A 56,237-nucleotide genomic window follows, 5' to 3' on the forward strand; every position below is an offset into this window, starting at 1 on the left:
CAGGTGGTCAACAGCGAGTCGGTGGCCGACGCCGTCCGGTCAGGAGCTGCCGAGATCGGCTTCGTCGAGTCGATGTCGCTGCCCGCCGGCCTGGCCAGTCGCACGGTCGGCCGTGACCACCTCGTCATCGTCGTGGCCCGGTCGCACCCGTGGGCCCGGCGCACAGCCCCGCTCGACGAGACGGAGCTGCTGGCCGCCCGGTGGGTGCTGCGCGAGCCGGGCAGCGGCACCCGCAGCACGTTCGAGGCGGCACTGGGCCATGAGCCGCAGGTCGCACTCGAGGCGACGTCGACCACCGCGCTGCTCGGAGCGGCCGTGGCCGGCGTCGGCCCCGCCGTCGTCTCGGCGCTCTCGACGAGGACCGAGCTCGAGTCACGCTCCCTCGTGTCGGTGCCGCACTCGCTCGACCTCCGCCGGCCGCTCACCGGGGTGTGGCGCGCCGACCAGCGGCTGTCCGAGCCGGCCCGGGACCTGCTCGCCATCGCCATGCAGTGAGGCTCGGTCGCCGCCCGGGTGCCGAGATGAGCCGTATGCCGTCGCGTTCCTCAGGCGGGTGCGACCGGCCGCCCGACGAGCATCGACTCCAGCAGTTCCGGCGAGAACTCCGCCGCCGTCTGTGCGTCGAGCTGGGCGCCCAGGCCGTCGAGCACCCGGGTGAAGAACGAGCGCGCCGCCGCCGCGTAGACGACGTCGGCGACGTCCCGGTCGGTGAGGCCGGCCGCGCGCAGCGCGTCGACGTCCGACGGCTCCACCGACGCTGCGTCGGTCGCCACCTTGGCGGCGAATGCGTACACCAGCCGGTCCTGCTCGCCCAGCTCCGTGCCGTCCGGCTCGCGGCCGATGGCCTGCAGGCTGGCTTCGTCGCCGCACGCGTCGCGCAGGAACTTCGAGTGCGCAGCGGTGCAGTAGGTCGAGCGGAGCGCTCGGGCGGCGGCGATGGTGGCCAGCTCGAAGCGCCGACGGTCCATGCCGCCGCGGATCGCGCCGTTGAGCGCGCCCCAGGCGCGGGCCACGTCCGGGCGCGCCGAGAACGCCGCGGCGTAGTTGGGCAGGAAGCCCCACGCCTCACGCTGCTGGCGGTAGTAGTCGGCGAGCTCGCCCTCCGCTGCGTCCTCGGGGACGGCGTCGATGAACATGCCTTCAGTGTGGACCGGGCCGCACGCCGACGCCATGCTCAGATGCCATGCTCGGGCGCCCGGCTCACCCGTGCTCGACCCGGACCGTCGATGGGGGGCGCCCCGATGGTCAGGCCGGCTGGCCGTACCACGACTCGAGACGGACGGCCTCACCGACGTGGCGCAGGGAGTCGAGCGTCTCGGGTGCCAGCGGCACGTCCGTGTCGGTCACGACGTAGCCGTGCTCACCGCGGGTGGCGAGCGACTGGCCCACGATGTTGGCTCCGGCCGCGGCGAGAGTGTTGTTGATGGCGGCCAGGACGCCCGGGACGTTGCGGTGCAGCAGGGCCACCCGGAAGCCGCCCACCGGCGGCGCCGGTGCGACGTCGGGGAGGTTGACCGACAGTGCCGTGGCCCCGTCGGCGATGTACGCGATCAGCTTGGTGGCGACGAACGTGCCGATCTCCTCCTGGGCCTCCTCGGTCGAGCCGCCGACGTGCGGCGTCAGGATGACGTTGTCCAGGCCTCGCAGCGGCGACTCGAAGAGGTCGCCCTGGGCCTTGGGCTCGATGGGGAAGACGTCGATCGCCGCCCCCGAGAGGTGCCCGCTGAGGATGTGCTCGCGCAGGGCCAGGTCGTCGACGACCATGCCGCGCGAGGCGTTGATGAACACCGACCCGCGCTTCATCTTCGCGAACTGCTCGGCACCGAACAGCCCAGCGTTGCCGGGCCGGCCGTCGACGTGGAGGGTGACCACGTCGGACACCTCGAGCAGCTCGTCGAGCGACCCCATGCGCTGGGCATTGCCGTGGGCGAGGCGGTCGGCGGTGTCGTAGAAGGCGACCCGCATGCCGATGGCCTCGGCGACGTTGGACAGCTGCGTGCCGATGTTGCCGTAGCCGACGATGCCGAGGGTGCGGCCGCGGGTCTCGTAGCTGCCCTTCGCCGACTTGTCCCAGATCCCGTCGTGCATGCGCTGGGTCTTCTCGGGGAGACGGCGGGCGAGGGCGAGGATCTCGCCGATGACGAGCTCGACGACGCTGCGGGTGTTGGAGAAGGGGGCGTTGAAGACCGCGATGCCCCGGTCGGTCGCGTGACCGAGGTCGACCTGGTTGGTGCCGATGCAGAAGCAGCCGACGGCGCGCAGGTCGGGGGCGGCGTCCAGGACCGTACGGGTCACCTTGGTGTTGGACCGGATCCCGAGCACGGAGACGCCGGCGAGGGCCTGCACCAGGTCGGCCTCGCCGAGCGACGTCGGCCGGACCTCGACCTCGAAACCGTGGCGGCGGAACGCCTCGACGGCGACGGGGTGGACGTTCTCCAGCAGGAGTACCTTCACGCTTCTCTCCTTGGGGCCGTCCCTGTGCGGGCGGTCCTGCTCGTTGGTGTGTCGTCGGTTTCTCGTGGAGCTGTGGGTCTCAGGGTGCCGCAGCCGGCGACGGCCGCGCGATGTCGTGCGGTGCTTGAGACGGCTGGGGTGGCGGGGCCGGTGAAGGCGTGGCCGGGCAAGGCCGTCGGGGTTCGGCGGACGAGGAGACCCGAGCGGGGTCGGCAAGGCTCCGGGCGAGCAGCCGCCCGGTGTGCTCGAGGTGGTCGCGCATCGCCCGCTCCGCGGCGTCGCCGTCGCGGCGCAGGATCGCGGTGACGATGGGCTCGTGCTCGTCGCGGATCTCCGCGAGCGTGCGCCCGGCCGTGGTGGTCGGCGGCCCGAGCAGCGCGGTGGTGACCCGGAGCCGCTCGATGATGGTGGCCGCCCGCCGGTTGCCGCCGGCGTGCATGAGCCGGTCGTGCACGGCGTGGTCGGCGACCCAGAAACGATCCTCGTCGCTCGTCGCGGCACGCATGGCCGCGAAGGCCTCGCGGATCTCGTCCCTCTCGGCGTCGCCGGCGTGCTCCGCGGCGCGCCGGGCGGCGACGGGCTCGAGGGCCAGGCGCAGGTCGAAGATCTCCTCGATGTCGCGCGCCTGCGGTTTCAGGACCCGGAAGCCCCGGTTGCGGTCGATCCGGACGAGGCCCGCCTCGGCGAGGCGCAGCAGGGCCTCGCGCACCGGGCTGCGTGAGATACCCAGCAGGTCGGCCAGCTGGTAGACGGAGTAGGTCTGGTCCGGGAGGAGCTCGCCCGCGGCGATGCCCGAGCGGACGGCGCCCACGACCGCCTCCGCGAGCGACGGGGCTCCGTCGGGGAGCGCGAGCTGGACCATGAGTAACATGTTACGCATGGTGCACACGGCTGACGTGGTGGGGGCGCTGGAGCGCGCCGGGCTCGAGGTGCGCGCCGACGCGGGCACTCGCAGCATGTACGCGTCCGACGCCTCGCTCTACCGCATCCCGCCGCTCGCCGTGGTCCGCCCGCGGCACGTCGACGAGGTGGCGGCGGCCCTGGCCGTCTCACGCGAGACCGGAGTCCCCGTCACCTCTCGCGGTGCCGGCACGTCCGTGGCCGGCAACGCCGTCGGGCGCGGCGTCGTCCTGGACTTCTCCCGGCACCTGAACCGCGTCCTGTCGGTCGACCCCGAGACGCGGACGGCGGTGGTGGAGCCGGGCACTGTGCACGCGGTGCTGCAGAGGGCAGCCGCGCCACACGGCATACGGTTCGGCCCCGACCCGTCGACGCACCCGCGCTGCACGATCGGCGGGATGATCGGCAACAACGCGTGCGGGTCGCGGTCGCTCGCCTACGGCCGCACCTCCGACAACGTGGCCGGGCTCGACCTGCTCACGGCCGCCGGCCAGACGCTCACCACCGGCTACGACGAGGGCGGTGCGCCGTTCGCCCGCGGCGCCGGCGACGTGGTCTCGGGCGTCCGTGCGGTCATGTCCCGGCACCTCGGGACCGTCCGCACCGAGTTCGACCGCTTCGGCCGGCAAGTGTCCGGCTACGCCGCGCACCACCTGCTGCCCGAGCGGTTCGACCTGACCCAGGCGCTCGTCGGCTCGGAGGGGACGCTCGGCGTGATCACCCGGGCCACCGTGAAGCTCGTCGTCGACGCCTCCGTGCGGGTCGTCGTCGTGCTGGGCTTCCCCGACATCGTCGCCGCCGGGCAGGCCGCGCCCGCGGTCGTGGCGCACGGCCCGACGTCGTGCGAGGGGCTCGACTCCCGGCTCATCGACGTGCTCCGCGCTCGCCGTGGACCCGACGCGATCCCGCCGCTGCCCCGTGGGAGAGCCTGGCTCTTCGTCGAGTTCGCCGGCGAGGAGCTGGACGAGGTCGCGTCCCGTGCCCTCGGCCTGGCGGGGGCGGGGATCGCCGACGACGCCGTCGTCGTCGAGGACCCCGTCGTGCAGGCAAGGCTGTGGCGTATCCGCGAGGACGGCGCCGGCCTCGCCGGGCGCGCACCCTCGGGCAAGCCGGCGTGGCCCGGCTGGGAGGACGCTGCCGTGCCGCCGGCGCGGCTGGGGGAGTACCTCGCCGCCTTCGACGAGCTTGTCGGCTCCTACGGCATGACGTCCGCGCCGTTCGGCCACTTCGGCGACGGGTGCATGCACGTGCGGCTCGACCTCCCGCTCGACCGGCCGGACGGCACCAGGATCCTGCGCGAGTTCCTCACCGAATCCGCCCGTCTCGTAGGGGGATTCGGCGGGTCGCTCTCGGGTGAGCACGGCGACGGGCGGGCCCGGTCCGAGCTGCTGCCGCACATGTACTCTGCCGATGCCATCGCCCTCTTCGGCGGGATCAAGCACGTCTTCGACCCGCGCAACCTGCTCAACCCCGGCGTGCTCGTCGACCCCGACCCGGTCGACGCGGACGTGCGGCCGGCCGGCCACTTCCCGGTCCGGAGACTGGCGATGGCCTACCCTCACGACGACGGCGACATCGCCCAGGCCGTGCACCGCTGCACCGGGGTGGGCAAGTGCCGGGCCGACAACTCGGCGGCCGGCGGGGTCATGTGTCCGTCCTACCTGGCCACCCGCGAGGAGAAGGACTCGACTCGGGGCCGCGCCCGGGTGCTGCAGGACGTCGTACGCGGCGAGCTGCCCTGGTCGCACCCCTCCGTCCACGAGTCCCTCGACCTGTGCCTCTCCTGCAAGGGGTGCGCGTCCGACTGCCCCACCGGCATCGACATGGCGACCTACAAGTCCGAGGTCCTGCACCAGACCTATCGGCGCCGCCTCCGCCCCCGCTCGCACTACTCGCTCGGCCGGCTGCCGATGTGGGCGCGACTCGCCGGTCGTGTGCCGGGGGTGGCCAACCGGGCGCTGACGCTGCCCGTGGTCGGCCCGGTGGCCCTCTGGCTGGCGGGCGTCGACCGGCGCCGCTCCATCCCGGCATTCCCCGACAGGCCCTTCAGGCGGACGTTCGCGCCGCGTCGTTCCGACCTGAGACCCGTTGTGCTCTTTGCCGACTCGTTCTCGGACTCCTTCTCGCCCGAGGTCGCCGAGGCGACGGTCCGGGTGCTGCGCGACGCGGGCTACGAGCCGCACCTGCCCAGCGGGTCGGTGTGCTGCGGGCTCACCTGGATCACCACGGGTCAGCTCGACTCCGCCAAGGCGATCCTGCGTCGGACCGTGTCGGCACTGGCGCCCGACGCGCGTGCCGGCCTGCCGATCGTGGGGATCGAGCCGTCGTGCACGGCGGTGCTGCGCTCGGACGTCCGCGAGCTGCTGCCCGGGGACGAGGACGCGGCCGTCGTGTCGTCCCGGGTGCGCACCCTCTCCGAGCTGCTCGCCGAGACCCCGGGCTGGGAGGCGCCCGACCTCGGTGGGACGCAGGTCGTCGCCCAGCCGCACTGCCACCACCACGCCGTCCTCGGCTGGAAGGCCGACGCCGACCTGCTCGCGGCCACCGGTGCCAGCGTCACCACCCTCGCCGGCTGCTGCGGGCTGGCCGGCAACTTCGGTGTCGAGACCGGTCACTACGAGGTGTCGCTCGCCGTCGCCGACCAGAACCTGCTCCCTGCCGTCGACGCGGCCCCGGACGCCGTCGTGCTGGCCGACGGGTTCTCCTGCCGCACGCAGGTCGCCGACCTGCGGGACCGACGGGCCGTGCACCTCGCGCAGCTGCTCGACGGCGCGAGGAGGCGCGGCGACGCCTGAGGGCCGGGGCGTACACCCCCGCACGGAGTGTCAGGGGCCCGGTCTAGGGTTTGCGCGTGCCTGATCGCGTCATCCCGGGGCCGGCCGAGAGCATGGCCCCGCCACCGGCCGCCACACCTTCCGCCGGGCACCGGCCCGCAACGTCGACCCGGCGTCCCGGCGTGCCGTGGCAGGCGAGGTTCGGTGCGCTCGCCCTCATCTGGGGCTCCAGCTTCCTGCTCATGAAGTACGCGCTGCACTGGTTCGCGCCGACCCAGATCGCCACCGGACGCATCCTCTTCGGCGCCGTCACCGTGACGCTGCTCCTGCACCTCGTCGGCGGTCGCCTGCCGCGCTCGCGCCGGGTGTGGGCGCACCTGCTCGTCGTCGGGCTGCTCCTGGCCTCCCTGCCCTTCACCCTGTTCCCGTTGGGAGAGGAGCGAGTGGCCTCCGCGCTGGCCGGGATCGGCAACGCCACCACGCCGATGGCGACGGTGCTGGCCACCGCGGCGATGCTGCCGGCCGAGCGGCTGCCGGGCCGCAAGATCGTCGCGGTCGGCGTCGGCTTCCTCGGCGTCCTCGTCATCGCACAGCCCTGGCAGGCCTCCGGTCGGCCGGACCTCCTCGGCTTCGGTTTCACCCTGGTCGCCGGCGCCTCCTACGGCATCGGCTGGACGTGGGTGCGCAAGCACCTCGCCAAGGAGGACCTCGGAGGGCTCCAGCTCCCGGCGGCCCTGCTGGTGGTCGCGTCCGCCCAGATGGTCGTCGTCCTCCTCGCCTGGTGGGCCTTGCACCGCAGCGCCTTCGCGGCGCCGTGGTCGTCGGTGACCGGCGCGACCGGTGGCTGGGCCCAGCCCGTGCTCTCCCTCCTGGCGCTCGGGGTCCTCGGCACCGGGGTCGCCTACCTGCTGCAGTTCGACGTGGTGCGCGCAGTGGGCCAGCAGGTCGGATCGCTCGTCACCTACGTCATCCCCATCGTGTCGGTCGCCCTCGGCTACCTCCTGCTGGGCGAGCGGCTCGGCGTCTGGCAGCTCGCCGGCGCAGCCCTCGTGCTCGGTGCCGCCGTCTTCGTCGCCGGACCCAACCGGCGCAGGCCGGTCTCCCGAGCCGGCTGAGCCCGTCAGTGCCACGGGCCGGTGAAGGCGTCGTTGGCCTCCCGCCACTGCTCCGCCATCGACGCGCCGCCGTGCCCGCCTCCTGCATCGACGACCAGCGGGGGTCCCGGTCCACCCACCCGGCCGGCATAACACGGGCGTGTCCTCCCAGAGCGCCCACTCCTGTGACGCCGCCTCGCGCACTGCGGGGTCCGTCGAACCGAGCAGCCGGGCGTAGGCCTCCGGCACCCAGGGGTCCCTCCATTCGAACTTCGTCAACGGACCGGTGGTGCGCCTGGATCAGGCCACGCTAGGCCCGGGCGATGGCGAACAGGCCGGCGACACCGACGGCATAGAGCACGAGGACGACGATCGAGTCGACTCCCATGCGCGCCCGCCGCCGCTGGGGCCGGAACAGCAGACCGGTGGCATAGACGAGGGTCAGCAGCATCGCCAGAGCGGTGAGGTAGATGTCGGTGCTCTGCGCGTGCGGCAGGACCGCCTTGCCCGAGAGCAGCGTCGCGAGCAGGAAGAGCACCGGCAGGAAGGCGTTGCCGCCGAAGATGTCACTCATCGCGAGCTGGTAGTCGCCCTGGCGCACCGACGTCAGGCCGGTGGACAGCTCGGGAAGCGATGTCGCCGCGGCGAGCACGGTCGCGCCGAACAGGACCCCGGACAGGCCGATGTGCCCGGCGATGGCGTCCCCGCTGCGCTCGAGGACCACCCCGGCCGCCAGGGTGACAAGGGCCGAGACGCCGAAGATCGTCGCCGACTTCGCGGTGCTCACGCCCTTGGTGGAGGCGTCCTTCTCCGCCTGCTGCTGCGAGTGGCCCTTCGGCGGTTCCTGGTTGTCGGGAGCCTCACCCGACTCGTGCCACGGCAGGTGCTTGCCGGCGCGCTGGAGCAGCAGCAGGCCCACGACCCACAGGACCGCGATGAGGACCGGCGCGGGGGCCAGCCGCCACCAGATCAGGCTGTCGGGCAGCTGGCTCCCGGCGACGACCACGGCGAGGACGGCCAGGACGAGCACAGCCTCCAGCACGAGGACCAGGGACGCCGCGCGGTAGGTCAGCGGTCGCCGGCCGCGGATGCCGAACGCGTCCAGGGCCACGAGCACCACCGTCTGGATCGCGATGCCGCCGAGGATGTTGCCGACCGCCACGCCGATGTTGCCCGACACGGCGGCGCTGGCGACGATCGCGATCTCGGGCAGGTTCGTGGCGATGGCCAGCAGGATCAGGCCGCCCAGGGCCGCTCCGAAGTGCAGGCGGGTGGACAGCACGTCGGTCTGCTTCGACAGCTGCACGCCTGCCACCCAGATGGCCGCGGCGGCAGCCGCGAAGACGAGGAGCAGCACGGGCAGCGGCAACGTCATCGAGGCACCTGGTTCTCGCCGGCCCGGAGCCGGGCGCCGCGAGCATCTACCTGGTCAGTACCCACCGCCGCCACACGCGTACGAGCATCGTCCCGAATGTGACGCAACAGACGCTACGGGAAGAGGCTGCGTCCCCGGCGCGCTGGTGGCACCCTCAGGACATGAAGAGCACCATGCAGACCTCGCCTCTGCTCATCTCGTCGCTCCTGCGCTTCGGCACGACGATGCACGGGGACAGCGAGGTCGTCACGTGGACACCTGACGGCGCCCGCCGGACCAGCTACCGCGAGCTCGGTCGGCAGGCGGCACAGCTCGCCCACGCCCTCCGCGGCCTCGGCGTCACCGGCGACCAGCGCGTCGGCACGTTCATGTGGAACAACGCCGAGCACCTGATGGCCTACCTCGCGGTGCCGTCGATGGGGGCCGTGCTGCACGCGCTCAACATCCGACTCTTCCCGGAGCAGCTCGTCTACGTCGCGCGGCACGGCGGCAGCCAGGTCGTCCTCGTCGACAACACCCTCGCCGAGGCGTTCGCCCGACTGCTGCCGCACCTCCCGGACGTCAGGCACGTCGTCCTCAACGGTCCGGTCGACAACGCCACGACGGCCTCCCTCGCGGAGCACGCGGAGGGCGTCCACGACCTCGCGACGCTCATCGCGGACGAGCCCACCAGCTTCGACTGGCCCGAGCACCTGTCCGAGGACGACGCGTCGTCGATGTGCTACACCTCCGGCACGACGGGCCACCCCAAGGGCGTCGTCTACTCGCACCGGAGCAACTACCTCCACGCCATGGGCGTCTCCGCCTCGCTGGGGATCACGCAGGCCGACCGGCTCCTCATCGTCGTGCCGCTCTTCCACGCCAACGCCTGGGGCTACCCCTACAGCGCGATGGTCACCGGGGCGACCCTCGTCATGCCCGACCGCTACCTGCAGGCCGAACCGCTCGCCGCCATGATCGCCGCCGAGGGGGTGACCGGGGGTGCCGGGGTGCCGACGATCTGGAACGACCTGCTCCACTACCTCGACGACCACGAGACCGACGTCTCGGCGTGCCGGATGCTCATGGTGGGCGGGTCGGCCGCACCACCGGCCCTGATCCGGGCCTTCGCCGACCGCCACGGGATCGACATCGTCCACGGCTGGGGGATGACCGAGACGTCCCCGGTCGCGTCGCTGGCACTCCCGCCGGCCCCCGTCGAACCCGGCTCCGAGGAGTTCTGGCGGTACAAGGCCTCGCAGGGGCGCATCCTCTGCGGTGTCGAGGCCCGGCTCGTCGGGCCGGACGGCGACGTGGTGCCCTCCGACGGCGAGGCCGTCGGCGAGGTCGAGGTCCGCGGGCCGTGGATCACCGGCTCCTACTACTCCAACGGCTCCGAGCCGCAGCCGGAGCTCGACGAGATGGCAGCGAAGTTCGACGACGGCTGGCTCCGGACCGGTGACGTCGGCCGCCTCTCGGCCGACGGCTACCTCGAGCTGACCGACCGGGCCAAGGACGTCATCAAGTCCGGCGGCGAGTGGATCAGCTCGGTCGACCTCGAGAACGCCATCATGGCCCACCCCGACGTGCTCGAGGCCTCCGTCGTCGGGGTGCCCGACGAGAAGTGGGGCGAGCGCCCGCTGGCCTCCGTAGTGCTGCGGCCCGACGCCGGCGTGACGGTGGAGGGACTCCGCGAGTTCCTCGAGGGCCGGGTCGCGCACTGGCAGGTGCCGGAGCGGTGGGCCCTCATCGACGAGGTCCCCAAGACGAGCGTCGGCAAGTTCGACAAGAAGGTGCTGCGCAGCCGGTATGCCGCCGGGGAGCTCGAGGTGCGGATGGCGGGCTGACGCCGCCGACGCCGTCACAGGCACGGCCGGCCGGTCGCCGGGTCGCAGCGTCGCCGCGTCGCCGGCTCGGCCGGGCCGGCCTCGCTGCCGCGCGCCCAGGAGCGGACGCCCCATGACGCGCCCGGGCGTCGGCGGGTACGGTCGAGGTTCGCGACCGAAAGGCGTCCCGCTGGCCGAGGCGCCGCCATGAGCGGTAAGGGGTTGACGTGTCCAGGGAACGACCACGGCCGGTCACCGCCGCCCAGCACCGCCTCGAGCCCGACTTCCGCGACCTGGGCGGCCTCCTTGGCGGCCCCGAGTCACCAGTGAGCCCCGCGCGCCTGGTGGAGGTCGCCAGCCGGATGGTGCCGCATGCGCAGCATGCGGCAGTGACGCTGCTGCGCGAGCACTCGAGGCCGACGACGGTGGCCGCGACCGACGAGCTGCCGGGTGCAGTCGACCGGCTGCAGTACGAGACGCGTGAAGGGCCCTGCCTCGAGGCCAGCGAAGGCCACCGTGTCGTGGTGAGCGGCGACCTGTCGGCCGAGCCTCGGTGGCCGGCGTTCTCGGGGCGCTGCGCGAGCGAGCTGGGCGTGCACAGCATCCTGAGCGTGATGCTCTCGCTGTCCGGAGGCGATCGGGCCGCCCTCAACCTCTACGCCTCCGAGGTGCACGCCTACGGCGACGACGACGTGGCGGTCGGCGCCATGCTCGCGCCCTTCGTGGCCCTCTCCGTCGAGCAGAGCCTGCACCGCAAGGACGTCGACAATCTCGAGCAGGCCCTGGCCACGAGCCGCCAGATCGGCACAGCGGTCGGCATCCTCATGTCGCAGTACCGCCTCTCCGACGACCAGGCGTTCGCCCTGCTGCGCAAGGTGAGCCAGAACATGAACCGCAAGCTGCGCGACGTGGCCGAGGAAGTCACGTACTCGGGCGAGCTGCCCCTGCGGGTCGACGCCGACGAGCATCGGTGACACCCCACGCCGTGTCGTCCCGGGAAGAGACGCAGCACGCACACGGGCGCGGCGGTCATCGGCCGTGGCCGGGCGTAGGGTGTGGAAATGGAGGCAACTCCCCACGCGGCGGCCGACGCCGCCGGCGAGCGCGCTCAGCAGCTCGCGCGCCGGCGCGATGAGCTGCTGTCAGGTGCGGGTTCCACCGACGCCGACGTGCGCGCCGCATCGCGCTCGGCGGAGCTGTCGGTGTGGCGGGCTCGCGCCGCGCACGCCCGATCCGGACTGGCCCACGACAGGGCAGCCATGGCGCACGACCGTGCTGCCGCAGTCCTGGAGCGACAGGCGCTGCACATGGAGGAGCCGCGCAAGAGCATCCTGCTCAACGACGCGGCCGCCCACCGACGGGCGGCTCGCGCGGATCGGCTCGCCGCCGAGCAGGACCGGGGGCACGTGACGGACGAGAGGCAGCCGGACGCCTCCTGAGGGGCACGATCGCCACTTGGTCACTCGCGCTCAGTCGCCGCTTCACCCTCCATGACCAGGAGAACGCCGGTGGGCTCCTCCCGGGACATCAGCGGCGCCACCGTGACGCCGAGACGCACTGGCCGACCGCGTCGGTTGATCGCATCCACCGTGATGTGTCGCGTCGCGGAGGGGTCACCCAGGACGGCGCGCAGCAGGGGCGCGATGGCATCCGTGGGCAGGCCGAAGTCGAGGCTGAGAAGGTGCGACCCGACGGCCTCGTCGGAGCGCACGCCCCACAGGTCCTGGGCGTTCCTGTTCCAGATCTGCACCGTGAAGTTGCGGTCGAGGACGACCACGGCCGACTTCATGCTGCCCAGGATCGACTCCATGAAGTCGTTGAGCTCGGTCAGCTGGCCACCGCGGTCGCGTAGCTCCTCGTTGGCGCCCTGGAGCTCGTCGTTCATCGACTGCAGCTCCTCGTTCATGGTCTCGAGCTCCTCGTTCGTCGACTGCAGCTCCTCGTTCGTCGTCTCGAGCTCCTCGACGGTGGACTGCAGCTCCTCGTTCGTGGTCTCGAGCTCCTCGTTGGTCGACTGGAGCTCCTCGGAGGCCGCCCGCAGCTGCTTCGTCGTCTGCTCGAGCTCGTGGTGCAGCTGCTGGTAGCGCGTCACGTCGCTGAAGGCCACCAGAGTGCCGGCGTAGCCCTCCCGGACGTCCACGAGCGGCACCAGCTCGATGTCGACGTAGAGCGCCGGGCTGTGATGCGCCCACCGGACGCCGCGAAGGCGACGGGGCTGACGGCTCTCGCGCGACTCCTGCAGTGCCGGGCGCAGCTCGATCGGCCGGAACGACAGGTCGAGGTCGAGGAACTGTCGCCCGATGTCGGTCTCGCCCAGCTTGGTCAGCTCCTTGGCCGACTCGTTGATCATGGCCAGGGTGCCGTGGGCGTCGAGGACCAGCTGGGCCAGCGGCGCAGCGGCGAAGGCGTCGGTGCGCAGGCTCCGCAGCGGGTCGGCCACCGCGAACCTCATCGAGGCCGCGGGAGGTCGGGGTGTGAGCTGGGGGTCGACCGCGGCCAGGGTGCCCCGCCGGAACAGCCGTCGCTTGATGTCGATCGGCGCGAAGGTGTCGATGTGGTTGAGCAGCATCTCGGCCTTGCCCAGCAGCAGCGTGCCGGAGGGCTTCAGCGCGAAGGCCAGCCGCGACAAGATCCGTGACTGGGTCTCGGCGTTGAAGTACATCAGGGTGTTGCGGCAGGTCAGCAGGTCGATGCGCGAGATCGGCGCGTCGGTGGTGAGGTCATTGCGCCCGAAGATCACGCTGCGGCGCAGGTCCTGCCGGAAGACCATGCCGTGGGGAGCGACCTCGAAGTACTTCGAGCGCAGCTCCTCCGGGACGCTCTTCATCTCACGCTCGGTGTACGTGGCGGCCCGCGCGTAGGTCAGCGCGTCCTCGTCGATGTCGGTGGCATAGATCTTCACGCGCTCGCGGAACTGCTCGAGTCCCATGGCCTCCGTGAGCATCATGGCCAGGCTGTAGGCCTCCTGGCCGCTGGCGCACCCGGCGCTCCAGACGCGGATCTCGTGCTGTGACCCGTCGATCAGGTCCGGGACGATGTGGTTGCTGAGGTACTCCCACGACTCACGGTCGCGGAAGAAGCTGGTGACGTTGATGAGGATCGTGTTGAAGAGGGGGACGAACTCATCGGGGTTGGCCTCGAGGTAGTCCTGGTAGGCGTCGAACGTGTCGAAGCCCACCGCACGCATCCGGTGGCGGACCCGGCGCAGGAGGCTGGGGCGCTTGTAGCCGGTGAAGTCGAACCCGCGGCCCTCCTTCAGGTGGAGCAACAGGCGCTCGAAGGCGGCCGAGTCGTCCTCGACGGAGGTTTGGTCCTCGGTGCTTTGCTGGGTGGCCTCAGTCATCGACCAGCTCCGCATTCGTCATGGGTCGCGACTCGAGGAGCCTGCGCACGCTGTTGGCGGCCTTCCTGGCCTCCGCTGCCTGGTCCTGGAACCTCGCCTGGGACAGGGCGCTGCCGCGCTCGGCGGCCCGGTTTGCCAGCTGGGCGGCGAGGGCTGCCTTCTCCTCCAGGCTGCGCAGCGCCATCCACAGGGCGGTGTCGAGCTGCACCGACTGCTCCCCGAGCAGCGCCTTCGTGGTCCAGGCGTGGCCCACGCGGCACCGGTACCGCGGGACGCCTCCCTCGTGGATCTCGAACAGCGTTCCCCCGCAGTCGGGACAGGAGAAACCGGCAGCGGCGGCTCCGTCAACGGAGTTCATGGCGCCCTCCTCCAGCAGCGCGTACTCGGTTTCGGCCTGGATGAGGGCCGACGGCGCAGGCGCCCCCGGCGGGTCGAACTCCTCCCGACACAGCCGGCCCAACAGATCGCCGATCTGCGACGCCGGGACGACATGGTCGGCCTCGACCGTCGCCATGACGTTCTGCGGCATCTCGGGGTAGAGGCAGTCCTCGGGATCCTGGACGACGACGAGACCGCCGCGGCTGCGGATCGCCCACATCCCGGCGGCTCCGTCGTCGAGCACGCCGGAGAGCTCCACCCCGATGACGCGGTGGGACAGCGCCCGCGCAGCCGACCTGAACAGGACGTCGATGGCGGGGCGGTGCCCGTTCTCGCGCGGTCCCCGAGTGGCCCGGACGCAGGAGTCGAGCACCACCAGGTGGTGGTCGGGAGGCGCGACGAGGATCTCGCCCTCGACGAGGTCGGCGGAGTCGAGGACGTGTCGTGCCGGAAGGTGCCCGGCGCGCTCGAGGATGCGAGGCAGCACGCTGCGGCCGTAGGACGGGACGTGCAGCACGACGATGACCGTGGCGGGCAGGTCGGGAGGCAGGGAGGCGACCAGTGCTCGCAACGCTTCGACCCCGCCGGCCGAGGCGCCGACGACGATGACGTCGCGTCGACTGCAGGACCGATCGGGGACCGTCATCACGCCCTCTCTGTCGAGGCTGATCCCGCCCGCAGGACCAGCCTTGCTGCTTCTGTCCAGCCTATGCCAGTGCCGGCAGGACTGCCGCACAGAGGCTACGGGCCGCGGCAGACGGCATAATGAAGGAATGGACCGGGGCGACCTGCGAACCAGAGCCTTCGAGGAGTCGGCGACAGCGGCCGAGTCCCGGGCGGCAGAGTGCCGTCGGCGGGTGTCCGACCTGCAGGCGGCCGGCGCGGTGATGGGCGGGCCGGCCCTGGCCCTCGCCCGGGACCGCCTGGCTCGTGCGCGGGCCAGGGCAGCAGCCGCCGAGCGTCGGCTCGCCGAGGCCGTGCGCAACCACGAGGCCTTGACCATGCTGCGTCAGGCGGGGTCGAGCGTCGAGCCGGTCCGACCCGCGCTGCCCGGGCTGCTCGGCGATGCGGCGCCGACGACGCAGGCGGGCGCCCAGGCCCTCGCCTGGCTGCGCAGCGGCGCGATCGACCCCGCCGACCTGTGGTGGGACTTCGTGTCGCTCGGTGGGAGAGCCGACTTCGTCGAGTTCGACGCCTACCTCAACGGAGCGTGGACCATGTCCGAACGCGATCGCACCGTCCTGGAACACGTCTGCTGGGAGTACGACAGCTTCGGCGGACCCGGACAGCCCTGAGCGGTCATGCACGACCAGTCGATGCGCAGGGGCGGTCAGCTGACGAAGGGCTCGCCGCCCGGGAGTGGCGTCTGGCCGGCGGGGCTCGAGGGCGTCGCCGCGACGCTGGAGGGACTCCTCAGTGCGTCCGCAGGCCTCAGCGGGCAGCTGGAGCATCTCAGCCTCATCCACCTCCACCTCGACGATGCCGAGCCGCTCGTGGCCACGAGCAGCCTCGCCCTTGCGATGGCCCGCGAGCAGCTTCGTAGGCGCAGCGGGCCGGCGTACGAGGCCGTGGAGACCGGTATGCCGGTGATCGTCTCCTCCTCCGAGAGACCGGGCCGGTTCCCGTCGGCGGCGCCCTCGGCGGCCGAGCAGGAGCAGGCGTCGGAGGTGGCCGTGCCGGTGCGATCTCGCGGGCGACCGGCGGGCGCGCTCAGCGTCTACTGGACGGAGCTTGTCGACGTCGACCTCCCGGCGCTGACCATGGCCCAGGCGCTGGCGGCACAGGCCGGCGACCTGATAGACCACCGGCGCCAGGTGATGAACCTGCACGCTGCGATGCGCAGCAGGGAACTGATCGGCCAGGCCTGCGGCGTCCTGATGAGCCGCTACGGACTGGCCGAGGAGCAGGCCATGCACGCCCTGCGGCTCGTGTCGCAGGAACGCAACGTCAAGCTGCGTGAGGTGTCGGCGGAGGTGGCGGAGTCCGGCACCCTCGTCGAGCTGGACTGAGCCGGACTGAGCGCTGGACTGAGCGCCGGACTGAGCGCCGGACTGAGCGCCGGACTGAGCGCCGGACTGAGCGCCGGACTGAGCGCCGGACTCGTTCCTCGGGTCGGGCGCCGCCGGGCTCAGGCGTGCGGAACCCTGGCGCCCACGCCCAGGACGTCGTCAATCTCCTCGCCATTCAGGTGAGTCGGGTAGGCGGAGACGGTGACGATCACCTCCGACAGGAGCGTGATCTCCTCGAGAAGTGTCGAGTCCACCAGGTCGGCGCCGTCACCAGACGGGCTGTGAGGCGGGCTGGGCGGGGGGCCGGCGGAATGCCTGGGAGAAGGTCGATGCGCACAGCTGCCATCGTCCGGCGGTGGCATGCAGACCTGTTGCACCACTCGCCACGGAGTGCTGCCCGCGGACTTTTCTTCCATGGCTCTGACCTATGCGTGTCACATGGCCGGTGTCGCCCGTGGGTTACAAGTCGCCGGCACTACCGAGGCTACGCCAGCGACCGGGTCGTGTGGGCCGGTCCGCGTTCGATACCCCGGGAAGTGCGGCGGGTCGGCACAGCTGCAGATCGCCCGCCGCCCCCCAGTCAGGCAGGCGGGTCCATGGGCACCGGGACGTCGATGCCGCCCTCGAGGGTGACGCGCGGCCGCACCCGGACGATGCTCGGGTAGGACACGAAGCCGCCGGCGAGCAGTGCCTCCCCCTGGGCGAAGTGGGTGGACCGCCGCAGCAGCTCGCGCGGCACGAAACCGAACATCTCGCTCAGCTCGTCGAGGTCGGCGCGGGAGTTCATCCGCATGACGGCGACGTTGTCGCACTGGGACACCACGCCGGGGTGCACCTTGCCCGGCCGTTGCGTCGAGACCAGCAGCCAGATGCCGAACTTCCTCCCCTCGGCAGCGATCTGGACCAGTCGCTCGAGGACGGCAGCCCCGAGTGGCGTCTCCGCCGTGGGCGGGCAGAGGTTGTGGGCCTCGTCGACGACGAGCAGCACCGGCCGCCGTTCGCCGCGGCGGCGCCACAGGTCCTCGAGCACTGCGAGGGCGACGGCGAGCTGCTGCTCGTGACGGTCGAACCCGCCGAGGTCGAGGACGGTCACGTCGGGTCTCTCGCCGATGACGTCCGTGGCGGAGACCGCGCCCTGCGCCCACGTGTCCTCCCACTGGATGACCCCGAGGTTCTCGAGGCGTTGGGCCGAGCGCCTCCGCCTGGGGGTCGCCAAGGGACCGCAGGTGCGGGACCACCTGGGAGATGTCCGACCCCGAGAACTCGTCGGCGAGCCTGATCAGCGCGTTGTACTCGGCCCGGTGGGCGATCGGGTCGAGCCGCAGCACCGCGGCCTTGCCCTGTGGCGTGAGCTCGGTGAAGCGCACCCGCAGCGGGCTCCTGGTGTCCGTCGGCCGCAGGATGCGGATGTCACGCGCCCCGAGCGGCAGGTCCTCCTCGACGGCTCCGGGCTGCAGGGTGTCGATGGAGACGAAGTCGCTGTTCGGGTCCAGGATGACGATCGGCAGCCGCGTCCCCGCGATGATGCGCTCGAGGGCGACGCCCAACGCATACGTCTTCCCCGAACCGCTCTGTCCGCACCAGAACGTGTGCCGGTTGAGCCGCGGGCCGCGAAGGCCGACGGCGACCTCGGGTCGGTTCCACAGGTCGCCGACGTGCAGGCGCGCGTCGGTGCCGGTCACGGCTGCGGCGACGTCGGCCGAGCTCGCGGGTTCGACCGTCCCGGCGGCCTCCCGGGTGGGGAGGGGTGCGGCAGCCGGTTGCACCACCCGGCCGGATGCGGTCACGGCACCCCCGGAGCTCGAGACCTCGTCGACGAAGACCAGGGTCGCGAGCCCCGCGGTGCGGACCTGCACGAAGTCGCCCACGTGCACCGCGAGCGTCTCGTCCCCGGTCACCACGAGGGACCGTCCGTCGCTCGAGTGGACGCGGGCTGTGACGCCCGTGCCCGAGGCTGACTCAGTCGCGATGCTCATCGAGTCCATCGTCCCGTGGTCGCCGGGGCAGGGATCCCCCTCTGCGGGTGAGAGTCGCTGGAACGACGACGACGGGTTGCTTGGTGACCGACTGGTTACTGCCGCGTAACCCACGGGCTGCACCGCTCGTTTCGCACGGTGTCGTCGCTGTGCCCTTCGAACGAATCGGGTCGCCATGTCTCGTCCTCGCCCCACCGTCCGCCCATCCACGACCCTCGCCGTCTCGGTGCTCGCCCTCGCCGGTGGGCTGACCGTCGCGGCCCCGCCCACGGTCTCGGCCCTCACCCTTCCCTCGCCCATCTCGACCTCCACCTCGAGCGTCCCCACGGTTCCGGCCCTGCCGGGCACCGACGGGAGCAACGGGCTCCTGGGCCAGGTGACCGCTCCCTTGACGGCGGGCCGGACCGGCACCGGTGCGGCCTCGACGCCGTCAGGCTCCGCCACGGCGCTCCCCGGGCTTCCGTCAGCGCCCGCCCCGTCTCTCGGCTCGGTGGGGACGGGAGTGAAGTCGGCCCTGTCCACCACCCAGTCCACGGCGCGGGCCCAGGCGGCCGGCTCGCCGCTCGCCCCCGTGGTTCCGGGTCCCAGGCCGGGAGGCGTGCTCGACCTGGCGGTCAACGCGTCACCGCTCGCGACGGCCTGCCTCCGGGCGACCGGTAGCGGCACCGCGGTGGCCGACACCACGGTCACCGTCGCCGGTCGTAACGTGAGCGCCCCGCTCGTGCAAGCACTTCCAGGTCTGCTCGCAGCCTGTCCGGGCGGCTCCGTCCCGTCGACGAACGGCGTCGACGCATCCGTGCCGGGGCTCGTCGGGGCGTGCGTCCGCGTGACCACGACGGCTCCGCTGCATGCGAGCCTGCTGGTGCTCGACAAGGAGCTCGTCGCCACCCTCACCCGTTCGGGTGTCCCGCTCGGCCAGGCCGTCGTGCCCTGCCCCGCCGGCGCCGCCCACGTCGTCAAGCCGGGCCAGTCGGGCCAGTCGGGCCAGTCGGGGCAGCACGGCGCCACCGGGACGGCTGGACGCACCACCGGGGCACACGCCTCGGCCGTCGGGGACGCGAACGGCCGCGCCTCGGGCAAGGCGGGCGCGTGCGCACCCGGCACCTCGGACGGCACGTCGCTCGACGCCCGCGCCACGGCTGCCGGGCTCGTGCCGCACGACGCCCCGCAGGCGCTCCCGTGGGTCCTGCTGGGCCTGGCCCTGGTCGGGCGTCGTCGCCTCGGCAGGATGGTGGCCGCGCTGCGCAGCGCCCGGGGCTGACGGCGATACGGGTTGGGGTCCGGAAACGTCAGGGGACGTTGACGACGGCCCCGCCCGACGTCTCCACCGTCGAGCTGACGGGCTTCCTGACCAGCGTGAGCACGACGCCCCCGGAGGCGGTCCCCGTGACGGAACCGCTCACGTCGACGGTCGCGACCACGCCGCCGCTGAGGTCGACCTTGGCGTCCGTCGTGCGGAGGTCACCGAGCGCGGGGATGGCCCCACCGCTGGCCTGCAGGTCCAGCGTGCCGGCCGACCCGGACAGCGTCGCGCGGGCGCCCCCGGACATCCGCACGGCGAGGGCGTCGGCCTTCCCGACCGTGCCGCTCGCGCTCGCTCCGCCGGACAGCTCGACGGCGGTCAACCGCGGCACGGTGACCTTGACGACGATGCCGTCGGTGCTCATGAAGCCGCTCGACGTGTCGAGGGTGAGCCGAGCGCCCGTGACGTCGGTCCTGGTGATGTCCACGATGTTCGGCTGGGCCGTGACCACGACCTGCTTCGGCCCGCTCGCGAGCTGCACCTGGATCCCGCCGCCGGCCTGCACCTCGGTGAAGTCGGCGACGGTGCGGGCCCGCGAGACGACGTCGCCCGCCCCGACCTCGACGTCACCTGGGGACCCGTAGCCGCAGGCCGGCAGCGCGGTCACCGCCAGGCCGAGCGCGAGGACGCGGACACGGACGATCGGGGATCTCGTCGATCTCATGATGGCCTCCGTGACCAGCATGGGTCGGTGGTCGCACTCGTCGGCAGGGCCCAACGTCCCGCCCGTTCACCCTTTCCGGGCGGTGGGCGTATGCGTCGGGCCAGGTCGAGCGCGAGGCTCACGTCGCGCTGCTCAGCGCTCCCATGCGGTCCGCGAGGAGCATGGCCACGCGGAGCTGCTCGCCGCTCGGGTGGACGACGCGGGTCGAGGTGACGACCCGGAAGTGGCCCACGAGCCGGTCCGCGGCGCGTACCGGTATGGCGGTGTACGACTCGGTCGGCAGGCCGAGACGCCGGACGTCGAGGACGGCCCCGGCCGCGCGTACCTCTCCGTCGGTGTCGACGACCGCGTCGTCGGCGGCAGGCGCGCCGGCCACCCACTCGGTGCGGTCGGCGCCGAGGACCTGGTTGACGGCCGCCGCGATGACCCGGCCGCGCTCGTGCTCGTCGGCCTCCGGCGGCAGGTCGAGCAGGTGCGCGAGGCCCTGCAGGTAGCCGTCACGCCGTAGGGCGGCCGCCTGCTGCCGGCGGCCCCAGACCGCGATCTCCGTGACGGCGAGTCCGACGAGCACGAGGGTGACGGCGAGCTGGACGTCGTCCCGGTAGGTGATGGCGAGCGAGTAGTAGGGGACCGTCAGGAAGAAGTCGAAGCTCGCCGTGGCCGACAGTGCGGCACCGACGCCTGCGACCCGGTCGCCGGTGGCCGCGGCTGCGACGACGGCCAGGACGAGCACCATCGCGGCCGCCGCACCGCTCATGCTGTCGCGCACGAGCACCAGCGCGGCCCCGACGACCACCGGCAGCAGCACCGCGAGCCAGCGCACGGCGACCCGGTGCTCGACCATCCAGCTGTGCGTCATGACTCCACACAACTCCCTCCAAGCGCCTTCCGCAGGGGTTCCGGACGATGTCGGTGCAGCCGTGAGCGCACCGTCCACGGTCCTGCCGCCTGCGCGGGACCCCAGCGCGGAGTGCAAGGATGGCTCCTCGTGAAAAACACCTCCAGGCGGCCCCACGCGGGCCTCGCCGCCCTGACGGTCGGAGCGCTCGGCGTCGTCTTCGGCGACATCGGCACGTCTCCGCTCTACGCGCTGCAGACGGTCTTCTCGATCGACCACAACATGGTCGCGACCACGCCGGGTGACGTCTTCGGCGTCATCTCCCTCGTGTTCTGGTCGGTGACGCTGGTCGTCTCGGTCAAGTACGTGGTCTTCATCCTGCGCGCCGACAACGACGGCGAGGGCGGGGTGATGGCGCTCGCCGCCCTCGCGCGCACGGCGGTACGCCCCGCGGGCAGGCGCTTCGGCCTGGTGATGCTGCTCGGGGTGCTCGGCGCCTCCCTCTTCTACGGTGACAGCGTCATCACCCCCGCGATCTCCGTCATGTCGGCGATCGAGGGGCTGTCGGTCTCCACGCCCGGCGTCGAGCACCTCGTCGTGCCGATCGGGGCCGCGATCATCACGCTGCTGTTCGCCGGCCAACGGTTCGGCACCGAGGTCGTGGGGCGCTTCTTCGGCCCCGTCATGGCGCTCTGGTTCGCCGTGCTCGCCGTCCTGGGTGTCGTGCAGGTCGTCCGCGACCCGTCGGTGCTCGCCGGCCTGTCACCGCACTACGCGGTGCTCTTCGTCCTCGAGCACCCCGGCATCGCCTTCGTGGCCATGGGTGCCGTCGTGCTCTCCATCACCGGCGCCGAGGCGCTCTACGCCGACATGGGGCACTTCGGCCGGGCCCCGATCCGCCGTGGCTGGTTCTTCGTGGTGTTCCCCGCGCTCACCCTCAACTACCTCGGCCAGGGTGCGCTGATCCTGAAGGACCCGTCGACGGCCGAGAGCCCGTTCTTCCACCTGGCCCCTGCGGCCCTCGGCATCCCGCTCGTCCTCCTGTCGACGCTCGCGACGATCATCGCCTCGCAGGCCGTCATCTCCGGCGCCTTCTCGGTGTCGCGCCAGGCGGAGCGGCTCGGCTACCTGCCGCGGCTCACGGTGCGGCAGACCTCCCGACACGAGCGCGGCCAGATCTACGTCCCGGCGGTGAACTGGACGCTCTTCGTCGGCGTCCTCGCCCTCCTGCTGCTGTTCGGCTCCTCCCAACGGCTCGCGACGGCATACGGCCTCGCGGTGACGGGCACCTTCCTCATCACCACGACCCTCTTCCTCATCCACGCGGAGGCGGCCTGGGGCTGGAGCCGGCGCCGGCTGCTCCTGCTCGGCATCCCGCTGGCCGCGCTGGAGCTGACGTACTTCGCCGCCAACCTCACGAAGATCGTGCGCGGCGGCTGGCTGCCGCTCGTCATCGCCACGCTCGTCGCGACCGTCATGCTCACCTGGCAGCGGGGTCGCGGGCTCGTGACCGAACGCCGGATCGAGCTGGAGGGACCGCTGGAGCCGTTCATCGACTGGCTGCACACCGACCCTGTCGACAAGGTTCCGGGCACCGCCGTGTTCCTGCACCCGGGCAAGCTCTCCACCCCGCTGGCGCTGCGCGAGAACGCGACGTTCAACCACGTCATCCACGAGCTCGTCCTGATCGTCAGCATCTCCTCGGAGAACGTGCCGTTCGTCGACGACTCGGAGCGCATCGAGCTGGACCACCTCGGCGACCCCTACGACGCGATCACCCATCTCACGCTGCGCTTCGGCTTCCAGGAGGAGCAGGACGTGCCGCGCGCTCTGGCCCTCTGCCGGGAGCAGGAGATCGTCGACGTCGACCCCGAGACGGCGTACTACTTCCTCTCCCGGATCTCCCTCGAGCGCGGGAGCGCGATCACCATGCCGTCGTGGCGCAAGCGGCTCTTCCTCGCGCTCGCGCACAACGCCGCGTCGCCGACCGGCTACTTCAAGCTGCCGGAGGACCGGACCGTCACGATGGGTGCCACCGTCAGCATCTGAACCGCGGGCGTATGCCGTGTCGCGGCGTCTGCGCCCCACCACGGTCCCCGCCCGGCGACGTGCTCAGGCGTCCTTCGCCTGACGTCACCTGCGTGGCCCGACCGGGCGGCGGGAGCTCAGCGGGTGGGGTCGACGACGGTGATGCCTGCGACGGTGGCCGCGTCGAAGCCGGGGAGCAGGGCCGCGGCCTCCTCGAGACCGATGGTGCGCTCGACCAGCCGCTGTGGCTGCAGCCGGCCCTGCTGGATGAGCCGCATCATGCCGGGGTAGTCCGCGGCGGCCATGCCGTGGCTGCCGAGCAGGTCGAGCTCCCAGGCGATGACCCGCGCCATCGGGACGCGCGGGTGCCCGTCGACGGGCGGCAGGAGCCCGACCTGGACGTGCCGGCCGCGACGACGGAGGCTGAGGACCGCGTCAGCGCACGTCTGCTCGCTGCCGACGGCGTCGACGGACACGTGGCTGCCGCCTTCGGTGAGTTCGGCCACTGCGGCCGCGACGTCCGTGCCGTCGGCGAGCAGCGTGTGCTCGGCGCCGAGGTCGGCTGCGGCGGCGAGCGCCTCGGGGTTGCGGTCCACCGCGACCACCCGGGCGTCGAGCGCCCTGGCGATCATCACGGTGCTGAGCCCGACGCCACCGGCACCGACGACGGTCACCCACTCCCCGCGGCTGACCCGCGCGCGGCCGACCAGGGCGCGGTACGCGGTGGCGAACCGGCAGCCGAGGCTTGCCGCGGTGGCGAAGTCGACCTGCTCGGGGACGCCGACGAGGTTGGTGTCGGCCGCATGGAGTGCGACCTGCTCGGCGAAGGACCCCCAGTGCGTGAAGCCGGGCTGTTCCTGGGCCGGACAGACCTGCGCGTCGCCGGCGAGGCACCACTCGCACCGTCCGCACCCGCAGACGAAGGGAACGGTCACCCGGTCGCCCACCGCCCAGCGGCGGACTCCCTCTCCGACCTCGGTGACGACCCCGGCGAGCTCGTGGCCCGGCACGTGGGGGAAGGCGATGTCGTCGTGGCCGACCCAGGCGTGCCAGTCGCTGCGGCACAGGCCGGTCGCCTTCACGCGGACGACCACCCCGCCGGGCGGGGCAGTGGGCGCCGGCACCTCGCGCACCTGTGGCTGGGCCCGGACGGCATCGACGACGACGGCTCGCATCGGGAGATCATGGCAGGCGGCCACGCCCTGCACGCAGGCGCCCGTTGTCACATCGCGGTGGTCCCGAACGTCATCACGACGACAGCAACCACCGGAGAAGGAGCGCACCATGAAGACGATGACCTGCCGAGAGCTCGGAGGCCCCTGCGACCTCGAGCATCACGGCGAGAACGCGGACGAGATCATCAAGGCGCAGGACCGCCACCTCAAGGAGGCGGAGCAGGCCGGGGACGGGACCCACCAGGACGCCCGCGACGCGATGAAGTCCCGCTGGCGGCACCCGAAGAGGTCGATGGGCTGGTACCGCGACACGAAAGCAGCCTTCGACCGCCTCCCCGTCGAGTGAGCGCGCGGGCCGAGGCGACGGTCGGAGGAGGGTAAGGGGCTGTCGGAGGCTGACGGCATACGGCTCGGGTGAGGACTGATGGGCGACGCGCGACTGACGGTGGTGGTCATCACGCACAACCGCTGCGGGGAGCTGGACCGGACGCTCTCCTCGCTGGAGCGGCTGCCGGAGCGGCCGCCCGTCGTCGTGGTCGACAACGGCTCGTCGGACGGGACCTGCGAGCTGGTGGCGACCCGCCATCCCGACGTCACCCTCATCGCGGCCGGGACCAACCTGGGTGCGGTGGGACGCAACGTCGGGGTCCGACGAGCCCACACGGCATACGTGGCCTTCTGCGACGACGACACGTGGTACGACCCCGGGGCGCTCAGCCGGGCGGCCGACCTGCTCGACGCGCATCCGACGCTGGCCGTCGTGACGGGCAGCATCCTGGTGGAGCCGAGCGGCACGCTCGACGCCATCTGCGAGGAGATGGCGTCGAGTCCGCTCCAGCGTCCGCCCGGCCTGCCGGGGCATCCCCTGCTCAGCTTCCTCGCCGGTGTCTCCGTCGTGCGCCGGAGCGCGTTCCTGGCGGCCGGTGGGTTCTCGGAGCGGCTGTGGCTCGGCGGCGAGGAGGAACTGCTCGCCTGCGACCTCGTCCGGGCAGGCTGGCACCTGGCCTACGTGCCGGAGGTGGTCGCGCACCACCAGGCATCGGCTCTGCGAGACGCGCACCTGCGCCGGCGACACGGCATCCGCAACACGCTCTGGTTCACCTGGCTGCGCCGGCCGCCGGCCAGCGCGCTGCGCCGCACCGGCCGCCTGCTCGTCCGTCTCCCGCGCGACCGGGTCAGCGTGCAGGGAGTGCTCGACGCGCTCCGAGGGGTCCCATGGGTGGTGCGCGAGCGGCACGCCGTGCCGCCGGAGATCGAGCAGGGCTACCGCCTCCTCGAGGAGTCGCAGCTGAGCGGCAGGTCCCGGCGGTACGTCTCGTGACGGCGCCCGCCTGGAGCCGGACCGCACAGCGGGCCGCGGTGCCGACTGTGCCTACGGCGCCGACGGCGCCTACGGTGCCGACGGGGCCCGGAAAATGCCGCGACCGCTGTCGGCGCCTGGCCATATCGTCTCGACAATGACCTCCACCCGACTCGACTCGCAGCGGCCGGTGGCGGTTGCCGCGCCGGCGCGCGACGGCCGCCGCACCGTCGACTGGCGTCGGCTGCGCAACCCCGTGTCGGTGTGGGCGCTCGTGGCCTGTGCCGTCGCCGCGGTCGGCTCCTCCCTCGGGTCGCTCGTCGCCGGGCGCCTCGCCGAGCAGGCGACCGCCTCGCTCGTCGAGCTGCTCGCACTGTGCGTGGTCGGGGCCGCGCTGCTCGACACCACCGGCCGCACGCTCTGGGCCGGGTCCGTCGACCGCGCGGAGGGCCGGCTGCGCGCCGACCTGCTCGACGCCGCGATGCACCAGCCCCTGTCGGCCCTCAACGACCAGGCGGTGGGCGAGGTCCTCGACCGCGTCGACGACGACACGCACGAGGTCGGCGCGCTGCTTCGGCAGAGCGCCTGGCAGGCCATCCGCACGGTCCTGGCCTCCGGCCCGCTCTGGATCGTCGCCGGCACGACGTGGTGGCCGGCCTTCTTCCTCTTCCCGATCGCCGGGCTGGGCGCCGTCGCCGTCGTGCGGCCGCTGCTTCCCCAGGTGTCGGCCCGCAAGGTCGAGGAGGAGATGGCCTGGACCGACCACGCCGCGGCGCTCGAGGAGGGGGTCGCCGCGCGCGACGACCTGCGTGCCAGCCTCGGGCAGGCGCACGTCGTGCGCCGGTGCACCGAGCTGGCCGCTGCCGTGCACCGCCGCTTCGCCGTGGTCCTCGGCCTCGAGAGCCGTATCGGGCGGCGCACCGGCAGCCTGCTGCACGCGGTGCTCGCGGGCACGGCGCTCGTCGGGGTGGCCCTCGTCGTGGGCGACCGCCTCGACACGGCCGCCCTCGTGACGCTCTTCCTCGTCACCACCATGTTCGTCGGGCAGGTCGACATGCTCGCGCGACACCTCCCTGACCTGCAGGCCGGTTTCGGTGCGGTGCTGAGGCTGCGCGGACTGCTCGACGCGGAGCGCGAGCCGGTCGGCGGGTCGGCCCTGCCGGCGGGGCCGCTCGACATCGCCTTCTCCGACCTGCACTTCGCGTATGCCGGGGGCCACTTCGCACTCCAGCACGTCGACCTGCGCGTCCCGGCCGGCACGACCTGCGCGCTCGTGGGACGCACGGGCTCCGGCAAGTCGACGCTGGCCTCGCTGCTGTCGAGGGCGGTCGAGCCCGAGCCCTGTTCCGTGCTGCTCGGCGGCGTCGACGTCCTCGACGTGGACCTGCAGCAGCTGCGCTCCGCCGTCGGTGTGGTCACGCAGCGGACCGAGATCCTGGCCGGCACGCTCGCCGAGAACATCACGCTGTTCGAGCCGGTGTCACTTGCGCAGGTCGAGGGTGCAGTCACCGAGCTGGGGCTGGACGACTGGGTGGCCGGCCTGCCCGCAGGGCTCGACACCGTGCTGGGGCCGGGCGGCACCACGCTGTCGTCGGGGGAGGAGCAGCTGGTCGCCTTCGCCCGGCTGCTCGTCCGTGACGTCCGCGTCGTGGTCCTCGACGAGGCGACCGCCCGCATGGACCGGGTGACCGAGACTCAGGTCGTGCGCGCCGCGGAGCGGTTGCTGGCCGGCCGCACCGGGCTCCTCGTCGCGCACCGGCTCTCGACGACCGAGCGTGCCGAGCAGGTCGCGGTCCTCGACGGCGGCCACGTGGTGGAGCAGGGCCCGCGCCGCAGCCTGGCCGCGCAGGACGGCCCCTTCCGGGCCCTGCTCGAGGCATCCGCCGAGGTCGGGGACGGCGTCGGGGACGAGGGCGAGCCCACGGCCGCCGGGCAGGTGGGCACCGCCCGCCGCACCGGCCCGCCGCCTCCCGCCCCGGAGCTCGAGCCCACACCGGGCCTGGCCCGGGCCACCCTGTCGGCGATGTTCATCGAGCCGCAGTGGGGCCTGGTCAGCATCGGCCTCTTCCTCGCCTCGGCGCTCACCGGGGCCTTCGGTGCGCTGACGGGCTGGATCTGGGGACATCTCGTCGTCGCCCTGCAGAAGGGGGAGAGCCCCACGGCACTGACCGTCGCGCTCGTCGGGTCGCTCATGCTGTCGCCGCTCCTGCTCGCCGAGGCCTTCCGCCGCTACCCGCGCTGGTGGATCTCCGTTATGCTGCGCGCCCGCTCGGCGGTGCTCGTGGGCCAGACCTCCCAGCACCGCCTGGAGCCGACGCCGCCGGGTGAGGCGGTCGCTCGCACCATGGACGCCGACCGGCTCGCACGCTACGCCGACCGCTGGGTCGACTTCGTCAACGGTCTCGTCATCGCCGGGGTGACGGCGGTCGTCGCCGGCAGCTGGGTGGCCGGTGCCGTGCTGCTCGGGGTCATGGCGGCCTCCGCGCTCGCCTCCTCCCTCGGACGGCGCGTCGCCGGTCGGTCCGCCGCCGCCTCCGCTTCGGCTCGCGCCACCTTCGGACGCTCGCTCGTGTCGGCGCTCGACTCGGTGCGCACCGTCAAGCTCGCCGCGTCGACGCCCAGCGTCCACGCGCACCTGCGCGGGGTGGACGCCGGCCGCGTGGAGGCCGCCGTGCGCGAGCACCGTGTGCAGGCCCTGCTCGACGGCGTGCCCATCGTCCTGGTGCAGTGCGGCGTCGTGGCCGCCTGGGCCCTGCTCGTCCTGGGCGAGTGGGGGCTGGCCACCGCGTTGCTCGTCGCCGGGGCGGTCAACGGCTTCGACTGGTTCGGTCGCGTCGCCGGCTCGGTCATCACCGAGGCGCCGGGCACCAAGGCGTGGATGCATGCCACGAGCCGGTTGGCGGGCGGGGGCGACCTCATGAAGGTCGACCCGGGGGTGGACCTGGTCGACGGGGCGGCACCGGCCCCATCCCCGGTGGCCCGTGAGCCGTTGCGCACCTTGGAGCTGGCGGGCGTCACGGCGGTCCACGACGACGGGACGCTGGGCGCCACCGACGTCGACCTGACCGTGCGGTCGCGGGAGCTCGTGCTGCTCCTCGGCCAGGTCGGGTCGGGCAAGTCCAGCCTGTTGTCGGCGCTGGCGGGTCTGATCGGCTCCACCGGGGAGATCCGGTGGAACGGCGAGCCGGTCCGCGACCCTCAGACGTTCCTGCGCCCCGGCCGGGTCGCGCACGTCGCGCAGGTGCCGCGCGTGCTCTCGGGCACCTTCACCGACAACGTCCGGCTCGACCACGCCGACCGCCGCGTGATGCCGGCGCTGCACGCCGCACGCATGGGCTCCGACGTCGATGCCGCGGGAGGACCCGAGGCACTGGTCGGCCATCGCGGTGTCCGCCTCTCCGGAGGGCAGGTCCAGCGGCTGGCGCTCGCGCGGGCGCTCGCGTGTGAGGCCGAGCTGCTGCTCGCCGACGACGTGTCCTCCGCCCTCGACTCGGCGACCGAGATCGAGCTGTGGACGACCCTGCGCGAGCGCGGCGCCACCGTCGTCGGGGCCACGTCCAAGCGCGCCGCCCTGGCGCAGGCCGACCGGGTTGTGGTGCTGGTCGAGGGTCAGGTCGCCGCGGTCGGTCCATGGACCGAGCTGGCCGACGACTGGGCGCACCTTGCCGGCTGAGCGCGACCGACGCAGGACGGACGACTCGGTCCATGTCGGCCTGGCACAGGACGGTCTGCAGCTCCCGGTATAAGTCCTCACGCCAGCCGCGTGTGCCTTCCAGGCCCTTCAGCAGCTCGTCGACAGAAGACATCCCGTCATCTCCGGTGTGGGTGGAGTCGGACACCGGGCTCGTACTCAGTGCCTCTCCCGCATTTCGTGGGACCTCCGGAGGCGCGCCCACCGCTGCGACCCACCGCTCTGACGCGTCCCGTGCGCGTAGCGTGTCGGCATGGCGATCGCGGTTGTCGACGGACTGCCGTGGTGATCCGCGCAGGCAGCCTGCTGTTGGCCCTGGACCTGGCCGGCACGGCGGTCTTCGCCCTGAACGGGGCGCTCACCGCTGTTCGGGCGGCGCGCCTCGACATCGTCGGTGTCGTCGCGCTCGGGATGATCACGGCGCTCGGTGGCGGCATCATCCGCGACGTCATCCTCGGCTACCTGCCGCCGGCGACGTTCCGCGACTGGCGCTACCTGGTCGTGGCGGCCACCGGTGCGCTCGTGGCTTTCGCGTGGGGCCGGAGGCTCGACCGGCTGGCCTTCCCCATCGAGGTCTTCGATGCGCTCGGGCTCAGCTTCTTCGCCGTCACCGGTGCCACCAAGGCGCTCGACGCCGGGCTGGGCCCCGTCCAGGCGGTGATCCTGGGCGCAGTCACCGGCGTGGGAGGCGGGACGATCCGGGACGTGCTCATCGGCCGTGTGCCGACCGTCCTGACCAGCGGGCTGTATGCCATCCCTGCCCTCGTCGGCGCCCTGGTCACCGTCGGGGCCGCGGAACTCGGTCTGCGTGGCTGGCCGGCCGCGGTGATTGCGGTCGTGGCCTGCTTCGTCATCCGCATGGTCGGCGTCCGTTTCGACCTCAACGCGCCCGCCCCGCCCGGAGCTCCTCGGCCCTGAACGAGGGCTTCGCCTCCATCTCGGTGCCCCTCTCCGAGTGGCCAAACCGACGCAGGCGCACAGGCGGCGAGGAGCAGCGAACTCAGCCGGGGTGTCACCAGAGCGCTGCCGACGCGCCGGACGTGCCGGTGGCCCCGCCGGTGGCCGGCGGGGCGTGGGGCGGGGCAGTCAGGTGTGCCAGGTCACGCCGGTCGCGGTGACGATGGCGGTGAGGTCTCGGTCGTGGACCTCGGTGTGGTGCCTCTGGCACAGCAGGCGCCGTTGGCGACGCCGGTGCGGCCACCCTGGCACCAGTGGATGACGTGGTGGGCGTCGCACCAGGTGGCGGGCGTGGTGCAGCCGGGGTAGCTGCAGCCCTTGTCGCGGGCGATGAGGGCCAGGCGCTGGCTGCGGGTGAAGAGGCGGCGGCTGCGGCCGACGTCGAGCGGCTCGCTGTCGCCGCCGAGGACCACGGGGATGATCTCGGCGTCGCAGGCCATCCGGCGCACGGCGCCGGGGGAGAGGACGTCGCCGGTCAAGGTGGTGCCGCTGCCCTGACCGCTGCCTCTGCTCATGCGACTGCCGGTGCTCATACGACTGACGGTGCTCTGACCGCTGCCGCTGCCGCTGCCGCTGCTCATACGACTGCCGCTGCCCCAGCGGCTGGAGCTGCCGCTGCCGCTCTCGTGGAAGTCGTCGACGAGGGTGTCGTAGTCGATGAGGACGACGACCTTGGCCCTGTCGGTGGTCGGGACGCCGTCGGCGGAGGCGACCCCGCGCTGCACGATGGCCAGCAGGGCATCCATCCGCCGCCGGGCGGAAGTGCGGTCGTCGTGGGTGATGATGCCGCCGTGCTCGTCGGTGACCGGAGCCGGGGCGGAGAGCGCGTCGATGGCGGCCTTGAGGATGGCGGCCGCTTCGGGGTCGAGGGTGCCGCGCATCCCGACCATGCCGGCGGGGTTGGGTTGGCTTAACCAGAGGCCGCGGGCCTCGCGTCGGCCGCGGTCGAGCCGGTCCTCGTCACGCGGTGGCCGGATCTGCTCGGTGTGGTGCCGCACGAGCCGGGCCAGCTCCTCTGGCCGGAGCTGCGGGGCCTGCGCGGTCAGGTCACCGAGCGCCGTCTCAAGGTCATCGGTATCGGCGACCGGCCGGGCGCGGGTGTCGAAGTCGATGATCTGGGCGGCGTTGCCGACAGTGACCTGCTGGGTGGCGACGAGCAGCCGCAGCCGGGCCCAGCGGGCCACGGTCAGGGCGGTGCCGACGGTCACGAAGGCCCTGGCCTGCCCGGCGGTCAACGAGGGGTCATGGCTTCGCAACCAGTCGGTGCGCGACAGCCCCTCGGGCGTCTCGACGCCACGGGACACCAGTTCCGACACGATGGTCACGAGGGTGACCTCGTGGGTGCGGCGCTGTTGCGCCACCCGGTCGGCGGCCACCACGAGGTCCGCGGCGCCGTGGGTGGTCAGGCCCAACCCGGCCATGGCGTCGAGGGTGATCGCGTCGACCGCGGCACGCTGGCTCCCGACGCCTGCGTCGTGTCCGGCACGAACCTCCGCCCGCCGGCTGACCGACTCGATCCAGGCGGGGTCGTCGATCATCTCCTCGTAAGCCGCCTCGTCCAGCCATGGCAGGTTGTCCAGGTCGAGCGACTCGATGTCCTCGGGGGCCAGGTCGGACCACGGCCCGCTTGGCGGTGCCATCGGCCGCGACACGGGCGCCACCGGCCTGGCCGTCGCACCGGCCCGCGCGAACCGACCACCTCCCTTGGGTGGCCGACCAGCCTCGGACCGCTCGCGCGGCTCAGTCAGCGCCGGCCGTTCGGCGCGCACCGGTCGTGGTGCCGACTCGGCCTGCTCGCCTCCCGCGGTGAACGCCGACCCGGCGGTGGGAGGCGACTGCTGGGACGAAGGAGACGGCATACGCCCCGCGGAGCGCTCCCAGAACCCTGCCTCGGCGACACCACCCGCGGCACGCTGGCGCGCCTCGAGGTCGGTCAGCCGGCTCCGAAGGAGCTCGAGCATCGATGGTTCGGGGGCCATGAGTCGAACATACGTTCGACCACTGACAGTGGGTGGGCAGTGGGCAGAGAGCCCGGACTGTCCGAAGTGCTGGTGCGTGGCTGCGCGGCGGGCTGGGTATGGCGTCAGCAGTCGAGACACGAGAAAGGAGTGGCCGGTGACCGACAACCAGGATCCCAGGGCTGGCGGAGAGGCTCAGCAGTCGAGCGAGTCGTCCGTTCGGCGCCAGCCCCTGGCAGGCACGCCGGAGGAGCAGGAGCCCGAGCAGGACGCGGTCCAGGACGCCCCCCATGCACCGGGAGACGGGGACCAGGACGCGCTGGAGGCCCAGGCGGCCGACGACTTCTACCACGACCGCCCTGCTGCGACCTCCGCTCGTGTCTTCGACGCCGAGGGCAACTCCGGCGGCTGACTGTCCGCCCGGCCCGACGCCGCACGGCACGGTGGGGCCGGCAGGCGGTTCGGACAAACGGGTACGTCTGGGGCAAGGAACAGGTTTCCCAGCAGACAACGAGAGGAGCTCGCCATGAGCTCAGCAGCAGGACCCACCGGCCGCGGACGATCCGCCGAGGAGGACTTGCCCCGCTCCCGCCGGGGGGACGACACGCTCTCCCGCAGGGAGGGCGAGACGCTCGGAGACGGCCGCCGGGACGAGACCCTCGTCGCCGAGACCGTGCCCGCGGACCGGTCCGAGCGGCGTGCCCGCGAGGACGCCGTCCTCGACCAGCGCGACGCCTTCGGTGGCGTCAAGGTCGGCTCCGCCTTCTTCGGCTGGCTGACCGCCACCGGCATGGCGGTGCTGCTGACCGCGCTCGTGGCCGCCGCCGGCACCGCCGTCGGTGTCGCGACGTCGACGAACGTCGACCAGGCCGCCGGCGACGCGAGCCGGAACCCCCAGAGCGTCGGGCTCGTCGGCGGCATCCTCCTGCTGGTCATCCTCTTCGTGGCGTACTACTGCGGCGGCTACGTGGCCGGCCGGATGGCGCGCTTCGACGGCGCGAAGCAGGGACTGGCGGTGTGGCTGTGGGCCGTGGTCATCGCGCTCGTCGTGGCGGGACTGGCGGCAGTCGCCGGCAGCAAGTACGACGTGCTGAGCCAGCTCAACAGCTTCCCGCGCATCCCCGTCGACGGGGGCACCCTGAGCAAGGGTGGCATCATCGCCCTCGTCGTCGTCGCCGTGGCGAGCCTGCTCGGCGCCCTCCTCGGCGGCCGGGCCGGGATGCACTACCACCGCAAGGTCGACCGCGCGGGCCTCGACGTCTGACCGCGCGCACGCCGCCCACACGGCTGCTCGATCACCCAGACGGCCCGATCACCCAACGGCTCGATCACCCAACGGCTCGGTTGCCGTGTCCCGCTCCTCCCGGGACGGCATGCCGAGCCGCTGGCGTTCTCTCGACGGCACGCCCGCCCGAGCGCGTCCCGCGAGAGCTCGCTGGCCAGAGCCGGCCGGCCGTGCCGGTCTCTACGGGCTCAGGGGGGAGGACGGCTCCTGGATCACACCGGTCACGTTCGATCCGTGGAGGGGTGCCAGGCAGCGCCGGGACGACGCGCCCTCGGAGTGGTGCGAGACGATGCCCGTGTCACGGGTCGACGATGAGCGCCTGGGGGGCGGCGGACTTCATCCGGGTGTTGAGCCATCTGAGCTGGCGTGCCGTCTCGGCGTTCGAGGAGTTGGCGACCTCGAGCAGGTCCTTGTCGCGCAGCCCCTGGGCTCCCTGGGCGACCACCGTCCAGGTCGTCTGCACGAGGCTGCCGAGCACGTGCAGGTCCTGCAGGTCGCGCAGCAGGCCCACCGGACCGCTGCGGACCTCGGCGAGTCCCGAGGCGTGCAGCCGCTCGGGCTCCTCGAGGCTCTCGTCCTCGCCGTAGCGCTCGATGATGGGCGCCAGCTGCTCGCGGTGCTTGTCGCTCCACCCGGCGAGGGTCTGGCAGGTGTGGAAGACGTCTGCCTCGGCCGCATGGCCCTGCGCGACGGCGCGGAACGAGTCAGCGAGGGTCTTCTCGCTGTGGTCGGCCAAGCCGATGTAGGTGCTGAGGTGCGGCATCAGGACCTCCCGGTGACGATGTCGGCGGCTGCGTCCTTGAGGCCCTCGACCGCGGCCTTGACGCGGGACGGGTGGGCGCCGGCCGCGTGCTGGCTCGGGTCGAGGTTGTAGGTCGGGGTCTCGTCGAGCACCCGGCTGCTGGTCGGGTCACCTCCAGCCGTGGCCGGTAGCTGGCCTCGTGCCGGCCTGGAGGCGGTGTTGGTGGGGGCGGGGGCCGGCCCGTCGCCGTCGCGCACCTTGGTGACCCGGCACGCGGCCGTCTTGAAGTACGGCTGCTTCGACACGGGGTCCCAGATCGTCATCGTCAGCTCGTTGGCGAGGCGGTGCTCCGCATCGCTCGCCAGCCCTGAGGGGTCCCAGTGGCCGTAGTGGAACGGCGCGAAGACCGCACCCTCCATGACCTGGCCGACCCGGGCGCGGACCTCGATGGCCCCGCGAGGGGACTCCACGCATACCCAGTCGCCCTCGGCGATGCCGAGGCGCTCGGCGTCGGGCACCGACAGCTCCACCCACGCGTCCGGTGCGGCGTCGTGGAGCGAGCGCGCCCGCCCTGTCTTCGTGCGCGTGTGGAAGTGGTAGACGGTCCGCCCCGTCGTGTAGAGCAGCGGGAACTCGTCCGAGGGCTCCTCGTGGGCGGGCACGTATGGAGCGCCCTTGAGGAACGCACGTCCGCCGGGCGCCTTGGCCCGGTGCTCCTCCTCGGTGACGGTGCCGCCTGTCGCGAGGTCGTGGCCGTACGTCTCGCAGTAGTCGGTGTCCGTGGGGAAGACGGCGTCGCCGTAGAGGCGGTCCGTCCCGTCGGGGTGCTCCTCGTTGACCGGCCAGGGTATGCCGGTGGGACCCCTCAGCAAGCCGTAGCTGAGTCCCGTGTAGTCGACCGGGCGGCCCGCCGTCACGGCGCGCCACGCGTCGAAGACCTCCTCGGGCGTTCGCCAGGTGATGAGCGGCGCGCCGTCCTTGTCGGTGAAGCCCATCCGGTCGGCGTACATGAGGAAGATGTCGAGGTCGCTGCGGGCCTCGCCCGGCGGGTCGACCGCCTTGTCCGACAGGTGCACCGTGCGGTTGACGTTGGTGAAGGTCCCCGTCTTCTCGCCCCAGCCCGCTGCGGGCAGGACGACGTCGGCGAGCTCGGCCGTCTCGGTGAGGAAGAGGTCCTGCACGACGACGAAGCACTGGTCGCCCGAGAGGATCTTGCGGATGCGAGCCGACTCGGGCATCGAGACCGCGGGGTTGGTCGCGGAGATCCAGAGGAGCTCGATGGATCCGGTCTCGGCGTAGCGGAAGATCTGCATCGCGTGCGTGGGCGGTGCCCAGTGGGGGATCGTCATCGGGTCGACGTTCCACGCGTCTGCGAGCTGTTGGACGTGCTTCACGTTGTCCCAGTTGCGGAAGCCCGGCAGGTCCCCGTCGGCCCCGCACTCCCGGTTGTTCTGGGCCGTCGGCTGGCCGTTCATCTGCAGGACGCCGGCGCCGGGGCGGCCGATCATGCCGCGCAGCAGGTGCAGGTTGTGCACGGCGACGGCCGACGCCGTGGCCTGGTGCGACTGGTAGAAGCCCTGCAGGACCGTGGAGAGCACGCCGGTGCTCGCGCCGAAGATCCGGGCTGCACGCCGCACGTCGTCGGGCTCGACCCCGCAGATGTCGGCGACGTGCTCGGGGGTGTAGGGCTCCACCGTGGACCGCAGGTCGTCGACGCCCAGGGTGTGGGCGCCGACCCACTCCTCGTCCACCCAGCCGTTCGCGAAGAGCTCGCGGGTCAGGCCGTTCATCAGCGCGAGGTTCGTGCCGACCCGGGGCGCCAGGTGCACACCGCCGGTGCGCTCGGCCTCGTCGGCGACCAGGGTGCGGCGGGGGTCGACGCAGACCACCTTCGGTGGGTCCTCGCCGCGCGTGCGGTCGAGGATCCGGGCCCACAGCACCGTCTGCGTCTCGGCCATGTTGTGCCCGAAGAGGAAGATCGCGTCGCAGTGCTCGATGTCGGTGTAGGAGCCGGGCTGGCCGTCGGCGCCGAAGGACTCCTTGAAGGCGGCGGCGGCCGTGGCGGTGCACAGCCGGGTGTTGCCGTCCATGTGGGGGGTTCCGAGCCCGGCCTTGCCGATGACGGCCAGGGCGTAGTACTCCTCGATGAAGAGCTGCCCGGTGGTGTAGAAGCCGTGGGACAGGGGGCCCTTGCGCTCGAGAAGGTCCTTGGAGCGCTCCACGATCCGACCCATGGCCGTCTCCCAGTCGGTCTCCACGAGCCGGCCGCCCTCGCGGACCAGGGGGCGGGTGAGGCGGTCGGGCGAGCTCGCCCACGCGGTGCTGCCGTAGAGTCCCTTGGGTCCGAGGCGTCCGTGGTTGACCACGTCGGTCGCACGCCCGCGGACGCCGACCATGCGGCCGTCCTTGACGGCGATGTCGCAGCCACAGCCGTTGCTGCAGAGGAGGCATGCGGACTGCACCCAGGAGTCCACATCGGACTCACCAAGCCCCGGCTCGAGGTGCAGGTCCACCCGGGCCGGCCACGTGGTGCCGCGTGGGTGCGGGGTGCCCTCGCCGTAGATGTCCGAGATCCTGCCACTCACAGTTGCTCCTTCGTCCCGGCGGGCACCCGCTAGGCTAGTTGCGCTGACGCAAACTTTGCGCTCCAGCAAAGAAACCACAGAAGAGATGATGGCGACAAGTGCCTCCTACCCAGCCATCGGCCGCGCGACGCTCCGCCCCTCGGCGGGCCGGCTCCGCCTCGCCGGCGCCAACGCCCCCCGGGCTCTCCGGTGCGCAGCTCGACGAGCTCACCGACGCCTTCGTCACCTCCGCCCGCGCGCTGGTCGGGATCGCCCTCCGGTCGGTCAACGCCTCCCCGGTGGAGGTCACGCTGATGCAGCACCGGGTCCTGGTCCTGCTGGCCTCCCGGGGCGAGCAGTCCGTCTCGATGCTCGCCGAGCACCTCGGGGTCAACGCCTCCAACGCCAGCCGGGTCTGTGACCGGCTCCAGCGGCTGGGCCTGGTCGCACGGCGGAGGTCGACGACCGACGCCCGCTCCGTCAAGGTGGCAGTGACTGCCGACGGCATGGACGTCGTGCGCTCCGTGGACGAGCACCGGCGCGCCGAGGTGCGTGGCCTCCTCGGCTCCCTCAGCCCCGAGGCGGGCAGGCACGTCGTGGGGGCGCTGCGCACCTTCAACGAGGCGGCCCACGAGAGCGCCCAGCAGGACTGGGTGGTGAAGGGGCCCGCGCAGTAGCCGTCGGCTGTGCTCGTCCTCGCGAGGGAGTGCCACACCTCGGAAGGATTGCGTCGTCCCGGGGGTGGACGGGTACGTGGTCGCGCGTGGGCCGGAACGCGACCCACGGCATACATCCCAGCCCGAGAGGTCACCTCATGTCGCCTGCGCAGCCCGGACGGTTCCGGCTGTTCCCCATCCCCGGATACTCGAGGACCACGGCGGGCGGCACCCAGGTGTCCTGCGGCGGGTGCTGCCTGCCGCTGCCGATCGGGTGCCTCACCGGCCTGGTCGCCGTGGCGGCGCCCGTGGCCGTCAACGTGGTGCGGCGCCGGCGTTCGCGACCCTGAACCTCGCCGTCCTGCGCCAGGGAAGGTGCTGGCCAAGAGGAGCCCGACGTGCTCGGACTCGTCGGTGAAGCTCCCGGCAGTGCGGCTGTAGAGGGGCGCGTCGAGGACGGTGCCCGAAAGGTGGCACAGCAGCAGCCGCCGGGGGTGAGCCACCGACGGCTGCGTGCTGCGGTGCGCGGTGTCAGAGCCCGAGCTTGCCTCCGAGGCCGCCGAGGCCGCCGCTCAGCAGCTCCTGCGGGTTGATCCCGAACTTGCCGAGCAGGTCGGCGTGCTGGTCGGTGTCGACCTGGTCGGGCAGCTCGCTCTCGGCCTGCTGGGCCTGCTGCTGGTCGCCGCGGTTGCGGAGGAACTCGAGGATCTGCTGCTTGTCGATCTGCATGGTGGCTCTCCTTCGTGGATGCACCGCCGGGCCCGTGCGGGCGCACGGCGCAAGGGCAGGACACGTGCTCTGACGACGTACCCGCACCGCGCGTACGTCATCGTCGACCCACCGATCGGCCGGGTTCGGCCGATCACCGTCAGGAGGGCCGGGTAGGGGAGTCCCATGGAGCGAGGGGAGGGCACGTCGGCGTCCAGGTCCTGGCCCGCGCCCTGGTCGAGACGATGGAGCCCGACGCCTGAGGTTCGGGGCGCGCACAGGCCCTCATTCGGCGCGTGACCGCTGGAGCTGGTGCTCCAGCAGCTCGAGGGCCGACCGGGTCGTGGCGTCCACGATCTCCGCGGGCTCGCCCTGCAGCCTCAGCTCCCGCTGCCCGAGGACGCCCGAGGCGGAGGCGACGGCCACGAGCACCGTGCCCGCCGGTTTGCCCTCCTGCTCGTCCGGGCCGCCGACCCCGGTGACGGCCACCGCGATGTCGGCGCCCATCAGGCGTGCCACACCTGTGGCCATGGCCTCCGCGCACGCCATGCTGATGACCGGGCCGGGCCGGACGTGGAGCACCTGCTGCTTGACCTCGGTCGCATACGCCGTCACGGCCCCGCGGAACCACGACGACGCCGACGGGGCGGCGGCCAGCGCGGCACTGATGGACCCGCCGGTCAGCGACTCCGCTGCGGCCACGCTGGTGCCACCCGCCTCCGCAAGCGTCGCCACCGACTCGGCGAGCGTGCGGACGTCTCGGGTGGGGGCACTCTCGGTCACGGTCATGACGTCGTCGGACACGGCACACCTCTCTTACGACGGACTCCATGCAGGAATTCATGAACGACCAGGGTCGTGAGACGACGAGCCCTGCAGTACGCGTACGGGTCGTCGAGCAGGGTGGGCATACCCACGCGGGCGCGGGCCCACGCGCCCCGGAGTCGGCGACCTCGGGCGCCCCTGTCGGGCCGTGCTTTGCCGCTTTCGCAGCGGGTACGCGTGCGGCATGAGCAACGAGAGCGACAGCACGACCGGCAGCGCCGGCGCCTACGACCCCGACCTCGACCCCGACACGGACGCCACGATGACCGCGCCCGAAGAGGGCCGGCCCGACGGTAAGGGTTCGGCGCCGGACGAGACGACGAGCGGCTCTGCCGACGCCGCGCCGCAGAACCCCCAGAACTCGGACGCGGCGGTCCTCGAGGCGCAGGAGGAGGAGGGTCCCGCGGACGAGTGATGCCCCGAACCCCCCCAGCCCGTAAGCCTTGTGAGCCAGGGAGATCCACGTGCGTACGTACTCGGTCGGCTACTTCGTCGGCAGCCTGTCCTCGACCTCCATCAACCGGCAGCTGAGCAAGGCCCTGATCCGGCTGGCCCCGGAGGGACTCGAGTTCACCGAGCTGCCCATCGGCAACCTGCCCCTCTACAGTCCGGACTTCGACTCCGACTACCCGCCGGAGGCCAGGGCCCTCAAGGACGCGATCGCCGCGTCCGACGCCGTGCTCTTCGTCAGCCCGGAGTACAACCGCTCCATCCCGGGCGCGCTCAAGAACGCCATCGACTGGGCCTCGCGGCCTTGGGGCCAGAACTCCTTCCACCACGTGCCGGCCGCGGTCATCGGCGCCTCTCCTGGGCAGATCGGCACCGCGGTGGGGCAGCAGAGCCTGCGCGCCGTGCTGAGCTTCTGCAACGCCAGGCAGATGACGGCGCCGGAGGCCTACATCATGTTCCGGCCCGGCCTGGTCACCGAGGACGGCGAGGTCACCGACGAGACGACGGCGGAGTTCCTCACCGCCTTCATGGGCGAGTTCCGTGACCACGTCGAGCGCGTCCTCACGGTCCTGCCGCGCAGCTGAGCCGCGCCCCGGGAAGGACCTGGACGGCATCCGTGGCCCGATTATCACTCGGCGTTACTCCTCCTATAACATGGTGAACGCGAACGTGTGCGGCGTTGCCGTTGGCCTCGCGCGCCCCTCCCAGCGGCGGCGCTCTCCGGCCCAGCGGTCTCCGGCTCGCCCGTCCGCGTCAGACCAGCATCGACGCCGGCCAGGCGGTCCTCGGCATGCCCGGGGGTCGTCGACCCGCCCATCACCGGAGGACCTCCACCATGATCTCGTCCACGCGCGCCGTCACCGCTTCCGCGGTGGCCCTCGCAGCCCTGACGCTCACCGCGTGCGGCGGCGGCTCCACCGGCTCGGCGGCCGCGGACAACCCGTACAACCTCCAGCAGCCCGGAGTGCTCCGGACCGGCACGCTCACCGACGCGCCGCCGAACGTCTACATCAAGAACGGCACGTTCACCGGCTTCGACAACGACCTGCTGACCGCCGTCGCGGGCAAGCTCGGCCTCAAGGTGGAGTTCGTCGGCACCGAGTTCAGCTCGCTCCTCGCACAGGTCAAGACCGGCAAGTTCGACGTCGGCTCCTCCTCGATCAGCATCACCGAGGCCCGCAAGAAGACCGTCGACTTCACGAACAAGTACGACTTCGGCTTCCTCGGCCTCGACGTGCCCAAGGGCTCGAGCATCACCTCCTTCGACCAGCTCGCCGGCAAGCGCGTCGCCGTCGTGCAGGGCACCGTGCAGGACGACTACGCCACCCGGCAGAACCTCAACCCGGTGCGGGTGCCCGACTACAACGCCGCCCTGAACCAGCTGCGCGCCGGCACCGCGGACGCGTGGATCACGCCCGCCGAGATCGGTGAGAAGACCGCTGCCGACTCCGGCGGCAAGGTCGTGTCCGTCGCCAAGCAGCTCGACCCGGGCGGCATGGCGTATGCCGTCGCGCCGGGCAACGACAAGCTGCGCGCTGCGCTGGACAAGGGGATCGACGAGGTCGTCGCCGACGGCACGTGGGCCAAGCTGCAGAAGCAGTACTACCCCGGCCGCGCGATCCCGGCCTCCTTCAAGCCCGGCACCGCCGCGAAGTGACGAGTGCCGCGACGTGACGAACGCCGCCGAAACATCACGCTGACAGACCGGAGAGGGGCCCCATGGATGTCCTGAACACGTTGCGCGAGACGTTCCTCGACTGGGACGCCATGCGGGCCGCCCTTCCCGACCTGCTGCGCGTGGGCCTGGTCAACACGCTCATCCTCGCGCTGTCGTCAGCCGTCATCGGCACGCTGCTCGGGATGCTGCTCGCCGTGGCGGGCCTGTCGTCCCGCCGCTGGCTGCGCTGGCCGGCACGGGTCTACACGGACGTCTTCCGGGGCTTGCCCGCGGCGGTGACCATCCTGCTCATCGGCGTGGGCCTGTCGCCCGTAGGCCTGAAGATCTGGGGACCCAACCCCTACCCGCTCGGGATCCTGGCCCTGTCCCTGATCGCCAGCGCGTACATCGGTGAGATCTTCCGCTCCGGCATCCAGAGTGTCGACCGGGGCCAGTTCGAGGCCGCCCGTGCCCTCGGCTTCAGCCGCACCTCGGGAATGCGGCTGGTCGTCATCCCGCAGGGCGTGCGGCGGGTCCTGCCGGCCCTCGTCAACCAGTTCATCGCGCTGGTCAAGGAGTCCTCGCTCGTCTACTTCCTCGGGCTGCTCGCCAGCCAGCGAGACCTGTTCCGCATCGGCCAGGACGCCGCCGCCAACTCCGGCAACCAGTCCGCGCTGCTGCTCGCCGGCCTCTTCTACCTGCTGATCACCGTGCCCCTCACCCACGTCGTCAACGCGGTCGACCGGCGCCTGCGGGAAGGCCGCCGGGCCGACGGTGCCCAGGATGCGGACGGCGGCGCCGACGACACCCTGCCCGCGACCGTCGCCGTGCCCCAGGAGTCCTGATGAGCGCCGTCACCCCGTCCACGAGTGCATCGACCCCGGCTTCCCGCCCCGACGCCGCGCAGGCCGCGGGGGTCGGCGTGGCCACCCGCGACATCCACCTGGCCTTCGGCGCCAACCGGGTGCTGCGCGGCGTCGACCTCGACGTCGAGGCCGCCACCACGGCCTGTGTCATCGGGCCGTCCGGCTCCGGGAAGTCCACCCTGCTGCGGGTCGTCAACCGCCTGCTCGAGCCGGACCAGGGCGACGTGCTGCTCGACGGCCGCAGTGTCCTGGCCGATGACCCGGACGCCCTGCGCCAGCGCGTCGGCATGGTCTTCCAGCACTTCAACCTCTTCCCGCACAAGACGGTCCGCCAGAACGTCACGCTCGGGTTGGTGCATCTCAAGGGCCTGTCCAAGGACGAGGCGGCCGAGCGGGCCCACCACCACCTCGACCGCGTGGGCCTGGCCCACAAGGCCGACGTGCGTCCGGGCAACCTCTCGGGCGGCCAGCAGCAGCGCGTCGCCATCGCCCGCGCCCTGGCCATGGAGCCGGAGGTCATGCTCTTCGACGAGGCCACCTCGGCCCTGGACCCCGAGCTCGTCAAGGGCGTGCTGGCCACGATGGCGGACCTCGCGGCCGAGGGCATGACCATGCTCGTCGTCACGCACGAGATGGGCTTCGCGCGGTCCGTCGCCCAGCAGGTGCTCTTCATGGACGGCGGGCAGGTGCTCGAGTCGGGGGAGCCCGACCGCCTCTTCGAGGCCCCGCGCACCGAGCGCCTCCAGCGCTTCCTCTCACAGGTGCTCTGACGGCCTACGCCGGCGGGTGGCGCGGTGGGACGCGGTGTGGGACGTCCAGGATGTCTGTGTAAGGTAAGCCTTACCTACTCCCACGACGAAGGCAGCTCACCCATGACCTCTCGCCTCCACACCACCCTCGGCGTCGCCGCCGTGGCAGCCGGGGCGCTCGTCCTCAGCGCCTGCGGCTCCGGCGCGAGCGGGGGCAGCTCCGCCGCCGGGGCGGGCTCGATCACGCTCTACAACGCCCAGCACGAGAGCCTGACCAAGGAGTGGGTCGACGCGTTCACGAAGCAGACCGGCATCAAGGTGACGGTGCGCAACGGTGACGACACGGAGATGTCCAACCAGCTGGTGGCGGAGGGCCAGGCGTCCCCGGCCGACGTCTTCCTCACCGAGAACAGCCCCGCGATGACGCAGGTCGAGAACGCCGGCCTCTTCGCCGACGTCGACAAGGCCACGCTCGCCCAGGTCCCCGAGCAGTACCGTCCGTCGACCGGCAAATGGGTGGGTATCGCCGCCCGCTCCACGGTGCTCGTCTACGACAAGCGCAAGGTCCAGGAGAACCAGCTCCCGGCCTCGATGCTCGACCTCGCGAAGCCGGAGTGGAAGGGCCGCTGGGCCGCCTCCCCGTCGGGCGCCGACTTCCAGGCCATCGTCTCGGCCCTGCTCCAGCTCAAGGGCGAGGCGGCCACCAACGACTGGCTGACGGCCATGAAGACCAACGCCAAGGTGTACAAGGGCAACAGCACCGCGATGAAGGCGGTCAACTCGGGCGAGGTCGACACGGCGCTGATCTACCACTACTACTACTACGGCGACCAGGCCAAGACCGGCGAGAACTCGGCCAACGTCGGCACCCACTACTTCAAGCACCAGGACCCCGGTGCCTTCGTGTCCGTCTCTGGCGGGGGCGTGCTCAAGTCGTCGAAGAATGCCGCGGCCGCGCAGGCGCTGCTGAAGTTCATCACCGGCAAGACCGGCCAGGAGGTGCTCGAGAAGGGCACGTCTTTCGAGTACGCGGTCGGCTCAGGCGTGCCGTCGAACCCCGCCCTCGTGCCCCTGAAGGAGCTCCAGGCGCCGAGCGTCGACCCCGCCAAGCTCAACTCCGCCACGGTCACCGATCTGATGACCAAGGCGGGTCTGCTGTAGTTGTCGCGTGACCACTGACCTGACCGCACCGGACGCGCGCCGCGCGACCGTCGTCGGCACGGCCGCTGCGCCGGGCCCGGGCACCCGCTCGGCCCCGGCGTCCGGGCGTCGGCGACCTCCCGTCCTCGCGGTCCTCGCGGTGCTCATCGCGCTCTTCTCGCTGATGCCGCTCGGCTACGTCGCCGTCATGACCGTGGCGACCGGATGGGACACCGCGGTCAAGCTCATCTTCCGCGCGCGGGTCGGCGAGCTGCTGCTCAACACGGTCCTGCTCATGCTCGTCTCGGTGCCACTCTGCGTCGTGCTGGGCGTCGGTGGCGCCTGGCTCGTGGAGCGCACCCGCCTGCGCGGCAACAGGTTCTGGGCCCTGGCGCTCGCCGCGCCGCTCGCGATCCCGGCGTTCGTCAACAGCTACGGCTGGGTCTCCGCGGTGCCCTCGCTCGCCGGCCTGTGGTCCGGGGTGCTCATCTCCGTGCTGTCGTACTTCCCGCTCGTCTACATCCCGGCGGCCGCGACGCTGAGCCGCCTCGACCCGGCGCTGGAGGAGTCGGCAGCCTCGGTCGGGCTCGGCCCGTGGCAGGTCTTCCGCCGCGTCGTGCTGCCGCAGCTGCGCCTCGCCATGACCGGCGGCGCGCTGCTCGTCGGCCTGCACCTGCTGTCCGAGTACGGCGCCTTCGCGATGATCCGCTTCGACACCTTCACGACGGCGATCATGGTGCAGTTCCAGTCCACCTTCAACGGGGCCGCCGGCAACATGCTCGCCAGCGTGCTGGTCGTGCTGTGCCTGCTGCTGCTCGTCGCCGAGGTCCGCAGCCGGGGCACGGCGCGCTACGCCCGGGTCGGCTCGGGCGGGCAGGCAGCCCCCGGGCGTATGCCGCTGGGCCGCCTCCACGTGCCGGCGCAGCTCGCACTGCTGCTCCTCGTCGTGCTCGCGGTCGGCGTGCCGATGTGGTTCGTCGTGCGCTGGGTGGTCCTCGGCGGCTCCTCGATCTGGGCGCCGGACGAGCTCGTGCCGGCCCTCGTGCAGACCCTGGTCTACGGCCTGGTCGGGGCGGCGGCGACGACGGTCGTGGCGTTCCCGATGGCCTTCCTCGCGGTGCGGCGTCCCGGCTGGTTCACCCGCTCGCTCGAGCTGTCCAACTACGTGACGAGCTCGATGCCGGGCATCGTCGTGGGCCTCGCCTTCGTCACCGTCAGCATCCGGCTCTTCCCCTCCGTCTACCAGACGGCGTTCGTGCTCGTGGCCGCGTACGTCCTGCTCTTCCTGCCCCGCGCCCTCGTCAGCCTGCGCTCGGGTCTCGCCCAAGCGCCCCGCGAGCTCGAGGAGGCCGCCCAGGCGCTCGGCGTGCGCCCCTTCCTGGCGTTCGTCCGGGTCACCCTGCGTCTCGCCGCACCTGCTGCGGCCGGGGGAGCGGCCCTCGTCTTCCTCGCCATCGTCAACGAGCTGACCGCGACCCTGTTGCTCTCACCCAACGGCACGCGCACGCTGGCGACGCAGTTCTGGGCCAAGAGCAGCGAGATCGACTACGCCGGCGCCGCGCCCTACGCCCTGCTCATGGTGGTGCTCTCCGCTCCCATGACCTACCTGCTCTTCCAGCAGTCGAAGAAAGCGGCCGGACAATGACATCGACAGCCAGGCGCAGCGCATCGACCGACCCGGCGAGCGATCCCGCCTCCGTCGGGGGCGGCCCTGGCGAACGCGGCCGTCTGGAGGTGCGCGAGCTCGCCAAGAGCTTCGGCGCGCAGCAGGTGCTGCGCGGCGTCACGCTCTCGGTCGAGCCGGGCAGCACCACGGCGATCGTCGGACCGTCCGGCTCCGGCAAGACGACCCTGCTGCGCCTGATCGCGGGCTTCGAGCGCGCCGACGCCGGGATGGTGGTGCTGAGCGGCCGAGGCCTCGCCGGCGGCGACGAGTGGGTGCCGGCGCACCACCGCGACGTCGGCTACGTCGCCCAGGACGGCGCCCTCTTCCCGCACCTGACCGTCGGCCAGAACATCGCCTTCGGCATGGACCGCGCGACCGGTGCGAGGGCGCGGCGCGCCACCCGGACCCGGGTGGCGGAGCTGCTCGAGATGGTCTCGCTCGACGCCGCGCTCGCCGAGCGCCGGCCGCACGAGATCTCCGGCGGCCAGCAGCAGCGGGTCGCGCTCGCCCGGGCGCTGGCCCGCGAGCCCGAGCTGATGCTCCTCGACGAGTCCTTCTCCGCGCTCGATGCGGGACTGCGGGTCGCCACCCGGCGCACCGTCGGGGCGGTGCTGCGCGACGCGGGCATCACGACCGTCCTCGTCACCCACGACCAGGCCGAGGCACTGTCCTTCGCCGACCAGGTCGCCGTCATGCGCGACGGTCTCCTCGCCCAGGTCGACAGCCCGCTCGAGGTCTACACCCGACCGGTCGACCGGGCCACGGCGGAGTTCCTCGGCGACGCCGTCCTGCTCGAGGCCTGGGTGGACGGCGACAGCGCCTCCTGCTCGCTGGGCTCGGTCCGGCTCGCGCCGACGACGCTGCGCGGACGGGTCCAGCTCATGCTGCGGCCCGAGCAGATCCGGGTCGACGAGCACGGACCCATCCGTGGCGTCGTCCTCGACACCGACTACTTCGGCCCGGAGAGCACGGTGCGGCTCGAGCTGACGTCGGGCCGCGAGCCCGGGTGCGAGACCTCGACGCTCGCGCGCGAGGGACAGGTGATCAGCATCCGCCACTCGAGCGCCTTCATCGCAGCCAGGGGTACCGAGCTGCGGCTGCGCATCGAGGGCGACGCGATCGCGTTCCCGCCGAACCCCTGAGCCGCCTCCCGTCGGGCGTCTCCCCGTCCCGTCCGCTCCGCAGGATTCATCCGGAACGGATGAGCCACGCACCGGCGCCGGATGGCCATGCTCGAGTTCCGAGCGTGCGGGACCTTCCGTTCGCATGCCGACCTGTGCAAGGAGGGTTCATGGAGCAGTCGGACTTCGTGCAGACCGGGCAGAAGGTGGGGCTCGTCATGGCGTCCGTCGTGACGCCGTCCACCCTCGCCCCCTCGTTGTCCAGACGGTCGTGGCAGGACCAGGGCCTGATCACCGGGCTGTCGACGGGCACCCACTACCTGCTCGCCCTCACCTCGCAGGACCTCATCGACGTGGTGGCGCGGGCCGCGGGCGGTGCCGCCACCGCGTGGGAGCTGTTCCCCGAGAGCTGGCCCGAGGACCGACGCAGCTCGGTCGCGGCCCTCGGCTGCGAGCTGGCCACGGTGCCCTTGGGACTCGGCCTCACGGCATACCTCGACCGGCGAGGTGTCCGCACGGCACGGGAGGGCTTCCAGCGGCAGCTCGCCTGGCGGCTCGGGTCCACGGCCCTTGCGGGTACCGTGCTCATCGCTGCCACCGCCGGGGTGCGCCGGCTGGACCGGGCGCTGGGAGCCCAGGGACGCCTCGCCGCCCTGCCGCTGTCGGTCCCCGTGGGCCTGGCGACCTCGGCCGTTCTCGAGCGCATCCGGGCGGCCGGTGTGGTCCCCGAGCCGCATGGCCCCGACGTGCGCGACGTGGTCGACGAGGTCGAGGACGTGCCGAGGGCCAAAGGGCTCGCCGCCGGCGCCGTCGTCCTCGCCACCCTCTACGGCGCAGCGTGGGGCGAGCGCTGGACCGCGCAGCAGGTGCGTCGGCTGTCACCCGGTGCCGCCCCCGGGACCGGCCTCGCCTGGCAGCTCACGTCGCACGCAGCCTTCGTGGCCGCCGGCGGACTCGTCCTCACCGTGCTGTGGACGCGCGCCATGCAGGGGGTCGAGGCGGTGACCACGACCGTCGACCCGTGGATGCGCGAGGCGCCGGGGGTGTGGACCGACCCGCTCGTGAGCGGCGACCCGGCGAGCCTGGTGTCGTGGGACTCGCTCGGTCGCGAGGGCCGCCGGCACGCGGTCTCCTTCGTGCGCCCCGAACCGGTCGTCGCGCCACCGCCCCTGCCGGACGGCACCGTGCCCGGGGACCTGTCGATCCCCACCGTCATGGGCGAGCCGGCCCGCGCACACCCGGTGCAGGTCTTCGTCGGCCTCGAGAGCGGCGCCACTCCCATGGAGCGCGTCGAGCTCGCCATCGCGGAGATGGACCGCACCGACGCGTGGTCCCGGTCGCTGCTGATGCTCGTGTCGCCCACCGGCACCGGCTACGTCAACTACGTCGCGATGGCCGCCGCGCAGTACCTCACGCGCGGTGACGTCGCCACCGTCACGATGCAGTACTCCAAGCGCCCGTCGCCGCTCTCGCTCGGCAAGGTCCGAGACGCCCGCGAGCAGAACCGCCTGCTGTGGCTGCGCATCCTGCAGCGGGTGCGCGACCTGGCCCCCGCCGACCGGCCCGAGGTGGTGCTCTTCGGCGAGTCGCTCGGCGCGCACACCAGCCAGGACGTGCTGCTCGGCTGGGGAACCCTCGGGCCGCAGGCCCTCGGCATCGACCGGGCGCTGTGGATCGGCACCCCGGGTGGCAGCAAGTGGATGCACGAGGTCACCGGTCCTGCCCGGCCAGATGTCGACCCCTCGCTCGTCACGGTGGTCAACGACCACGAGCAGCTCCTCGCCCTCGGCGAGGAGGCGCGCTCGCGGCTGCGGTACGTCCTGCTCAGCCACGACAACGACGGCGTCACCAAGTTCGGCCTGGACCTGCTCAACCGCCGGCCCGCGTGGCTGGGACCCGAACGACCCCGCCACGAGGACGTGCCTGGGAGATCACCACGCGGCATACCGGCCGGTATGCGGTGGCGTCCCGTCACGACGTTCTTCCAGACGCTCGTCGACATGAAGAACGCTCAGGTTCCCGGCCAGTTCAGGGCGTGGGCGCACGACTATCGCGCCGACCTGCCCGAGTTCGTGCGTGACGTCTACGGCCTCGAGTGCACCCACGAGCAGATGGCGGCGATCCAGCAGGCGGTGCGCCGTCGGGAGGCGTATCGCGAGGGCGCCTTCTCCTGACGACGTGCGAGTGGTGGGCGACGGGGCGCTCGGCGGGTCGTGCCGCGCGCCGGCCGCGGTCACGCCTCAGGAACGGGCGAGCATCGCGGGCGCGAGGCGGAGCAGCTCGGCGCGCAGGCTCTCGTCGTCGACGTCGGCGAGCAGCGGGTCGATCCCGGCCTGTGCCACCCCCGCGCCGACCACGGAGACCGCGATGCGGCGGCGCAGGTCCGGCGAGGGCCCGAGCAGCAGGGTGGCGAGTCTCCTGACCAGGGATTCGAGGTCGGCATGGGCGGCCATGATGCGCTCGACCTCGGGGTCTCGCATGAGCGCGGCGACGGCCTTGCGGTGGCTCACCATGAGGTCGACGAGTCCCCGCAGCGCCGCCGTCGCGGCCGCATCCGGCGACGACTCCGACTCCGCGGCCGTGACGAAGGCCGCCATCTCCTCGAGAGCCTCCTCGAGGACTGCCAGGACGATGTCCTCCTTGGCGTGGAACTGGTAGTAGACGGCGGCCTTCGTGACGCCGAGGTGGTCGGCGATCATCTGCAGCGACGTGCCGCGCACGCCGTGCTCGGCGAAGAGCTCGACGGCGGCGTCGATGACGCGTCGACGGCCGTGCCCGCGGGGCGCCTGGGGTCGAGCCATGCCTGCCCCTCTCGTGGGTCCGCGGTCGTTGCGCGGTCGTTTCGCGGTCGTTCCGCCGTCGCACCCGTCACCGGGTCGGGCGTCAGCGTAGCGGCCGGCGCGCCCACAACCGCTTGTCCGGGACTTAGCCGATCGGTTAACTTGGGGTTTGCTGGTCAGCGACGCCCGGCGCCCGCCCCGCCTGCGCCCGGCCCCCACGGCTCGAGCGCCCCGCCCAGCCGACCCTGGAGTCACCCGATGGCCACCCTGCTCTTCCGGATCGGACGCTTCGCCTTCGCGCGCCGCGGCCTCGTCGCATCCGCCTGGCTCGTCCTGCTCGCCGTGCTCGCCGGCGTGCTGCTCACGCTCGGCGCCGCGCCGACCTCGAGCGTCACCATCCCGGGCACCGAGTCCCAGCGGGCCCTCGAGGCGCTGGCCAAGGAGTTCCCGCAGGCCAGCGGCGCCTCCGGCACCGTGGTCGTCCGCGCCCCGCAGGGCCAGACGGTGGTCGCCCCGGCCTCCAAGCCGGTCCTCGACGGCATCGTGGCCCGCGCCGCGAAGGTGCCTGGGGTCGTCGCCGCGCTCAGCCCCCTGCAGACCAAGGCCATCAGCCAGGACGGCCGCTACGGTCTCGTCACCGTCCAGTTCGCCAAGACCGCCGACGAGCTGACGGCCGACCAGCGCTCCGCCTACGAGGCGCTCGGCACCGCGGCGCCGGCGGGCTGGTCCGTGGCCGCCGGTGGCGAGCCGCTGCTCGCCACGCCCGAGATCGGCTCCACGGAGGGCATCGGGGTCCTCGTCGCGCTCGTCGTGCTCGTGCTCACCTTCGGCTCGCTCGTCGCCGCGGGCATGACGATGGTCAACGCCCTCGTCGGCGTGGGTGTCGGCATGGTCGGTCTGCTGATCGTCGGGCACGCCGCCGTGCTGTCGAGCGTCACGCCCGTGTTGGCCCTCATGCTCGGCCTCGCGGTGGGCATCGACTACTCGCTGTTCATCACCTCCCGCTACCGCCACAACCTCGCGCTGGGCCTGGACCGCCAGGAGGCCGTGGGCCGGGCCGTCGGCACCGCGGGGACCGCCGTCGTCTTCGCCGGACTCACCGTCTTCATCGCCCTGGCCGGGCTCTCCGTGGTCGGCATCCCCTTCCTGACCGCCATGGGACTGGCTGCCGCCGGGACCGTCCTCGTGGCGGTCCTCGTCGCTGTGACCCTGTTGCCCGCGCTGCTCGGCTTCGCCGGCGACCGCGTGCTGTCGCGCCCCCAGAGGCAGGCCGAGCGGGAGGGCGGGTCAGGCGCCAACCTCGACGAGCAGGTCGGCAACCGCGGGTTCGCCTGGGGCCGCTTCACCGTCCGTCACCGCGTCCCGGTGCTGCTCGCAGGCATCGTCGTCCTCGGTGCCGTGGCGCTCCCGGCCGCGGACATGCGCCTCGCGCTGCCCGACGACGGCACTGCGCCCGCCTCGAGCAGCAAGCGCGCCGCCTACGACCTCGTCGCCGAGGGCTTCGGCGCAGGCTTCAACGGCCGCCTCGTCATGGTGGTCCACGGCGCCACGCCGCAGCAGGTGCAGCAGGCGACCGCCGGCGCCGCCAAGGCAGGCACCGGCCTGCGTGACGTCCTCGCCGTCGCCCCCGGCCAGACGAGCGCCGACGGGCGCACGACCCTGCTGGCCGTCATCCCGAGGTCCGGGCCGACCGCCGACGCCACCTTCGACCTCGTGCGCGACCTCCGCACGGCGCTCGCACAGACCTCCTCGGCGACCGGCGCCGAGATCTCCGTGACGGGCGTGACCGCCGTGGGCGTCGACGTGTCCGACAAGCTCGCCGCGGCGCTGCCCGTCTACCTGCTCGTCGTCGTGGGTCTCGGCTTCGTGCTGCTCATGCTGATGTTCCGCTCGCTGCTCGTACCGCTCAAGGCGACCCTCGGTTTCCTGCTGACGATCGGGGCCGCCTTCGGGGCCACCGTCGCGATCTTCCAGTGGGGCTGGCTGCGCTCGGTCGTCGGTCTCGACACTGCCGGCCCGCTCGTCAGCTTCCTGCCGATCCTGCTGATCGGCATCCTCTTCGGCCTCGCCATGGACTACGAGGTGTTCCTCGTCTCCCGGATGCGCGAGGACTTCGTCCACGGCGAGACGTCACGCGAGGCGGTGGTGTCCGGCGTCGGGCACGGCGCCCGGGTGGTCGTCGCCGCGGCGCTCATCATGATGTCGGTCTTCGCCGGCTTCGTCCTCGTCGAGGATCCCATCATCAAGTCGATGGGCTTCGCGCTGGCCCTCGGCGTCGCGGTGGACGCGTTCGTCGTCCGCCTGTCGCTCGTGCCGGCGGCGATGTCGTTCCTCGGCGACCGGGCGTGGTGGCTCCCGCGATGGCTCGACCGCGCGATGCCGAACGTCGACATCGAGGGCGAGAGCCTGCGTCCCTCGTCCGTCGCCGGGAGCCCTGCGCCCGCCGAGGTGCCGCCCGCCCGCTGACCCGACCGACCCCGTATGCCGTGTGAGAGAGGGGGCGCGACATGCGGGGTCGAGTCGTCAGCGCAGTGCGAGGACCAGGACCGCGGTGAGCGCCACGACGGCGAACATCCCGCTGGTGACGGCGGTCCGCATCAGGCTGGTGCCGGCGGTGGTGGCGCCGGCTCGGGTGCGGAGCAACCGTGCCCCGTCGCGGTAGCGGCGCCGTGCGGTCAGGGCGAGGTTCAGGCCCCACACCAGGCCGAGGGCCGACACGGCATACCCGAGGGCTCCGAGCTGAGGCGGGAGCACGCGCAGCCCGACGAGGGAGCCGACGGTGACCGAGAGGGCGGTGCGGCGCCAGGCGAGCGACGTGCGCTCCGCCTGCATCCCGACGTCGGCCGGTCGTCTCACATCAGCACCGCGACGAGGACGGCCACCGCCACGATTCCCAGCATGACGGCGATGGGCAGCTTGAGGCCCGAGGAGGGCAGCGGCGCGAGGTGACGCATCGCGCGCTCGGTGCGCACCCACGACAGCCACGCCTGGATGGTGGCGGCGAGGCCCGCAAGGACGAGGACGACCGCGATGGTGGCGCGCAGCCACCCCGGCAGCGGCACCTGCAGCGCCTCGAGCGCCAGGCCGGCCGCGACGAAGGCGAGACCGGTGCGGATCCAGGCCAGGAAGGTGCGCTCGTTGGCCAGGCTGAACCGCGGGTCCGGGTCCTCACCCTCGTCGAAGACCGAGCGCGGGAAGCGTCGGCGGTCATCGGTCGCCACGGTGTCCTCCTCCTCGAAGCCGGTCGCGGGTGCGACGCCCCGATCATCCCGCACCGCCCGCCACGGCTCGGAACCACTCTCGCAGGACCATGGAGGTGCCCTGAGCCCTGCTCAGCTACCGGTTCGCCCCGCTGCTCGCCGGCCGCGTCTCGGACCGGACGCAGGGACGGTCAGAAGCCGGTCGGCTCGCGAGGGGTGTACGGCGCCTCCAGCGCGGCGACCTCGTCGTCGGTGAGGTCGACGTCGAGCGCGGCGACGGCGTCGGCCAGGTGGTGCTCCTTCGTCGGGCCGACGATGGGCGCGCTGACCACCGGGTGGCGCAGCACCCAGGCCAGCGCCACCTGGGCCATGGGTATGCCGCGGGCCTGGGCGACCTGCTCGACGGCGTCGGCGATGGGCTTGTCCCGGTCCGAGAACAGCGTCTGCCCGAACGCGTCGCTGCCGGTGCGCTTGGTCTCCGTTCCCCACGGGCGCGCCAGGCGACCGCGGGCGAGGGGGCTCCAGGGCACCGCCCCGACGCCCTGGGCGGCGAGCAGCCCGAACATCTCCCGTTCCTCCTCGCGCTGCATGAGGCTGTACTGGTCCTGCATCGAGACGAACCGGGTCCACCCCCCGAGGTCGGCGGCGTGCTGCATCGACGCGAACTGCCACGCCCACATCGAGGAGGCGCCGATGTAGCGGGCCTTGCCCGCCTTGACGACGTCGTGCAGGGCCTCCATCGTCTCCTCCACCGGCGTCTCCGGGTCGAAGCGGTGAATCTGGTAGAGGTCGACGTAGTCGGTGCCGAGGCGGGTCAGCGAGGCGTCGATCTGCTCGAGGATCGCCTTGCGGGACAGGCCTGCTCCGCCGGGCCCGTCGTGCATGCGGCCGTGCACCTTCGTCGCGACCACCACGTCCTCACGACGCGTGTAGGACGTGATCGCCCGGCCGACGATCTCCTCGGACGAGCCGGCGCTGTAGACGTTGGCGGTGTCCCAGAAGGTGATGCCGAGCTCGACGGCCTGGCGGAAGAGCGGCTCGCTCTCGGTCTCGCCGAGCGACCACGCGTGGTTGCCCCGGCTGCTGTCGCCGAAGCTCATGCAGCCGAGCGCGATCCGGCTGACCTGCAGACCGGACTGTCCGAGGCGGGTGTACTCCATGGTCGTGTCCTTCCGGGTTCGAGCTCTCGGGTGGTGCCGGGCTGGGGACCCGCACCCGGGGGCCATACCCCGCCGGGGCCCGGCCGACCCTTGCACCCAGCCTTGCGCCTGCCCGGCCTCCGCTGCGTAGGTTGGAGGTCATGGTGACGGTCCCGACACGCACGCTCCCGGACGGCACGACGCTGCCCGCCATCGGCTTCGGCACGTACCCGCTCACGGGCGATGACGGCATACGCGCCGTCGAGTCGGCCCTCCACGCGGGCTACCGGCTGCTCGACACGGCGGTCAACTACGGCAACGAGGCCGAGGTCGGAGAGGCGATCCGCAGGTCCGGGGTGCCCAGGGCGGAGATCGTCGTCCAGACGAAGGTGCCGGGACGCGACCACGCGTACGACAAGGCCATCGCCTCGGTCGAGGGCTCCCTCGAACGGCTGGGTCTCGAGCAGGTCGACGTGGCGCTCATCCACTGGCCCAACCCGAGCGTCGGCCTCTACGTCGAGGCCTACCGGGCGCTGGTCGAGTGCCGGCGGCGCGGGCTCGTGCGCTCGGTGGGCGTCAGCAACTTCACCGAGCGCCACCTCGTCGACGTGGTCGACGCCACGGGGGTGACCCCGGTGCTCAACCAGGTCGAGCTGCACCCGCTCTTCCCGCAGGAGCAGCTGCGCGCCACGCACGAGCGGCAGGGGGTCCTCACGCAGGCGTGGAGCCCGCTCGGCAAGCGCAACGCACCCTTCGACGCCGACCCGGTCGCGGCGGCAGCCGAGGCGCACGGCGTCATGCCGGCCCAGGTGATCCTGCGCTGGCACCTGCAGTTGGGAGTCGTGCCGCTGCCCAAGTCGGCCGATGCGGAGCGACAGCGCACCAACCTCGACGTCTTCTCCTTCGAGCTGAGCGAGCAGGAGATGCGCGCCATCACCGGGCTCGGGCGCAGGGACGGCCGGCTCTTCGGCGGCGACCCGGAGACCCACGAGGAGATGTGACCAGGAGACGTGACGCAACGCCACACCCTGGCGCCCCGGTGTCAGAGGGGGTCGAGCGATCCCGTCTCGACGACCTGGGTGGCGAGGACGTGCAGCTTGACGTTGCGCGCCATGCTGGCGCTGCGCAGCTGCTCGAACGCCTGCTCACGGGTGAGCCGGGCGAGTCCCATGATGATGCCGATGGCCGCGCCGATGTCCCGGCTGTGGGAGAGCGCCGCCTCCAGCTGGATCGCCCGCGACTCGGCCGCGTCGAGGCGTTCCAGGGCGTCGAGCAGGTAGCACTCGACAGGGGTGAGCTGTCCGGGACCGTCTCCCGTGACTCCGAAAGCCGAGTCGACCCCGTCCGCTGGTGATCTACCCGTCAGGGCCTCTGGCTCCATGGACGGCTCCTCCTGCCACCCGGCCCGCAGCCTCGTCTCGACCTCGACCGGTGAACTTCCAAGCGTAGGGGAGTCCACCGACCGCGATGCCGCTGGAGGGGCATCGAATTCCGGGCGGTCCTCGGATGACGGCCGACAGGCGAGACGGCACCCGCTCGGGGGATCGGGTGCCGCCTCACCGACACCATCGCTGGGATGCCCGGGCGCGTTACAACCCGCACGCCGCTGCCCTCCACCTTCCCTCGTGCGGCCCGTGTCACCTCCGCCCACCACGGCGCCAGTACCGCGGCGCTTCCTGCACCCGTATGCCGTCACGGGTGCTCGGGTGAGGAGGGGAGGTTCTCGTGGTGCTGGGCTCCGTAGACGGCGGCCTGCGTGCGGCGCTCGAAGCCGAGCTTGGCGAGCAGCCCCGAGACGTAGTTCTTGACGGTCTTCTCGGCGAGGTGCAGCCGCGCACCGATCTGCCGGTTGGTCAGCCCCTCGGCGATGAGGTCGAGGATCTCCTGCTCTCGGTCCGTCAACCCGTCGAGGTGGGCCGGGGGTTGCGCCTCCTGCTCGGGGCTGCGCAGACGCGCGAGGAGGCGCTCCACGAGTGCCGGGTCGATGAGGGAGTGGCCGGACGCCACGTGCTCGACCGCCTCCGTCAGCGACGGTCCGCGGATCTGCTTGAGCAGGTAGCCGGAGGCCCCTGCCATGACGGCGGCGAAGAGGGCGTCGTCGTCGTCGTAGGAGGTCAGGATGAGGCAGCGGGTGCCGGGACTGCTCATCTGCACGTCCCGGCAGACGTCGATGCCGCTCCCGTCCGGCAGCCGTGCGTCGAGCAGCGCCACCCGCGGGGCGAGGGTCGGTATCCGGCGCCGGGCCTCGGCCGCCGTGCCCGCCTCGCCGACGACCTGGAAGCCGTCGTGCGCCTCGAGCAGGTCCACCAGGCCCCGACGCACGATCTCGTGGTCGTCGAGCAGGAAGATCGTCACGGTCTCGTCCGCGTGTCCGCTCACTGGCTCTCTCCATCGGTCAGCCGGGCGGTCCACGTCAGCACCGTCACCCGCTCGTTCGTCGTGAGGATGCAGTCACCGTGCCGGGCGCGGGCGCGGCGCGCGAGGTTCGCGAGGCCGCTCTCGTGACGCCGGCGAGGGCGACCGGGAACGTCGACCGACCCGCCGTTGGCGAGGGGACCGTCGTCGCTCACCTCCACCGTCACGTAGTGCTCGGAGACCGCGACACGGACGTCGACCGCAGAGCAGCGCGAGTGCTTGACGACGTTCGTCACGGCCTCACGCAGCACG

At 72.4% G+C, this 56,237-nt stretch carries 52 protein-coding genes and 1 pseudogene (2 of these 53 only partly in view); 29 read left to right on the plus strand and 24 right to left on the minus strand.

The genetic code is table 11. The features are described from left to right. A protein-coding gene (locus tag ABD194_RS11625) for a LysR family transcriptional regulator (protein WP_343991453.1) crosses the window boundary here: on the plus strand, positions 1 to 495 show its 3' portion. It extends 384 nt beyond the left edge of the window; the window shows 495 of its 879 coding nt (coding positions 385-879); the start codon falls outside the window, past its left edge; it ends in the stop codon at positions 493 to 495. A 50-nt stretch (positions 496 to 545) separates the two neighbouring features. Here ABD194_RS11625 and ABD194_RS11630 read toward each other — a convergent pair whose 3' ends face one another. From ABD194_RS11630 to ABD194_RS11640, 3 genes are all read right to left on the minus strand, one after another. Beyond that, positions 546 to 1,136, minus strand: coding sequence for a peroxidase-related enzyme (locus tag ABD194_RS11630; RefSeq protein ID WP_343991456.1), 591 nt, complete (start codon positions 1,134 to 1,136; stop codon positions 546 to 548). Between the two features lie 109 nt (positions 1,137 to 1,245). Beyond that, positions 1,246 to 2,454 carry a phosphoglycerate dehydrogenase gene (gene serA, locus ABD194_RS11635; RefSeq protein ID WP_343991458.1) on the minus strand — a complete coding sequence of 403 codons (1,209 nt, stop codon included), beginning with the start codon at positions 2,452 to 2,454 and terminating at the stop codon, positions 1,246 to 1,248. 79 nt (positions 2,455 to 2,533) lie between these two features. After that, positions 2,534 to 3,325: a GntR family transcriptional regulator gene (locus ABD194_RS11640; protein ID WP_343991460.1), complete on the minus strand. Its 792-nt coding sequence runs from the start codon at positions 3,323 to 3,325 to the stop codon at positions 2,534 to 2,536. Between the two features lie 7 nt (positions 3,326 to 3,332). On the opposite strand from ABD194_RS11640, the gene ABD194_RS11645 reads away from it, so the two are divergent. Further along, entirely contained in the window at positions 3,333 to 6,149 is a 2,817-nt protein-coding gene (locus ABD194_RS11645; RefSeq protein WP_343991462.1) for an FAD-binding and (Fe-S)-binding domain-containing protein, read from the plus strand. Between the two features lie 56 nt (positions 6,150 to 6,205). Continuing rightward, positions 6,206 to 7,243: a DMT family transporter gene (locus tag ABD194_RS11650; RefSeq protein ID WP_343991464.1), complete on the plus strand. Its 1,038-nt coding sequence runs from the start codon at positions 6,206 to 6,208 to the stop codon at positions 7,241 to 7,243. Positions 7,244 to 7,532: 289 nt separating this feature from the next. On the opposite strand, the gene ABD194_RS11655 is transcribed toward ABD194_RS11650, so the two are convergent. Then, positions 7,533 to 8,597, minus strand: a complete 1,065-nt coding sequence (locus ABD194_RS11655) for a sodium:calcium antiporter (RefSeq protein ID WP_343991466.1) — start codon at positions 8,595 to 8,597, stop codon at positions 7,533 to 7,535. A 161-nt stretch (positions 8,598 to 8,758) separates the two neighbouring features. Here ABD194_RS11655 and ABD194_RS11660 point away from each other — a divergent pair, with 161 nt between their 5' ends. From ABD194_RS11660 to ABD194_RS11670, 3 genes are all read left to right on the plus strand, one after another. Beyond that, entirely contained in the window at positions 8,759 to 10,423 is a 1,665-nt protein-coding gene (locus ABD194_RS11660; RefSeq protein ID WP_343991468.1) for a fatty acid--CoA ligase, read from the plus strand. A gap of 206 nt (positions 10,424 to 10,629) precedes the next feature. Next, a complete protein-coding gene (locus tag ABD194_RS11665) occupies positions 10,630 to 11,376 on the plus strand; it encodes a GAF and ANTAR domain-containing protein (protein ID WP_343991470.1) in 747 nt (248 codons plus the stop codon). Positions 11,377 to 11,463: 87 nt separating this feature from the next. Beyond that, a complete protein-coding gene (locus ABD194_RS11670) occupies positions 11,464 to 11,841 on the plus strand; it encodes a hypothetical protein (RefSeq protein ID WP_343991472.1) in 378 nt (125 codons plus the stop codon). Between the two features lie 20 nt (positions 11,842 to 11,861). Here ABD194_RS11670 and ABD194_RS11675 read toward each other — a convergent pair whose 3' ends face one another. Both ABD194_RS11675 and ABD194_RS11680 read right to left on the minus strand, forming a co-directional pair. Continuing rightward, positions 11,862 to 13,745, minus strand: coding sequence for a CheR family methyltransferase (locus ABD194_RS11675; protein WP_343991474.1), 1,884 nt, complete (start codon positions 13,743 to 13,745; stop codon positions 11,862 to 11,864). Further along, a complete protein-coding gene (locus ABD194_RS11680) occupies positions 13,738 to 14,769 on the minus strand; it encodes a chemotaxis protein CheB (RefSeq protein WP_343991476.1) in 1,032 nt (343 codons plus the stop codon). Before ABD194_RS11680 ends, ABD194_RS11675 begins: the two co-directional genes overlap by 8 nt. Before the next feature lie 127 nt (positions 14,770 to 14,896). Between ABD194_RS11680 and ABD194_RS11685 the strand changes: the two genes are divergently transcribed. Continuing rightward, entirely contained in the window at positions 14,897 to 15,418 is a 522-nt protein-coding gene (locus ABD194_RS11685; protein WP_343991478.1) for a hypothetical protein, read from the plus strand. 21 nt (positions 15,419 to 15,439) lie between these two features. Then, entirely contained in the window at positions 15,440 to 16,132 is a 693-nt protein-coding gene (locus tag ABD194_RS11690; protein ID WP_343991480.1) for an ANTAR domain-containing protein, read from the plus strand. 119 nt (positions 16,133 to 16,251) lie between these two features. Here the strand turns inward: ABD194_RS11690 and ABD194_RS11695 are convergent, their stop codons facing one another. The 3 genes and pseudogenes from ABD194_RS11695 to ABD194_RS11705 form a co-directional block, all read right to left on the minus strand. Then, positions 16,252 to 16,386, minus strand: coding sequence for a hypothetical protein (locus ABD194_RS11695; protein WP_343991482.1), 135 nt, complete (start codon positions 16,384 to 16,386; stop codon positions 16,252 to 16,254). 326 nt (positions 16,387 to 16,712) lie between these two features. Next, positions 16,713 to 17,348: an ATP-binding protein gene (locus ABD194_RS11700; protein WP_343991484.1), complete on the minus strand. Its 636-nt coding sequence runs from the start codon at positions 17,346 to 17,348 to the stop codon at positions 16,713 to 16,715. Between the two features lie 160 nt (positions 17,349 to 17,508). Then, positions 17,509 to 18,285: pseudogene (locus tag ABD194_RS11705) on the minus strand (helicase HerA domain-containing protein); the annotation flags it as partial. Here ABD194_RS11705 and ABD194_RS11710 point away from each other — a divergent pair. Further along, entirely contained in the window at positions 18,284 to 19,369 is a 1,086-nt protein-coding gene (locus ABD194_RS11710; protein ID WP_343991486.1) for a hypothetical protein, read from the plus strand. The pseudogene ABD194_RS11705 and the gene ABD194_RS11710 sit on opposite strands and share 2 nt — an antisense overlap. Positions 19,370 to 19,397: 28 nt before the next feature. Here the strand turns inward: ABD194_RS11710 and ABD194_RS11715 are convergent, their stop codons facing one another. Both ABD194_RS11715 and ABD194_RS11720 read right to left on the minus strand, forming a co-directional pair. Then, complete coding sequence (locus ABD194_RS11715; RefSeq protein ID WP_343991488.1) at positions 19,398 to 20,075, minus strand: GIN domain-containing protein; 678 nt, start codon at positions 20,073 to 20,075, stop codon at positions 19,398 to 19,400. A gap of 118 nt (positions 20,076 to 20,193) precedes the next feature. Continuing rightward, the gene (locus ABD194_RS11720) at positions 20,194 to 20,934 is read right to left on the minus strand and encodes a DUF4118 domain-containing protein (protein ID WP_343991490.1); all 741 of its coding nucleotides are present in this window, start codon (positions 20,932 to 20,934) and stop codon (positions 20,194 to 20,196) included. A 129-nt stretch (positions 20,935 to 21,063) separates the two neighbouring features. On the opposite strand from ABD194_RS11720, the gene ABD194_RS11725 reads away from it, so the two are divergent. Then, positions 21,064 to 22,962 (plus strand): potassium transporter Kup, encoded by a 1,899-nt coding sequence (locus ABD194_RS11725; RefSeq protein WP_343991492.1) that lies wholly within the window; start codon positions 21,064 to 21,066, stop codon positions 22,960 to 22,962. Between the two features lie 116 nt (positions 22,963 to 23,078). Here the strand turns inward: ABD194_RS11725 and ABD194_RS11730 are convergent, their stop codons facing one another. Further along, a complete protein-coding gene (locus ABD194_RS11730) occupies positions 23,079 to 24,116 on the minus strand; it encodes a zinc-binding dehydrogenase (protein WP_343991494.1) in 1,038 nt (345 codons plus the stop codon). 109 nt (positions 24,117 to 24,225) lie between these two features. Between ABD194_RS11730 and ABD194_RS11735 the strand changes: the two genes are divergently transcribed. The 4 genes from ABD194_RS11735 to ABD194_RS11750 all read left to right on the plus strand — a co-directional run bounded on the left by ABD194_RS11735 (position 24,226) and on the right by ABD194_RS11750 (position 30,025). Further along, positions 24,226 to 24,462: a DUF1059 domain-containing protein gene (locus ABD194_RS11735; RefSeq protein WP_343991497.1), complete on the plus strand. Its 237-nt coding sequence runs from the start codon at positions 24,226 to 24,228 to the stop codon at positions 24,460 to 24,462. A gap of 78 nt (positions 24,463 to 24,540) precedes the next feature. Further along, a complete protein-coding gene (locus ABD194_RS11740; RefSeq protein WP_343991500.1) occupies positions 24,541 to 25,437 on the plus strand; it encodes a glycosyltransferase family 2 protein in 897 nt (298 codons plus the stop codon). Between the two features lie 136 nt (positions 25,438 to 25,573). Beyond that, the gene (locus ABD194_RS11745; protein WP_343991502.1) at positions 25,574 to 29,089 is read left to right on the plus strand and encodes an ATP-binding cassette domain-containing protein; all 3,516 of its coding nucleotides are present in this window, start codon (positions 25,574 to 25,576) and stop codon (positions 29,087 to 29,089) included. Positions 29,090 to 29,389: 300 nt separating this feature from the next. After that, positions 29,390 to 30,025: a trimeric intracellular cation channel family protein gene (locus ABD194_RS11750; protein WP_343991504.1), complete on the plus strand. Its 636-nt coding sequence runs from the start codon at positions 29,390 to 29,392 to the stop codon at positions 30,023 to 30,025. 182 nt (positions 30,026 to 30,207) lie between these two features. Here the strand turns inward: ABD194_RS11750 and ABD194_RS11755 are convergent, their stop codons facing one another. After that, complete coding sequence (locus ABD194_RS11755) at positions 30,208 to 32,043, minus strand: HNH endonuclease signature motif containing protein (RefSeq protein ID WP_343991506.1); 1,836 nt, start codon at positions 32,041 to 32,043, stop codon at positions 30,208 to 30,210. Positions 32,044 to 32,179: 136 nt separating this feature from the next. On the opposite strand from ABD194_RS11755, the gene ABD194_RS11760 reads away from it, so the two are divergent. Further along, positions 32,180 to 32,434 (plus strand): hypothetical protein, encoded by a 255-nt coding sequence (locus tag ABD194_RS11760; RefSeq protein ID WP_343991508.1) that lies wholly within the window; start codon positions 32,180 to 32,182, stop codon positions 32,432 to 32,434. 114 nt (positions 32,435 to 32,548) lie between these two features. Beyond that, positions 32,549 to 33,286 carry a hypothetical protein gene (locus tag ABD194_RS11765; RefSeq protein ID WP_343991511.1) on the plus strand — a complete coding sequence of 246 codons (738 nt, stop codon included), beginning with the start codon at positions 32,549 to 32,551 and terminating at the stop codon, positions 33,284 to 33,286. A 319-nt stretch (positions 33,287 to 33,605) separates the two neighbouring features. On the opposite strand, the gene ABD194_RS11770 is transcribed toward ABD194_RS11765, so the two are convergent. Together ABD194_RS11770 and ABD194_RS11775 are read right to left on the minus strand one after the other, a co-directional pair. Next, the gene (locus tag ABD194_RS11770; protein ID WP_343991513.1) at positions 33,606 to 34,070 is read right to left on the minus strand and encodes a hypothetical protein; all 465 of its coding nucleotides are present in this window, start codon (positions 34,068 to 34,070) and stop codon (positions 33,606 to 33,608) included. Beyond that, positions 34,070 to 36,634 carry a molybdopterin oxidoreductase family protein gene (locus ABD194_RS11775; protein ID WP_343991515.1) on the minus strand — a complete coding sequence of 855 codons (2,565 nt, stop codon included), beginning with the start codon at positions 36,632 to 36,634 and terminating at the stop codon, positions 34,070 to 34,072. Before ABD194_RS11775 ends, ABD194_RS11770 begins: the two co-directional genes overlap by 1 nt. A 98-nt stretch (positions 36,635 to 36,732) precedes the next feature. Here ABD194_RS11775 and ABD194_RS11780 point away from each other — a divergent pair, with 98 nt between their 5' ends. After that, positions 36,733 to 37,290, plus strand: coding sequence for a MarR family winged helix-turn-helix transcriptional regulator (locus tag ABD194_RS11780; RefSeq protein WP_343991517.1), 558 nt, complete (start codon positions 36,733 to 36,735; stop codon positions 37,288 to 37,290). A 137-nt stretch (positions 37,291 to 37,427) separates the two neighbouring features. After that, complete coding sequence (locus ABD194_RS11785) at positions 37,428 to 37,619, plus strand: hypothetical protein (RefSeq protein WP_343991519.1); 192 nt, start codon at positions 37,428 to 37,430, stop codon at positions 37,617 to 37,619. Positions 37,620 to 37,800: 181 nt separating this feature from the next. Here the strand turns inward: ABD194_RS11785 and ABD194_RS11790 are convergent, their stop codons facing one another. Together ABD194_RS11790 and ABD194_RS11795 are read right to left on the minus strand one after the other, a co-directional pair. Beyond that, entirely contained in the window at positions 37,801 to 37,998 is a 198-nt protein-coding gene (locus tag ABD194_RS11790; RefSeq protein ID WP_343991521.1) for a hypothetical protein, read from the minus strand. Positions 37,999 to 38,262: 264 nt separating this feature from the next. After that, positions 38,263 to 38,781: a CinA family protein gene (locus tag ABD194_RS11795; RefSeq protein WP_343991523.1), complete on the minus strand. Its 519-nt coding sequence runs from the start codon at positions 38,779 to 38,781 to the stop codon at positions 38,263 to 38,265. 205 nt (positions 38,782 to 38,986) lie between these two features. On the opposite strand from ABD194_RS11795, the gene ABD194_RS11800 reads away from it, so the two are divergent. The 9 genes from ABD194_RS11800 (at position 38,987) to ABD194_RS11840 (ending at position 48,625) form a co-directional block, all read left to right on the plus strand. Next, positions 38,987 to 39,217 (plus strand): hypothetical protein, encoded by a 231-nt coding sequence (locus ABD194_RS11800; protein WP_343991525.1) that lies wholly within the window; start codon positions 38,987 to 38,989, stop codon positions 39,215 to 39,217. Between the two features lie 49 nt (positions 39,218 to 39,266). Next, positions 39,267 to 39,836 carry an NADPH-dependent FMN reductase gene (locus ABD194_RS11805; RefSeq protein WP_343991527.1) on the plus strand — a complete coding sequence of 190 codons (570 nt, stop codon included), beginning with the start codon at positions 39,267 to 39,269 and terminating at the stop codon, positions 39,834 to 39,836. Positions 39,837 to 40,087: 251 nt separating this feature from the next. Further along, on the plus strand, positions 40,088 to 40,909 hold the full coding sequence (locus ABD194_RS11810) for an ABC transporter substrate-binding protein (RefSeq protein ID WP_343991529.1): 822 nt from the start codon (positions 40,088 to 40,090) through the stop codon (positions 40,907 to 40,909). Between the two features lie 62 nt (positions 40,910 to 40,971). Further along, a complete protein-coding gene (locus ABD194_RS11815; RefSeq protein WP_343991531.1) occupies positions 40,972 to 41,754 on the plus strand; it encodes an amino acid ABC transporter permease in 783 nt (260 codons plus the stop codon). Next, entirely contained in the window at positions 41,754 to 42,545 is a 792-nt protein-coding gene (locus ABD194_RS11820) for an amino acid ABC transporter ATP-binding protein (RefSeq protein WP_343991533.1), read from the plus strand. The genes ABD194_RS11815 and ABD194_RS11820 overlap by 1 nt, the downstream gene beginning before the upstream one ends. A gap of 102 nt (positions 42,546 to 42,647) precedes the next feature. Continuing rightward, positions 42,648 to 43,685, plus strand: a complete 1,038-nt coding sequence (locus ABD194_RS11825; RefSeq protein ID WP_343991535.1) for an iron ABC transporter substrate-binding protein — start codon at positions 42,648 to 42,650, stop codon at positions 43,683 to 43,685. 163 nt (positions 43,686 to 43,848) lie between these two features. Then, entirely contained in the window at positions 43,849 to 45,309 is a 1,461-nt protein-coding gene (locus ABD194_RS11830; RefSeq protein WP_343994118.1) for an ABC transporter permease, read from the plus strand. Next, entirely contained in the window at positions 45,306 to 46,472 is a 1,167-nt protein-coding gene (locus tag ABD194_RS11835) for an ABC transporter ATP-binding protein (RefSeq protein ID WP_343991537.1), read from the plus strand. The genes ABD194_RS11830 and ABD194_RS11835 overlap by 4 nt, the downstream gene beginning before the upstream one ends. Positions 46,473 to 46,621: 149 nt before the next feature. Beyond that, positions 46,622 to 48,625, plus strand: a complete 2,004-nt coding sequence (locus tag ABD194_RS11840) for an alpha/beta-hydrolase family protein (RefSeq protein WP_343991539.1) — start codon at positions 46,622 to 46,624, stop codon at positions 48,623 to 48,625. A gap of 66 nt (positions 48,626 to 48,691) precedes the next feature. On the opposite strand, the gene ABD194_RS11845 is transcribed toward ABD194_RS11840, so the two are convergent. After that, positions 48,692 to 49,252 (minus strand): TetR/AcrR family transcriptional regulator, encoded by a 561-nt coding sequence (locus ABD194_RS11845; RefSeq protein WP_343991541.1) that lies wholly within the window; start codon positions 49,250 to 49,252, stop codon positions 48,692 to 48,694. Between the two features lie 237 nt (positions 49,253 to 49,489). Here ABD194_RS11845 and ABD194_RS11850 point away from each other — a divergent pair, with 237 nt between their 5' ends. Continuing rightward, the gene (locus ABD194_RS11850) at positions 49,490 to 51,697 is read left to right on the plus strand and encodes an MMPL family transporter (RefSeq protein ID WP_343991543.1); all 2,208 of its coding nucleotides are present in this window, start codon (positions 49,490 to 49,492) and stop codon (positions 51,695 to 51,697) included. A 57-nt stretch (positions 51,698 to 51,754) separates the two neighbouring features. Here ABD194_RS11850 and ABD194_RS11855 read toward each other — a convergent pair whose 3' ends face one another. The 3 genes from ABD194_RS11855 to ABD194_RS11865 all read right to left on the minus strand — a co-directional run bounded on the left by ABD194_RS11855 (position 51,755) and on the right by ABD194_RS11865 (position 53,591). Beyond that, positions 51,755 to 52,087: a DUF202 domain-containing protein gene (locus ABD194_RS11855; RefSeq protein WP_343991545.1), complete on the minus strand. Its 333-nt coding sequence runs from the start codon at positions 52,085 to 52,087 to the stop codon at positions 51,755 to 51,757. Next, positions 52,084 to 52,452: a YidH family protein gene (locus ABD194_RS11860; RefSeq protein WP_343991547.1), complete on the minus strand. Its 369-nt coding sequence runs from the start codon at positions 52,450 to 52,452 to the stop codon at positions 52,084 to 52,086. Before ABD194_RS11860 ends, ABD194_RS11855 begins: the two co-directional genes overlap by 4 nt. Positions 52,453 to 52,622: 170 nt before the next feature. Continuing rightward, positions 52,623 to 53,591, minus strand: a complete 969-nt coding sequence (locus ABD194_RS11865; protein ID WP_343991549.1) for an aldo/keto reductase — start codon at positions 53,589 to 53,591, stop codon at positions 52,623 to 52,625. Positions 53,592 to 53,731: 140 nt separating this feature from the next. On the opposite strand from ABD194_RS11865, the gene ABD194_RS11870 reads away from it, so the two are divergent. Further along, positions 53,732 to 54,571, plus strand: a complete 840-nt coding sequence (locus ABD194_RS11870; protein ID WP_343991551.1) for an aldo/keto reductase — start codon at positions 53,732 to 53,734, stop codon at positions 54,569 to 54,571. 41 nt (positions 54,572 to 54,612) lie between these two features. Here the strand turns inward: ABD194_RS11870 and ABD194_RS11875 are convergent, their stop codons facing one another. From ABD194_RS11875 to ABD194_RS11885, 3 genes are all read right to left on the minus strand, one after another. Further along, complete coding sequence (locus ABD194_RS11875; RefSeq protein WP_343991553.1) at positions 54,613 to 54,951, minus strand: ANTAR domain-containing protein; 339 nt, start codon at positions 54,949 to 54,951, stop codon at positions 54,613 to 54,615. A 311-nt stretch (positions 54,952 to 55,262) separates the two neighbouring features. Beyond that, positions 55,263 to 55,949, minus strand: coding sequence for a response regulator (locus ABD194_RS11880; RefSeq protein WP_343991555.1), 687 nt, complete (start codon positions 55,947 to 55,949; stop codon positions 55,263 to 55,265). Continuing rightward, positions 55,946 to 56,237 carry the end of a sensor histidine kinase gene (locus ABD194_RS11885; protein ID WP_343991557.1) on the minus strand. The gene runs 1,514 nt beyond the window's last position, so the window shows 292 of its 1,806 coding nt (coding positions 1,515-1,806); its start codon lies off the right edge, out of view; the stop codon is at positions 55,946 to 55,948. The genes ABD194_RS11880 and ABD194_RS11885 overlap by 4 nt, the downstream gene beginning before the upstream one ends.

The sequence above is a fragment of the Terrabacter terrae genome (assembly GCF_039529575.1).
Classification (GTDB): domain Bacteria; phylum Actinomycetota; class Actinomycetes; order Actinomycetales; family Dermatophilaceae; genus Terrabacter; species Terrabacter terrae.

Bases quoted from the DNA above. Each gene is read 5' to 3' on its own strand.
- ABD194_RS11845 (WP_343991541.1), bottom strand. From the start codon at position 49,252: ATGGCTCGACCCCAGGCGCCCCGCGGGCACGGCCGTCGACGCGTCATC.
- ABD194_RS11680 (WP_343991476.1), bottom strand. From the start codon at position 14,769: ATGACGGTCCCCGATCGGTCCTGCAGTCGACGCGACGTCATCGTCGTC.
- ABD194_RS11720 (WP_343991490.1), bottom strand. From the start codon at position 20,934: ATGACGCACAGCTGGATGGTCGAGCACCGGGTCGCCGTGCGCTGGCTC.
- ABD194_RS11820 (WP_343991533.1), top strand. From the start codon at position 41,754: ATGAGCGCCGTCACCCCGTCCACGAGTGCATCGACCCCGGCTTCCCGC.
- ABD194_RS11685 (WP_343991478.1), top strand. From the start codon at position 14,897: ATGGACCGGGGCGACCTGCGAACCAGAGCCTTCGAGGAGTCGGCGACA.
- ABD194_RS11630 (WP_343991456.1), bottom strand. From the start codon at position 1,136: ATGTTCATCGACGCCGTCCCCGAGGACGCAGCGGAGGGCGAGCTCGCC.
- ABD194_RS11765 (WP_343991511.1), top strand. From the start codon at position 32,549: ATGAGCTCAGCAGCAGGACCCACCGGCCGCGGACGATCCGCCGAGGAG.
- ABD194_RS11645 (WP_343991462.1), top strand. From the start codon at position 3,333: ATGGTGCACACGGCTGACGTGGTGGGGGCGCTGGAGCGCGCCGGGCTC.
- ABD194_RS11655 (WP_343991466.1), bottom strand. From the start codon at position 8,597: ATGACGTTGCCGCTGCCCGTGCTGCTCCTCGTCTTCGCGGCTGCCGCC.
- ABD194_RS11690 (WP_343991480.1), top strand. From the start codon at position 15,440: ATGCGCAGGGGCGGTCAGCTGACGAAGGGCTCGCCGCCCGGGAGTGGC.
- ABD194_RS11840 (WP_343991539.1), top strand. From the start codon at position 46,622: ATGGAGCAGTCGGACTTCGTGCAGACCGGGCAGAAGGTGGGGCTCGTC.
- ABD194_RS11800 (WP_343991525.1), top strand. From the start codon at position 38,987: ATGAGCAACGAGAGCGACAGCACGACCGGCAGCGCCGGCGCCTACGAC.
- ABD194_RS11735 (WP_343991497.1), top strand. From the start codon at position 24,226: ATGAAGACGATGACCTGCCGAGAGCTCGGAGGCCCCTGCGACCTCGAG.
- ABD194_RS11825 (WP_343991535.1), top strand. From the start codon at position 42,648: ATGACCTCTCGCCTCCACACCACCCTCGGCGTCGCCGCCGTGGCAGCC.
- ABD194_RS11815 (WP_343991531.1), top strand. From the start codon at position 40,972: ATGGATGTCCTGAACACGTTGCGCGAGACGTTCCTCGACTGGGACGCC.
- ABD194_RS11875 (WP_343991553.1), bottom strand. From the start codon at position 54,951: ATGGAGCCAGAGGCCCTGACGGGTAGATCACCAGCGGACGGGGTCGAC.
- ABD194_RS11755 (WP_343991506.1), bottom strand. From the start codon at position 32,043: ATGGCCCCCGAACCATCGATGCTCGAGCTCCTTCGGAGCCGGCTGACC.
- ABD194_RS11865 (WP_343991549.1), bottom strand. From the start codon at position 53,591: ATGGAGTACACCCGCCTCGGACAGTCCGGTCTGCAGGTCAGCCGGATC.
- ABD194_RS11730 (WP_343991494.1), bottom strand. From the start codon at position 24,116: ATGCGAGCCGTCGTCGTCGATGCCGTCCGGGCCCAGCCACAGGTGCGC.
- ABD194_RS11710 (WP_343991486.1), top strand. From the start codon at position 18,284: ATGTCTCGTCCTCGCCCCACCGTCCGCCCATCCACGACCCTCGCCGTC.
- ABD194_RS11835 (WP_343991537.1), top strand. From the start codon at position 45,306: ATGACATCGACAGCCAGGCGCAGCGCATCGACCGACCCGGCGAGCGAT.
- ABD194_RS11810 (WP_343991529.1), top strand. From the start codon at position 40,088: ATGATCTCGTCCACGCGCGCCGTCACCGCTTCCGCGGTGGCCCTCGCA.
- ABD194_RS11715 (WP_343991488.1), bottom strand. From the start codon at position 20,075: ATGAGATCGACGAGATCCCCGATCGTCCGTGTCCGCGTCCTCGCGCTC.
- ABD194_RS11870 (WP_343991551.1), top strand. From the start codon at position 53,732: ATGGTGACGGTCCCGACACGCACGCTCCCGGACGGCACGACGCTGCCC.
- ABD194_RS11640 (WP_343991460.1), bottom strand. From the start codon at position 3,325: ATGTTACTCATGGTCCAGCTCGCGCTCCCCGACGGAGCCCCGTCGCTC.
- ABD194_RS11675 (WP_343991474.1), bottom strand. From the start codon at position 13,745: ATGACTGAGGCCACCCAGCAAAGCACCGAGGACCAAACCTCCGTCGAG.
- ABD194_RS11790 (WP_343991521.1), bottom strand. From the start codon at position 37,998: ATGCAGATCGACAAGCAGCAGATCCTCGAGTTCCTCCGCAACCGCGGC.
- ABD194_RS11770 (WP_343991513.1), bottom strand. From the start codon at position 34,070: ATGCCGCACCTCAGCACCTACATCGGCTTGGCCGACCACAGCGAGAAG.
- ABD194_RS11740 (WP_343991500.1), top strand. From the start codon at position 24,541: ATGGGCGACGCGCGACTGACGGTGGTGGTCATCACGCACAACCGCTGC.
- ABD194_RS11660 (WP_343991468.1), top strand. From the start codon at position 8,759: ATGAAGAGCACCATGCAGACCTCGCCTCTGCTCATCTCGTCGCTCCTG.
- ABD194_RS11745 (WP_343991502.1), top strand. From the start codon at position 25,574: ATGACCTCCACCCGACTCGACTCGCAGCGGCCGGTGGCGGTTGCCGCG.
- ABD194_RS11830 (WP_343994118.1), top strand. From the start codon at position 43,849: ATGCCGCTCGGCTACGTCGCCGTCATGACCGTGGCGACCGGATGGGAC.
- ABD194_RS11850 (WP_343991543.1), top strand. From the start codon at position 49,490: ATGGCCACCCTGCTCTTCCGGATCGGACGCTTCGCCTTCGCGCGCCGC.
- ABD194_RS11670 (WP_343991472.1), top strand. From the start codon at position 11,464: ATGGAGGCAACTCCCCACGCGGCGGCCGACGCCGCCGGCGAGCGCGCT.
- ABD194_RS11785 (WP_343991519.1), top strand. From the start codon at position 37,428: ATGTCGCCTGCGCAGCCCGGACGGTTCCGGCTGTTCCCCATCCCCGGA.